Origin of the sequence: Jejubacter calystegiae, from assembly GCF_005671395.1 — a bacterium.
Taxonomy (GTDB): Bacteria; Pseudomonadota; Gammaproteobacteria; order Enterobacterales; family Enterobacteriaceae; genus Jejubacter; species Jejubacter calystegiae.
Genome location: NZ_CP040428.1, coordinates 849,370 through 907,040 on the forward strand (window position 1 = coordinate 849,370; position 57,671 = coordinate 907,040).

Here is a 57,671-nt window from a genome sequence, read left to right on the forward strand (position 1 = left end):
CCAGTCCGGGCCTTCCAGTTCGCCGATCACCCCGCCCAGGCTGGCGAATTCAGGCAGTGAGATACGCGGCAGCGCGGCAAACCACTCCGGCGCCACGCGCTGGGTCACCAGCGTCGTCACCACCCCTACCAGCACCGCGATCAACGGCCCCGGGATCCAGTTAACCGACTTCGCGCGGCGGATAAACGGCGTGGACCACAGCCAGAGGATCAGCAGCCCGCTTCCGCCCACCAGAATGGCAGGCAGCGAAAAGGCGAAGCTGCCGGTCAGCAGCTCTCGCCAGCCGTGTTCGCCCGAAGCCCGTAGCGCCACGGGGATCTGCTGAATAATCAACAGAATGCCTATCGCCGCCAGCATTCCTTTAATCACGCTTCCCGGCACCAGCGAAATAAAGCGCCCGGCACGAGCCACACCCAACGCAAACTGAATCACCCCGGCCAGCACCAGCGCCAGCAGGAAGGCGGAAAATGATCCCAGAGTCTCCAGCGAAGCGACCACAATGGTGACCAGCCCGGCGGCCGGTCCACTGACCGCGAAGCGCGACGGACTCATAGCCGTCACCACCAGACCGCCGATCACCCCGGTCAGCAGGCCGACGAAGGGGGGCAGGCCGCTGGCCTGCGCGATGCCCAGACAGAGCGGCAGCGCGACCAGAAAGACGACCAGCCCGGCGGGAATATCCTGACGCAGCGTACTCAAGTTCATGGGGACGACTCCTCTGCGGTTTGTTCTATCAGGTCTTTCAGGTGGCCGCTGCCCAGCTCGTAGACGCAGCCGTACAGCCCCAGCGCCCGACCGCTGCGCCAGACCTCACGCACCGGTTCGCAGGCCGCCAGTCGGGCAAACTGGATAAGGACATTTGCCTCCACCAGCCGTTTATGGCGCTCGGCCTCTTCATCTTCCGAGCGATGAAACTGATCGATATCGTCACCCAGAGCGCCGCGCAGGCTGGCGATACGGCGGGACAGCGCCGAATCTTCATTCGCCAGCGGCAGTTCGGGAAGGGCCAGCGCCGCCTGAACGCCGCCACAGCCGTAGTGGCCGCACAGCACCACCCGCTCCACTTTCAGGTTGTACAACGCGTACTGCAGTACGCTCATAAAATTATCGTCCGAACTATCGACCATATTGGCGATATTGCGATGGACAAACAGCTCGCCGGGATGAGAGCCGGTCAGAACCTCTGCCGGTACCCGGCTGTCGGAACAACCAATCCACAGTGAATGCGGCTGCTGCTGATGCACATATTTCTCAAAATAGTTTGGGTCCCGTTGACGGCACTGAAGCGCCCAACTACGGTTTCTGGCTAACAGGGGTTTTAACGTCGTCAAAGCGTGCCTCTTTAATTCGGAAATACCTCTTCGGCCTGGTCATGCGATAATGCATGGCACATTGACTACAACGTGCATTTCCACCAGGCCACAACTGCGAAAAATAAGGTGTAGCATCTTTCGATCATTAATTAGCCTAAGATTTATCCTATAAACAAAATTAATTTATTTATGTCATTTTACTTAAATTTAATGTCTATTTTTCGTAAATTCACAAAACTGCAATCGTTATCACTGAACGCTCTACCAGCACTTTAAAAACATATAGTTAAAAGTATTTTCTTAACTAAAAATTAATTATCATTCGTTATAAAAATGACTTTCGTAAATTTATTTAAATAACCAATCATTAGATAATCTTATTTCACCTTCACTTTTATGGTTATTGCTCGCGACAGTTTCACCTGAACCCAATTTTCAGTATAAAAACCATTAACACCCTTTCCGGTGGGAATTATCAGCCGTACTTATTTTCCCTCCGATTTTATTAGAATTGCTAAAGGAGATTCACGATGTCCCGAAAGCTGTTACGCGTTTCCCTGCTGGCCGCGGGCCTGATGCTGGCGGCGCAAAGCCAGGCCGCCGTCACCTATGGCGAAAATCTGGAAGGGTTCGACTATCCCTGGCCTTTACATCACTTTGACTTTCAGTCCCAGCAGCAGGAGCTGCGTATGGGCTACATGGACGTCAAACCTGAAAAGCCCAATGGCCGGGTTGCCGTGCTGATGCACGGTAAAAACTTCTGCGGCGCCACCTGGGAAGGCACTATCAAAGCGCTGACCGACGCCGGTTTCCGGGTTATCGCGCCAGACCAGATTGGTTTTTGCACCTCCAGCAAACCGGACTATTACCAGTACAGCTTCCAGCAACTGGCAGATAACACTCATCACCTGCTGGAAAAACTGGGCGTGAAAAAGGCCATTGTTATCGGTCACTCTACCGGCGGAATGCTGGCTACCCGCTATGCGCTGATGTACCCGCAGCAGACCGAAAAACTGGTGATGGTCAACCCTATCGGGCTGGAGGACTGGAAGGCAAAAGGGGCGCCTTACCGCACCGTGGATCAGTGGTATGAGCGCGAACTGAAAACCAGTGCGGAAGGTATCAAAGCCTATGAGCAGAAGACCTACTATATGGGGAACTGGAAGCCGGAATATGACAAGTGGGTCGATATGCTGGCCGGGCTGAACGCCGGGCCGGGGCATAAAAAGGTCGCCTGGAATTCGGCGCTTATCTACGACATGATCTTCACCCAGCCGGTCTGGTATGAATTTAAAGACCTGAAAGTACCCACCACGCTGTTTATTGGCACCGGTGACACCACCGCCATTGGCAGCGATATTGCGTCGCCGGAAGTGAAAAAGCAGCTCGGCAACTACCAGGTACTGGGGAAACAGGTGGCGAAGATGATCCCCAATGCCCGACTGGTAGAATTCCAGGGTATGGGCCATGCGCCGCAAATGGAAGATCCGCAAATGTTCCACCAGCGACTGCTTGACGATTTGGGTAGCAAGCCGTAAAGAATAATATCTGACGCTCCGAAGTCGGGGCGTCATAGATAACCCCCAATATAATAAGAATAAAAAATGAGTATTGTTTCTGAATATCAGGCAGAGAGTCTCCAGGAAGTCGCACAATACTTTAGAAAGAAACTGCAATTTGAAACCGACTGCGCCGATGTTCATAGCGCATTCGCCAATGGCGATATCGACTTTACCCTGATTCACGCCGTCGGCAGTGAAGAAGCCTTTCGTCAAAAGCATATTCCTGGCGCCATGCACTTCCCACATCGATTAATGACCGAAAAGAATCTGGCCGACTGGGACAGAGACGCACTCTATGTGGTTTATTGCGCAGGCCCCCACTGTAATGGCGCCGACAGGGCGGCGATGAAAATGGCGGATCTCGGTTTTCGGGTTAAAGTGATGCCTGGCGGCCTGACCGGCTGGGCGGACGAGGGATTCGCATTCGCGGGGGAATAATTCACCAGACCTGACAATAATAAATCGTCACGGTATTAGAGTCAGGAACCTTTTTTGTATTCGATCATACTTTTAAAGGTTCCTGTATTAATTCATTTTCTTGTTGACCTTTCATCTTTTTATTTTCAGGGCTATCGAACATTAAAAATAAAAAAGAAGTTAATGGATAACATAAAAACCATGACGAATAAATTTAGCCAGATAAGGGCATGCGATATCAGTCCGGTTTATCTTTGGCTAACGGATGGAACCAACTAAATTTAATTTCCACTTAATAATCAAATGGATACCAAACATAAAGCAACCGTCCAAATTCTCTGCGCCATCAAATAGTTGCTTTTCAGATGCACTTTATGTTGCCATGTCGTTACCAGATACCGCTTAAGGTTAACGTTATGGCAACATTTTCACTTGCAACACATCCGCTGATTCAGGCACCGATGGCGGGAGTCTCTACACCAGAGCTGGCGGCAGCGGTGAGCAATGCCGGGGCGCTGGGCTCCATTGGTCTGGGCGCCGCTACGCCTCAAAAAGCCAGAGAGATGATTCAGGCGACCCAGGCGCTGACCGACAGACCCTTTAACGTCAATCTGTTCTGCCATGCTGCCGCCCGCCGCGACGCCGGGCGCGAACAGCGCTGGATTAACGCCCTGACCCCGGAATTTAGCCGCTTCAACGCCCTTCCCCCCGGCGAATTACGCGAAATCTACCAGAGCTTTATCGATAATACGGAAATGCTGGCCGTGCTGCTGGAAGCGCCTCCCGCCGTGGTGAGCTTCCACTTTGGACTGCCGGACCAGCGTGCCCTTAAGGCACTGCGCCAGGCCGGTGTCCACACCTTTGCCAGCGCCACCAGCGTGGAAGAAGCCGTACAAATCGCCGAAGCGGGTATCGACACCGTTATCGCTCAGGGCGCCGAGGCAGGTGGCCACCGCGGGATGTTTGACCCCGACGCGCCCGACGCTCTGACCGATACCCTGTCGCTGGTGAAAGCCATTCGCCAGCGCTGCCAATTACCGATTGTCGCCGCCGGTGGCATGATGGACGGCGCCGACATCGCCCGGGCGCTGGCAGCAGGCGCCTGCGCGGCTCAGCTCGGCACCGCTTTTGTCCCCTGCCCGGAATCCTCTGCCGATGTCCACTACCGGGAAGCGCTCAGCAGTGAACGGGCGCAGTATACTGCCCTCACACGCACCATCTCCGGGCGCCCGGCTCGCGGCATTATCAACCGGCTGCATATCGATGCGCCTGCCAATGATGTGGCCGACTACCCGGTGGCTTACGATATCGGCAAAGCGCTGCATCAGGCCGCCAGCGCCAAAGGATGCCACGACTACGCCGCCCACTGGGCCGGAACCGGTGCTCCGCGCTCGCGCGCCATGCCTGCGGCGCAGTTGGTGGAAACACTCATACGGGAAAAGGACCGCTATCAATGATCGGATCGCCCTTGCCCACCCCGGCAGGGGTTTTACTATTTCGTCCACTTCATCCAGGCAAAGATGGCCGATAATAAAACACTAAACGGGTTAACAATATCTATCACAATCATTGATAAAACTACCCCAGAATTTTACCACCAACCAGAGATATAATCCCAAGTATTCGCAGACATCCATGTACTCTATCCATCGATAATATATACAGGACATCTTCACATCAGATATTCCCACTAAAACAAAATAATTAACATGAAAAATCTCATAACTGGCGCTCGTTTATAAAATAAAAATGTCCTGAGAAGATAAGCCCAGGATGTCTGTTTACCTCTATTCCATCGCCCATAGCAGTAAACCTTTCCGGTTTTGGCTTAAGAGCAAAGCCTGACGCCAGCCTTTCATTAACAAAATATTACATATAGAAAAATTTTTTTGTTGATAAAATAAATTTTCTGTTAAAGACTCATCTTTAAATTTACCCCTCCATTAATTAACAACCTAATAATAACAAAAACCTGAGGATGAAATGAACAATGTAATTGATATCAAGGCTCTGAAGGCAATCCATATCCTTACTACCTGTGGAAGCGTCACTAAGACAGCCGAGCTACTTAATGTCTCACCGGGAACGATAAGCTATATACTAAATAAAGCCAGAAAAAAGACCGGTTCAGCCCTTTTCTTTCGTACCCGGAACGGGATGGCTCCGGACAACATTGCCAAAGAGCTAAGTCAGTATTATCAATCGATAACAAACAAGATGAAGCAAATCCCTCTCGAAAACCGTAGTCTTACGATAAGCACTTACTCCCTTATTGAATTGCTAATTTCAGCAAAACTGAATGTTTCAGGAAAACTTCCTGCCACGATGAAATTTTCCGCCCCCGATTTCAGCGAAGAAATCAGGCTGGCCCGTTTGCGTAATAAAGAGATTGACTTAGATATTGGTACACGACTGCCTAACGATCATAGCATTATTCAAATTGAATTTATGTCATGCGACACCTGCATCGTGGCAAGTAAAAGCCACCCAACCATTAAGACAAATTTTACGATGAGTGACTGGGAGAGTAATCAGCATATTATCTGGTCCCGCAGTATGGGTCTAACCTGTAATGATTTCCAACACGCTAATCGCTTCAACGAACTCATTAACAAAAGAAATGTTGCCATTATATCCAGTAACGCGCTTAATATGATTGCTTTATGCGCTTACAGCAATTATATCATGTTAATGCCTACGTTAATTATTCAATATTTTGAAAACAGGCTCCCCATTCGCATATTCACTGCTCCCCCCGAACTCAAGATGCGCTTTGATTGCTACCTGCATTATCATCATTCTCTGGCAAACAACGCCAGGCTATCGAGTATCCTGAACGAGATACAAAACACCATACAGTCAAAGTCAACCGCCACTGGTCTATGAAACATCATCCCAACTAATAGAGTATCTGGAGAGTCAGGCTATTTAACAGGACGCCGCAACGCATTACTTGCAGCAATATCAAGGATCGCCGATGTTAGCCCATAAACGTTATCCACTTATTAGCATTGAAAACAATGGTAATTTTCACTGTATTGGACAACTGTACTCCCCGCCTAAAAGCAAGCTGCCTACCGGCGGCCAGATAATGCTCAGCATAAAGCTGCCTGAAGCGACGGAGAACATGTCTTCTCAACAACTTCAGAAGCTCATTTCCAAATTCACAACCAGTGAAACAATCCGCTTTACCTTGAATGGCAGTCGCTATCAGGCCAGGCATACGCATGCTCAGCTCCGTCTAAGCCATCAGGAAACTCGCGACAGTATAAAAAATATAGTGCTACTGGACTGGGCCGTTTACCTTTTCCCTTGAAGGCCGTCAGCTTTGTGCCAATATTAACCACATGCGCATATTTCCCGATAGCCATGTTCCCGTACAGGATAACGGTTATTGAGCCAGCCACTGTTCCAGTACGCCAGCATTGGCATAACCCGTAAACATTGCGCTATATGCCTCAAAACGCGTCGTCACTTCATTAACCTGGTTATTGTAGTAGTCACTTTCTGCCGTCAGTACATCAAGCAGGGTTCGGGTATTTAGCTGACGCCACTGCTCAAAGAAATCCCGCCGGACCCGATCCGTGGCATTGACCAAACGATGGTACTGTTCCGACTGTGAAAGATACGTCTGTGAGTTATGGATAGATGAACGAACCTTGCTACTGAGATCGATTCTTCGCTCATCAATTTTCTGCCGGGCCTCCTCGGCACGCAAGGCAGCCGCTCTTTCCTGAGCGCTGGCCGATCCTCCACGGAAGATTCCCCAACTCAAATTAAGATAAGTTTGCCAGGACTCTTCATAGGCTCCGTGGTTAATCGGTACCGTTTTTTTCACCACCCAGTTCACCTTCGGAAGATTTTGAGCCTTCACAGTTTTGGCCTGCTCAATGGCAGAAAGCGCTTCGTTTCTCGCCTGAATAATTGAAGGATGGCTGTCGAGCACTTTCATCAGCTTTCCGGCATCATTGATGCGGAGATCCCAGGCAAACTGCGGCGGCAGTCCGCTATAATTAACCAGGCCGGTCAGTTTACGCAGTGCGATTTCAGCGTCCTGCACTTTCGACATCGCGGCATCCCTTGAGGCTTCCGCCTGCAAAAGCCGGGCCTGCGCCTGGGTCAACTCACTCACGCGACCGGCATCGACTTTACTGATATCGCTAATCATATTCACCAGGCGCTGCATACGCTCCACATAGGCCTGACTAAGCTGCGTGATGATTCTTTCCTTCGCCAGTTCAGCCAGCTGCGCGCATACCTGGTAGGCGATATCTTCCTGAGTCGCATCGTAATAGGCCGAGGCGGCCTTTGCCGTGTACTCTTTACTGCGGATATTTTTACTATTGTATCCCCAGTCAAAAACCGGTGTCGTCATACTCATGCTCACACCGTTGGTCATATCTTCTCGATCGACGCGCTCACCGGAGCCAAACTGCACCGGATTAGACTGAAGCCCCACATCAATCTGGGGCAGACGCTGCCCCCTTGCCTGATCGATATCAGCTTTGGCGGCTTCATAGCTGCTTTGGGCCTCACGAATCTGTGGGGTATAGTTTTTCGCCGCCTCCACCATTGAGGAAAGATAGCGTTTAATCACCCGGCTTGAGGCTTCATTATTCTCTGAAGCCAGCTCCAGGGAAATCGTATCTTCAGGGATGGGTCTTAACCCATTAAGCGAATAGGTAAAATCGCCTTTTTCCGTCGGCGTTACCTGGTTTGCCGTCGTTTCTTCTGCTGCCACCGGCATCGTCTGCCGGTGATTATTCCCATCCGGTTTTTTTAATAGAAAGCTCGCCTGAGCCGTTGCCTGCAATAATACCGAAGAGATCAACATCGCAATGGCACAAATCTCTTTCCCAGCCAGTTTTCCCATGGTCATCACTCTGAATCTTATCGTTCTCTGAACGCTTCGCGCGCCTTATAAAGCGGCTTAAGGAGGTAATCAAGAATGGTTTTCTCGCCGGTTTTTATTTCAACCCTGGCTATCATCCCTGGAATAATCGGTAAAACCTTGTCCTTAACATGCAGGCTGCTTGAATCGGTCAATACCATTACCTGATAATAGGTATCATCAGGGCGGCCGCGCGCCTGCTGCTCTTCATCTTTCAGAGTGCCGGGGCTGATTTGCTGAACCACGCCTTTAAGCCCGCCGTAGATACTGAAATCGTATGCTGTTATTTTGACCATAGCGGGGAGCCCTGGATGCAAAAAGGCTACGTCGGAAGGTTTGACTTTTGCTTCAACCAGCAGTTGATCCTCCAGAGGAACAATCGTCATGATGTGCTCCCCGGGCTGAATAACGCCACCGCGGGTATTAAAGCGGATATCCTTAATCGTACCCCGGACCGGAGCTCTGATGGTGGTGCGTGTCAGTACATCTTTTCTGCCGACCAGCATCTCCTGCGCCTGGGAAAGTTCAAGTTGAAGATTAGCCAACTGGCTGTTCGCATCGGCTCTGAATTTACTTTCCTTTTCAACAATCTGCGATTTCAGATCGGTTGCCTGTCTACGAGTGCGTAACAGTTCCACTTCCGACATCAGCCCCTGCCTGACCAAAGGTGCAGCCAGGTCAATTTCTTTCATGGTTAACTGATAGCTGTGTTCCAGCGCCGTCACGCTCTGCTCCAGATCGCGTTTGCGGCTGTTGTAAGCGTCCGTTTCCTGTTTGATCACGTTTTTATCCGTAACCGAGGGTCTGAACGTCAGCGGTCGGTTATAGGCTTCAGCCGTCAGACGATCCACGGCGGCCTGTAGACCTATCACCTTAGACAGGGTCTCTCTATAGTTTGAATCCGAACGAGTCGGGTCAAGCTTCAACAATACCTGCCCTTTATCCACCGTCTGGCCTTCACTGACCTCCATATCTGCAAGGATCCCGCCTTCCAGGCTCTGAATAACCTGTTCCCGGCTTTTTGAAATCACCTTCGCGTCACCCTGGGTTATCTCCTCGACCCGGGCAAAGTGCGCCCAAACCAGGCCAATCACGAAAAGGGCGCCGATAAGCTGCAAAACTAATTTCGATTTTGGTGTTTTTTGAGCCAAAAGCGACTCCCGAACGTCATTCATGAACGCGGCATCTTCCGGTGAAAGCACCTCTTTCCTTTTCATGGCTTCACCTCCCCCGTCGTACCATCCGCGGGCATGACGGTTACATCTTTCCCGGGCATCGACGGTCGCACATCCTGATTAGCTGGCACCTTAGTTTGGGTTACCTGCACCGTGCCGGGCCGCGCCACCGCGCTACCAGACAGCGTCGCCATCACCTGCTCTTTAGGGCCATCCGCCACGATCCTGCCCTCATCCACCACGACAATACGATCGATAAGCGACAGCAGGGATGGCCGGTGAGTAACCACGATAATGGTCTGGTTATCGGTCGCTTTTTTCAGGTGCGCGATAAACTGATTCTCAGTCTGCATGTCCATTGAGCTGGTCGGCTCATCCATCAGGAGAACCGTGGGCCTGGCGATAAGGCTGCGCGCCAGAGAAACCAGTTGCCGCTGTCCGCCAGACAGGCCGTCCCCCATTTCCCCAATCGGAAGGTTGATGCCCAAAGGATGCTTTGCGGCAACCCGATCCAGCCCGGTCAGCTTCAGTACCCGTAGTAGTTCTTTTACCGTCGCGGAGGGGTTACCAATCATGATATTTTCACGCAGCGACCCATAAAACAGCCGAGAATCCTGCCCGACAAAGCCCACATGCGCGCGCCAGTCCGCGGGATCGATCTGCGTAACGTCCAGCCCATCGGCAAAAATCTGGCCACCGGTGGGATCGTACAGGCGGGCGATCACACGCAGTAGCGTCGACTTTCCGCTACCAATCTTGCCCAGAATCGCAATGCGCTCACCCGGCTGAATGCTAAGGCTAATTTTCTTCAATACCGGTAATGCAGGCTGCATGGGAGGAGCCGGATAGGCAAAATCAATATCCTTTAGTTGGAGCCTTCCTGTTAATTCCGGATTCGGCAGGTAGTCGATACGCTCATCGCGATCGACCGGTTTCAACATCAGGTTATTGAGGGATTCCAGCGCTACCTTCGCCTGCTGGAAGCGCACGGCCAACCCAACTATCTGTCCAAGTGGCGCCGTCGCCCGGCTGGCCAACATGACCGTACCAATCAAGGCTCCCTGGGTCATGACGCCGTTGCTGATAAGGTAAACGCCCGTAATAACAATGATGACGGTTTGTATCTGTTGGAAGAAGGCAAAGCTACCGGTAGCCAGCGCAGAAAGACGACGGGATTTCATACTGGTTTCCGCCGCCAGAGCGCTGAAGTTTTCCCAACGCCTTTGCATATAGCCTTCACCACCAACGGCCTTCAGTGTCTCCATTCCTTCAATGGATTCGATGAGCACTCCCTGCTTAAGAGAGGTTTCCCTGAGATTCTCTTTCATCGTTTTGGCCAGCGGCCACTGAATCAGAAGGCTAATCGTCAAAATAATAGGCAGCAAAATCAGTGGAATCAGGCCTAAGTAACCGCCTATGGTAAAAATAACGCCGATAAAGAAGAACACAAAAGGAAGATCGGCCACGGCAGAAAGAGTCGCCGAAGTAGCAAAGTCGCGCACCGATTCAAATTCCCGGAGCTGATTAGCGAATGACCCCGATGATGCTGGCTTATACTCCATTTTGATCGAAAGCATCTGGCGGAATAGCAGCGTCCCCAGAATGAGATCGGCCTTTTTACCCGCCACATCGATTAGGTGCGCGCGAATATAGCGGGCAAAAGCTTCAAACAGCATGGCTATGGTGACGCCGATAGCCAACGACCACAGCGTCACATAGGCCTGATTAGGGATAACCCGGTCATAAACGTTCATCGTAAAAAAGATGCTGGCCAGCGTCAGAATGTTAATCAGCAGGGTGCCAATTGCCGCACTACGGTAATAGCGCCGATAGCGCCACAGTGTACCTAATAACCAGTGCCCTGCAGGAACCAGCTCAGGCTCCTCCACCCGCCGATCGGCTTTAGCCTTAAGCTTCAGGAAAATCGCAAATCCTGAATAAATCTCCAGCATCTCTTTTGCACTAAGTACAACCGGATCGGCGCTGATCTCCGGCAAAATAATTCGATACAGAACTTCTTTACTGGCTGGATCCTGACTCTTCTCTCTCCCAAGGAAAACACAGCCACCGCAATTTCCTTTACGTAGCAGGATAACGGGAGCCAGCTGCTCCGGAATCTCCGTAATGTGGCGTTCAACAAGACCTGTGGAAAACCCAGCATTCTGCAATGCCGTTAATGCATGGGCCGACGTAAGGAATCGACCTCTGGGGATTCCTGCCATGAGCGCATTATCCGAAGCTTCTGTTTTGTAATAGCAGCACACCCAGGAAACACTCATCAGCAAAGAATCGTCGATGGTTACCTTTTCATCAACGTTATTCTGGCCAATACCTTCAGCCTCTTTCATATCCATTGCATAAACATCCGATTTATCGTTATACGAACTCTTTTCCGCGTTGGCTCAAAAGTCAGAAGAAGAGAGCGGTGCTTTCGCCACTTATGTTGTTTTTTAATTGACGAAGTACAATGCCAGAGATACTGTTCAATTTTTTTACTTTTGATATTCCAATAAATAGAATTCTATCGGAATGAAAAGCTAATCTACTGATAATCCATGAATAAATGCTTGGGGATTATTTTATCAATGCTATTATTCTGGTATTTAAAATTCATCCCCCAAACACCTAACTCCAGGGATAAGAAAAAACGCCCAGATGAGGAAAAACAGTCGCGACCTCATGGAGAGCCAGTCCATAACAAGATAAAATAGTTTTAAGTCATATAGAAATGACATTTTAATTATTTGGTATGGCAATAAAACAAGCATTCAATTATGCTATTAAAGCATGAGCTATATAAGCTCTGCTTGTTACAATAAATTGTTCATCGTAACCTTTTTAACCACTGCTATAGCAGTGGTTTTTTTCCATTAACTAAAATTTAATTTTCTTATATCATACATTATTACCACCAGATTCCTGGATATAATGCTGCTCGCATGTAATAAATCTATTTTTATTACGATACCCCAATTTCCTGATAATTCGCCCTCGATAATCACTAACGCTTTTTTTCGAAATATTCATTAATCTGGAGATCGAATCATCACCATATCCATTAATCAGAAACATATACATCATATTTTCACGATGGGTCAAACGCGACTGTATACAATCAATATTGATTTCACAGGTAACATTGTTTTTTACATTTTGTAGCGACCCTGAAACCTCCTGAAGGCTGGCATGGGTTCCAAACAAATTAATCGAAGGGTTCTTTATCTCTTGTTTTAATAATCGGTAAGCGAAGTCATCAGCAAATACAAATGGCGTATCCACTTTTAAATAAATTCCCTGAGGCTGGTGTAATCCGGATAAAAAATGACGCTCGGTTATATACTGATATCTGATTTTAACGTCACTCCAGGCAATCTCTTCAACCATTTTTTGAATACCAAGCCAGTAATAAGCATTATCACTTATTACTATGATTTTCAGCTTTTTCCCGTTACGCATTATAGACATAGAAACCCCTCATAATATTGAACGTCAAAACACCCTGGATAAATATCTTCTGAAAAAAAAATAAAGACAACATGAGGAAATATGATTGAAAATCATAAAAATTCAAAAAAACTAATCCTTCGCGGATTTTTTACAATCCTGATTCTTTATATGAAAATAAATATATTTATCGCAATTATCCATGACATCAATCAGCCAAATCAATTCATTCCTTACATTATTATCCCGACCATCCCACTGCTCCAGCATAGCTATAATTTTATTACGCATAGTACTGATACTTCGACGATGACAGGACGCTAACCATTTATCACTAACCATAGCCTGGCTCTCTCTTCATTCATAACTCCAGAGTTCAATCATCGCGAGAAGTAAAAACAATCATACAGTCAGAAAACGTCTCTAAAAATAAATTTCCCGATCATATCCCAGTACTTCTATAAATCAACGAGCTATGTTGCAATGCTTTCACGTCAGCGCCACCATACATCTTATGAAAAATCATCATTAACATAAATAATATAGCTAATAAAGAAAATAGCAGCCATTTATACTTTTGCTTTATTGGAAGATCTTTATCATTTTCATCCTCCAGTATTGATAACTGTTCAGACTGCTCGATAATATTTAAATAATCTGTGTAAGGCTCCGGTAATACGAGTGACTTTTCCTGCCCAACCTCGCCCAGTAAATTATAAATAGCCCGGCGCGTAATCTTTTTACCGGAAAGACTGTTCTGAAGCGAACTCAACAGGAGCAGCCGCCCCAAAGTAACCAACCTTTTAGCCTGCAGTGGTGAGATATGAACAACAGCAACCACCGCCTTTATCTGGTACTCTTCTGGCATCATTGTATTAAAAAAAGAGCTAATACGGGCATTAGCATCGTTCTCCTCCATAATCCCAGCCACTGTTTTCAGATTAACTCGAGGTTCCACTAAAGCTTTCATTGAGTTTAAAAAATAATCTGATGCGTAATTATTATTAAAATACGTTTGAAGCTGCTCCATAAAAAATGAAATTACACCCTCAAGAGCCAAATTAACATCTTCACTATTCATCTCCAGTTCTCTGGAGGTGGCTTCAATCAGCTCCAGCCCCTTCTTCTTACCGATAAATTCAATTATATTATTCATTCGACCTACCCAAGATATCATCCTAATCAGCCGCCGCAGTATAAAAAACAGCCCATTAAGAATATTGAGTACAAACAACTCAGTCAACAATATTATAATAATTCAAGGGTAGTTTTTAAGGAAACCGAAAGAGAGTCAGTATTGGAGTAGGGAACATTGATCGTATGCGAATACACTATCTTTTTCAAAAAAATAAAAAATGCCGGTTACAACCAGCATTTTTTATTGAAATATAATGCCTCAGTTATTTATTATAACTGCGAATTACAACGCGACGATCGGGCGCATAACACATAATTTTCTGTCGGCGTTCTAACCCTTCACAACCACTAGCTACAGGTTCCTGACTACCCGTCGTCATTACACTGATGTCATGTCCAGCCAATCCCGCGCTCATTAACAGCGCTTTTACCGTACTGGCTCGCCTAAAGCCCAAATCCAGGTTACTCTGCTCGGAGCCAATAGGATCGGTATGTCCAATAACCATCACTTTTGCATGACTCTTGTTGATCAGATTCCCAGCCACATCTGAAATTTCACTACGTCCCCCTGTTTTAATATTCTGCTCAGCGTATTTACCAAAATCGAATAAAACATCGCCTGACAAAACATAATCCGTATACAGATATTGACAACGAGTCACTTCCGAAGCACGAGAAACAAGAACATCCTGCAATCGGGTTTTCATCAATAGGGGAGTCGCTTCACGCTTTTTCAGCATATGCAACGAGCTTCCCATATCTTCATCAACAACAAAGAAGTACGTTTTTCCTCCTTCCAGAGGTACCTTACTCTGCCGTTGCTGCTTACCGGCATATCCTGGTTCATCCTTTAGCCAGCTACCCAAAACATGGACTCCCGGCCTCAAACAAAAAATGCTATAACTACCAGGGATCAGTGCGGTCTGAAATTCACCATCGACATAAATATTGGCATTATTCTGATCCTGGATATTAACACTGGCAGAACGGAAATATACAACCTGTGCCTGGTCTGGGTTAACATCAGGTACTCCCTGATATATTTTTTCCAGAGCGTTGCCATCAGCAGACCATGCCGTCTCAGTCACCAGAGCCAGGCTACAACTTAATATCATAGCAACCATTAATAATTTTACGGATAATTTATGCATTCTATACTCCGAATTTGTTTGTCGAAGGCTAATCGGTATTATCAATTAACCCCATTCGCTTATTTTCAGGAGTGCTGTAGCTCAATGCCCTGCTGTACCAGTAATTCGACGCTACTGCTATTTGAATGATAAATCTCATAAACTACGCCGCCTGCAGTAACCTGACCGGCATCAGACCAATCCTGCCCACCACCTAATGAAGTAGAATTCAGCTCAACTCTGCTGCCCGCATCACCCACGATGGCAACCTGTTCTTTGCCATCGGCAATCAATAGTTCCCGGGAGGCGTCAAACAGCAGCGCATCCAGACTCAGTGACACATGATGACCATGCACTTCTATAACACCGTCGGAAGCCTGAATGGAATAATCCTGCTCGGTTGAGAACTGCGAATTTTCTTCCAAAATAGCGGAGGTTGCGCTTACCACTTCGCTGCCAGATGCCACTTCAGCATCACTGCCCCAGTTAAAGTTGTCGACGCGAGTGATCACGTCGCCTCCCACGGCCGGTGCGGTTTCAATGGTCATTGAGGCAATAATTTCCCCCTCTCCGGCAGCCCAGCTGATTGTTTGCAGGCCATTATCATTAGACTGATCGGGCAATGCTTCGCTATGGAGCAGATTGCCATCAGCATCGTAATAATTAACGGTACTGCCAGCCGAGGCGGAATTAACGTCAAAACTCACAGCAGAAGTCCCTGTTCCAAATTCGAATTTCGTTACAGAATTTTCAATGAGCATCATCGCCTGACTACCCATCTCCGCAGGCGCAAAGAAGGCGATGCCTTTACTAGAAATTTCAGTAAAAGCGTTCTGATTTTCACCATCACATGGCCCACTGACAAATGTCACACTCAGGCCGCTGTCGAGCTTCAGAGTGTCGCCTTCAGTGTTAAAAATATGCTGAGTCACCGATTCAAAATTTTCACTACCCGACGTTAAAGGAATACCGCTGGTATCAACAGTAAAATCAATGGGTTCTGACGATACGCTTTGGTTACCTACCTTATCGACCACAACGGAAGAAAAACTGTGATCGCCATCTTTCAGCGACGTTTCCGGCGTGTACGACCAGGCGCCATTTTCACCTACCGCAACGGATCCAATCACCTGTCCGTTATCGGAAATAATCACCGTTGCTCCCGGCTCCGCGGTGCCATCAAAAGTCGGTTTATTGTCATCGGTAGTATCGCCGCTATTAATAACCCCAACGGTATCGCCAACATCATCGAGAAGTTTCGTCGTCGCCACATCCGGCGCCATCGTATCGATCTCGACAGGAATCGGTTTTGAGGATGGCCCAACATTCCCCGCATCATCAACCGCGACAACTTCAATATTGTGCTCGCCGTCCCCCATCGGAGTCGTCGGCGTGAAATTCCACTGGCCGTTATCATCGACCTGTGCGCTACCAATTTCCTTCCCGTTATCAGAAATAACGACGACCGTCCCCGGTTCAGCTTTACCGCTCAGTGACGGCATATTATCGTTAGTCACGCCGCCATCGATCTCTGTCCCCGAACTATCCGTAACGACAACATTATCCACTGCCGCCGGAGCGACAGTATCGATCACCACGATCACACTGTCTGATGGTTCGGATCTATTGCCATTCCCATCAACGACAACAGCGGAGATCTTATGAGAGCCGTCAGACATAGGCGAGTCTGGCGTAAACGCCCAGTTACCGCTTTCATTCGCAACCGTAGAACCAATAACGGTGCCGTCGCTATCCATAACGATAACCGTATTGCCCGGCGCTACGCCGCTGCCGTTAAAAGTTGGCTTGTTATCATCTGTCACGCCACCATTAGCGATCTTTCCCTGTATACTTCCAACATTATCAATAACGGAATCCAGCTTGCCGGGATTAACAACAACATCAGGCGTAATGTCAGCCAATCTATGGTGGCTACCATCATTGTTATTATGATGCGCCAGTGCGATACCACCAGCCAGGGCGCCCAGCGCCCCCACCCCCAGCAGGCTCCACAACAGAGCATGATGATCGTCATCATCCTCCTCGACCAAACCATCAGCAAAGCCGGGAATACTTTCGCCGCCCAATGCCAACGGTATAGCCGTATCAGCAGAGACAGAGTCGCTTTCCTGCCCAATAGCGGTTACGTAGTTATAGTATTGCCCGTCCTCTCCCTTACCAACCAGTTCGCCACCGTTCAGATAGTAGTCACGAATAATCAATTCAGGATGTTCGGGATCTCCCCCTTCCAGACTGAGGTATAAATCATCGCCAACGCGTTTAATAGTAATATTTTCTGGCGCAACCCCATCGCCCTGCTCAGCAAGAATATATGTCCCATCTTTGATGGCATTTAATATGATAGGTTGGCCAGTTTGCTCTTGTGGTAAAGCCATGGTTTTTTCTAATTTCTTACCATCAAGCACCACAACGTTAACGGTTTTGGTCTCCACTAACATCCTCCTGTTAAAATTCTTTCCAGCAATCGCTACTCTGGGCTTCCTGCAATGGCCATCGACTCATTAACAAAAGTTTATATGGTTAAATGAGATATCCATCAGCAGATTATCATTTTCTGACACAGCATATCATGGCTTTAATCTGTACATCGTCGAAAGATATAAAAAAACAAAAAACAAAAAATGAAACCCCCAAAAGGCATTGATTCAAAATATAATCAGCACTTCGCTAAAAACATAAATACATTTTTCGAAATTTCCAAAAAACAGACCTGCAACCACTTAACTGTATGGTATCATTAAAATTGAATTGCCGTCTTTATTATATATTCAATAATCCACAACCATGAAATCCAGAGAAAAAAATAGGATTAACAATATCAATGACTTATAGTGTTTAAAAAGGCAACTTTAGAAAATTAAAAACACTATTCAATAAAACCCCATGACACATAGTTATGCCGCACGGTAAAGTATAGCTAACAATAAGGGATACGTTCCAGGGATACCCATAGCCACCTAAGTCACGGGTTCTATGTGAAGATACTTCAAGCAGGAAGACAATGATGAACTCAAAAGAATTTGATCTCAATTCGCTATTAATCCTAAAAGCGGTTATCGAATGCAAGAGCGTGACTGCTGCCGCAAAGAAAATGGCCATGTCTCCTTCCTCTGTCACCTATGCTATCAACAAAATTAGAAAAATGACTTCAAACCCTATCTTCACACGCTCCAAGAATGGAATTACTCCCACCACCCTGGCTCTGGAACTCAACAAGCGTTACACTAAAGCAATAGCAATGATTAATAGCGGACTGGATTTTAACGATAATGCAAAGTCACTTGAAGAGTACCGAAGCGTCACCGTAAGTACCTATACGATCCTGGAATTATGGTTTTCGTTATTTACATACGAGAATAATCGACGGGATGGACTAAGCCTGAATTTCGTTAAGCACCCGGCATCCGGGGAAAAACGACTTTCTCAGCTGAGAAATCACGAAGTCGATCTGGACATCGGTGGCCTCCTTCCCAACGATACATCGATCATTTCAAAAAAATTATTCTCATCACGGTTTAAGGTCCTGGTCAGTAAAAACCATCCGACAATCAAAGATACCCTGACACACGCTGATTGGGAAAGAAACGAGCATATAAGATGGATTCTGCCACCTGATGAGACAATCATTCAGGCAGGCGACGCGAATCAGGTCGAGGAGCTGTATAACCGAAAGGTAGGGCTGAGCACCGGCAATGCGCTGAATGCCATTATGATGTGTACAATGTCCGATTATATTATGCTAACACCAGAATATATGGAGGGATTTCTGACAAAGTATCTCCCCGTAAGGCTTTTTGAGCTTCCTTTTGAAACAACGATGACTTCTACGGTATATGCGCATTTTCATCGCTCCGCCAGGCGTAAAGACTTTATCGGAACCTGTATTAATGCACTAAGCAAAATGGGAGATCCGATTCCGGAGGACTCACGGTAACATCAGCTGTTCGCATAAACCCTATGGCCCGTTCGTTTAAAACGGGCCAGTTTCATACCGCTGCAGATACCGTCACGTTAAGCTGACCCGCCTGATAATCATCAATCATAAAAAAGGGCAAAGGAAGGGACCACTGTCCGTCATGGGCCGAAATAGAGTACCGGAACGTTCCCTCCTCTGAAATCAAATCCACGAATAGCCGCTCTCCATCGCGCAGTGCAACCGTACCGCCAATAGAAGAGATTGACGCATTGCTTCCAATATGAAATGGATGGTCTTGCCACCTGCTCACCCCATGCTCAGGATAATCCCTGGCATGATGAAACTGGAATATTTCATCATGATTAAGGATACTGGTGCGAACAGTTGGCCACAGAATATAACGCAGAAACTGCTGATCCGTATAGCGGGGGTTACCTTTATACGACCGGATAAACTGACGCATCAGCGGTTCCAGCGGAGGGAGCACGCCTGCCGTCCCTCCCCACATACCAGCCAGCAGTAATTCTGTATGTGTGAAATAGTCCCTCATATGGTGAAAATAGTATGGCGAATTCACCCATTCCTGTACAGCGACCGCCTCTTTCTCTGAAAAAAGCGAGTCCGCATCCCGCACCAGATACCGGGAAACGCCAGGGTCATCGCTCACAAGAAAACGCCACATCGTAGGCTCGATACCAGACACCCCACTCATATCAACCAACTCGACGTCTAACGCTTTGAGGCGCTCCAGCACATGACCGGGTACCGTGTCATCATGGTACACGCGACAGCGCCATGCCGGATAAAATTCGTCCATAAGCTGCGCATTTTTAATCATAGTTTCGCAATACCGAGGGCTTCCTCCATAAAGGCTGTACGCAATAATATTCCCCCTCCTGTTGGCAGCCTGAAACCGGGTTGGCGCTGATGCCGGCAGGGGCCAGACCTTTCTGTCGGCACATTGCCGATCGGCCAGACAAAGAGCGTAATTGCCATAAAATTTGAGTTCATCCTGTTTCCCAAGCCAGCCACAGACTTCCGCCAGCCCATCCAGCCAGTTTCCCGTATAGCGATGTCGCTCCTTATTCTGAAACATGTAGCTATAAACCTGCCACGACTTCAGATAATCCCCGGTTCGCATCAGCGTTAACGCATAATCCCCTAATACAGAAGGATTTCCCGGCGTCAGGGCCAGAACATCTTCGCAAAATTTTCTGGCGGCATGATAGTTGCCAGCAGCCATCGCCTGACGGAATTGGGAAGCCAGATGCATCAATTTCGCTTCGGGGTTCCGATGTTTTAACCGCACGCTGGGATTTTTTCTTCTGACCGGCATCCTAATGATCGCTCTTCTTTAATTAAATGCTCTAATTATACTGACAAGACAATAAACAGACAGCAGAATAAATATAAAAAGCATTTTCCATTTTCCAGATAACACTCAAACAGTGACTACCAGTCACAAAAAAACAAATTTCATTTTTAATAAAACAAAATCAAAGAAACTCACAAAATAAATGTCGCTTTTTGTTTATTTAGAAAAAATAAGAAAAACCACATAACACATTGATTAAAAATGACAAAATCCTTGAGCCATCAGAGAATAACTAACAATCAAAACAACAACATTAAATTCAGATATTTAATTCCACATCAATAGCGACTATGTTGTTCCGACATGGTAAATGGTGGGAGAGGCACGATCCAGAGCAATTTAAGGTACGAGTGTATCCTCATATATCAGGATCAATAAATACAAGGCTCCGTTCGGAATACGAAAAAAAATCAAACATGAATCAAATGACTGCAGGCATATGCAGAACCTGATGTAAAAAACAAAACAACTGATGAAATCAATACAAGGAGGCTCCTATATGAGTCGTTTCTCGTTGACAGCTAACGATGGCCAACAGCCATCTCAGACTTTTGATCTGCTGGCTTCTACCAGCGCAGATGAAGTTGTCACGCTCCCACTTATTCAGCAGGGTTACTATCTGCTGGATGATTCTTCCAATACTTCCGACCTGGATAATATTTTATTAAGTCGCCAGGGCGATTCTCTGTTAATCCACACAGAAGAATCCTCTCTGCCGGCCGCCATCATTCCTGGTTATTACACCAGCCCGGCCGTGCTTGCCGTTCCAGTAACGGAAACTAAGATTCAGGCCATTGATACTACCGAGGTACAGGATCAGGTGGTTTCCGTCTCTGCGCTATCCACCACCGTAGATAGCGACATCGTGTCGGCAGACGCCCTGCCGACACCGCCGTGGGATGGTACCAGCGGTATCCTGATCGATGGTATTACTGACGATCAAGGCCCTGCCACCGGGGATATCGCCAATCAGGGCGTGACCACGCCGATCGTTACCGACGATCTGACCCCAACGTTGAGCGGTACAGTGCCTCACGGCGCGGGTATGAAGCTGGTCATTTACGCGAATACTCAAATTATTGGTACCACGGTCGTTAATGAAGATGGCACCTGGAGCTTTACAACACCCACATTAGGCGAGATAGGTAAATCTTATACTTTTGAAGTGATTTTCGGGGATCCCGGCGGTTCGGGGGTTCTGGTTTCCATGCCGTTTACCATCAATGCCGTAGAGGATGGTACAACGCTCGCGGATTCAAATCCCCCCCAGGGTAAACTGAATATCGATGGTATCACCGACGATAACGGGCTTCACCAGGGTAATATCGCCAACGGCGGTGTCACTGACGATCTGACTCCGACTCTGCACGGCCATGAGCCGAACGCCGCCGGACTGACCTTACTGATTTTCGCAAACACCAAGCTGCTGGGTTCTGTCCTCGTTGATGAAAACGGCGACTGGTCGTATACACCTGATCTGGAGGATAATTCCCAATACACCTTCGAAGTGTTGATGAAGGATCCCGGGAGCGACACTTACATCACCTCCATGCCGTATACCGTTACCACGGGCTTTGACTATGCCGTGCCCGGGATTTCCTCAGTGAATGACAACGTGGGTAGCAAGGTGGGGGAACTCACCAGCGGTCAGCCGACAGACGATACCACCCCGACCATTACGGGTACGGCCGATCCTAATACCATCGTCAACATCTATGACGGCGACACCCTGCTGGGCAGCGCTCAGGTCGACGCCAACGGCGCCTGGAGCTTTACGCCGGAAACGGCGTTGAGCGGAGATGGCGACCATGTCATAACCACAACGTCAACTGACGGTACTTCAGAATCGGCACACTCGGATGACTTCATCGTCAATCTGGATACGGTCGCTGAAAAACCGGTTATTACCAATATTCAGGATGATGTCGGCCCAATTACTGGAAACGTTCTTGAGCATGGCAATATTACCGATGACAGCACGCTGACTATTTCCGGCACGTCCGAACCGGGGTCCACGCTGACGCTGTACTACAGCGATAGCAATAATGCGATTAACACTATCGCTCTTACCCCCAACAGCGATGGTACCTGGAGCATTCCGGTCACGTTACCCACCGAAGGTAACTACTCCTATTGGGTTGCTGCTACCGATCTGGCTGGTAATCAGTCTATCAGCGATATGGTCAAAATTGTCTATGACACTACGGCACCCGATACAGCCACGAATCAGGTATTAACCGATGACGTTGGCGATATCACCGGCCCCATCGTCAGCGGCGACGTCACCGACGATGCTAACCCAACCTATAGCGGCCAGGCCGAACCGAACGCCACGGTGGTCATTTATGACAACGGCGCAGCCATAGGTTCAGTCGTCGCAGACAGTAAAGGATCCTGGTCCTTCACGCCGACTGAAGCCCTGGCCGATGGCGAGCACAGCTTCTCTACTGTAGTCGTTGACGGTAATGGTAACCAGAGCTCAGCTTCCCCCTCTATCGACTTCACCGTCGATACCTCGGCCCCGGATGTCATCGATATCACGGCCCCGGATAACCTGCTGGTCACCGACGATGTGGGTACTATTACCGGCCCGATCGCCAACGGCGACGTCACCGATGATGCCAACCCGACCTTTTCCGGTAAAAATCAGGTGCCGGGCAACACCATTATTATTACGGACAACGGCACCGAACTGGGTTCCGCCCTGGTTGACGCTGAAGGAAACTGGTCCTTCACCCCTGTCACCCCCATGGATGAGGGTGACCATCAGATCGAATTGATTGCCAAAGATCCTGCCGGTAACCACAGCGATCCGTCCGCATCGTTTGATTTCTCCATCGATACCACAGCCCCGGATGTCATTGATATCACGGCCCCGGATAACCTGCTGGTCACCGATGATGTGGGTACCATCACCGGTCCGCTCGCCAGCGGCGACGTCACCGATGATGCCAACCCGACCTTCTCCGGTAAAAATCAGGAGCCGGGCAACACCATTATCATCACAGATAACGGTACCGAGCTGGGCTCCGCCCTGGTTGACGAGAATGGAAACTGGAGCTTCACGCCGGAGACTCCCATGGACGATGGCGACCATCAGATCAAGCTGATTGCCGAAGATCCTGCCGGGAACCGCAGCGAGCCGTCCGCGTCGTTCGAGGTCACTGTCGACACCACGGCGCCGGACGCCGTCACCAGCCCGGTACTGACCGATGACGTGGGCGACATCACCGGCCCCATCACCAACGGCGACGTCACCGATGATACCCAGCCGACCTTCAGCGGTCAGGCCGAGCCGGGCGCCACGGTGATCGTCTCTGATAACGGGACCGTGCTCGGCTCCGTGACAGTTGACGCGGTAGGAAACTGGTCCTTCACCCCGTCTGAAGCCCTGGCGGAAGGCGATCACAGCTTCTCCGCCGTGGTTCAGGATGCCGCCGGCAACCAGAGCACGGCTTCCGATCCCATCAACTTCGTGGTTAACACGGCGACGCCGGAAGCCATCACCGACCCGGTACTGACCGATGATGCGGGCACCATTACCGGCCCCATCACCAGTGGCGACGTCACCGACGATACTACCCCAACCTTCAGCGGCAAGGCTGAACCTGGCACCACGGTAATCGTCTCGGATAACGGTGACGTGATCGGCTCTGCGGCAGTTGACCCGGATGGAAACTGGTCCTTTACACCGGATACTCCCCTGGAGGAAGGCGATCACAGCCTGACCGCCGTGGTGGAAAATACCGCCGGCAACCAGAGCCCGCCTTCCGATCCCATCAACATCACCGTTGACACGACGGCACCGGACGCCGTCACCAGCCCGGTACTGACCGATGACGTGGGCGATATCACCGGCCCCATCGCCAGCGGCGACGTCACCGATGATACCCAGCCGACCTTCAGCGGCAAGGCCGAGCCAAACGCTACGGTGATCGTCTCTGACAGCGGGACCGTGCTCGGCTCCGTGGCGGTTGATGCTGACGGAAACTGGTCCTTTACCCCGTCTGAAGCCCTGGCGGAAGGCGATCACAGCTTCTCCGCCGTAGTGGAAGATGCCGCCGGCAACCAGAGCGTGGCCTCCGACCCCATCGACTTCACCATCGACACCACAGCCCCGGATGTCATTGATATCACGGCTCCGGATAACCTGCTGGTCACCGATGATGTGGGTACCATCACCGGTCCGCTTGCCAGTGGCGACGTCACCGATGATGCCAACCCGACCTTCTCCGGTAAAAATCAGGAGCCGGGCAACACCGTTATCATCACGGACAACGGCACCGAACTGGGCTCTGCCCTGGTTGACGAGAATGGAAACTGGTCCTTCACTCCAGAGACGCCCCTGGCCGATGGCGACCACCAGATTGCACTGATTGCCGAAGATCCTGCCGGGAACCGCAGCGAGCCGTCCGCGTCGTTCGAGGTCGTTGTCGACACCACGGCGCCGGACACCGTCACCAGCCCGGTACTGACTGATGATGCGGGCACCATTACCGGCCCGATCGCCAGCGGCGATGTTACCGACGATACCACTCCGACCTTAAGTGGCAAAGCCGAGCCGGGCGCCACGGTGATCGTTTCGGATAACGGTAACGTCATTGGCTCCGCGGCAGTTGACCCGGATGGAAACTGGTCCTTCACGCCGGATACCCCGCTGGAGGAAGGCGATCACAGCCTGACCGCCGTGGTGGAAGATGCTGCAGGCAACCAGAGTCCGCCTTCCGATCCCATCAACATCACCGTCGACACGACGGCGCCGGACGCCGTCACCAGCCCGGTACTGACCGATGACGTGGGCGACATCACCGGCCCCATCACCAGCGGCGATGTCACCGACGACACCACCCCGACCTTCAGCGGCAAGGCCGAGCCAAACGCTACGGTGATCGTCTCTGACAACGGGACCGTGCTCGGCTCCGCGGCGGTTGATCCGGATGGAAACTGGTCCTTCACCCCGTCTGAAGCCCTGGCGGAAGGCGATCACAGCTTCTCCGCTGTGGTGGAAGATGCCGCCGGCAACCAGAGCGTGGCCTCCGACCCCATCGACTTCACCATCGACACCACGGCGCCGGATGCCATTGATATCACCGCCCCGGATAACCTGCTGGTCACCGATGATGTGGGTACCATCACCGGTCCGCTCGCCAGCGGCGACGTCACCGATGATGCCACCCCGACCTTCTCCGGTAAAAATCAGGAGCCGGGCAACACCGTTATAATCACGGACAACGGCACCGAGGTGGGCTCTGCCCTGGTTGACGAAAATGGCGACTGGACCTTCACGCCGGAAACTCCCCTGGCCGATGGTGATCATCAGATCGCACTGATTGCCGAAGATCCTGCCGGGAACCGCAGCGAGCCGTCCGCACCGTTCGAGGTCACTGTCGACACCACGGCGCCGGATGCCATCACCCACCCGGTACTGACCGATGACGTGGGCGACATCACCGGCCCCATCGCCAACGGCGACGTCACCGATGATACCCAGCCGACCTTCAGCGGTCAGGCCGAACCGGACGCCACGGTGATCGTCTCTGACAACGGGACCGTGATCGGCTCCGTGGCGGTTGACCCGGATGGAAACTGGTCCTTCACGCCGTCTGAAGCCCTGGCGGAAGGCGATCACAGCTTCTCCGCCGTGGTGGAAGATACCGCCGGCAACCAGAGTGAAGCCTCTGACCCCATCAACTTCACGATCAACTCCACTGCTGTCACCATCTCCATTGACAGTGTGGTGGACGATGTGGAGCCGGGCACGGGTAATATCGATAACGCCGGTATCACCAACGACAATCAGCCGACTATTAATGGTTCAGCAACTGCCAGCTGTGTTGTCACCGTTTACGACAAAGGTGTACTGCTTGGTTCGACGCTCTCTGATGCCAGCGGCGCCTGGAAATTTACGCCGGCTAACGCCCTGGCGGATGGTGAGCATGACTTCACCGCAACGGTCACAACTCCGGCAACGGGTGAAAGCGCGCCAACTGAGGCCTGGGCGATTAATATCGATACCGTCGCACCGTCTGTCATCACCAGCCCGACGCTGACTGATGACGTGGGCGATATCACCGGCCCCATCACCAACGGTGGTCTCACGGATGACAATCAGCCAACTTACAGCGGTAAGGCTGAGCCTGGCGCTACGGTAATTGTCTCCGATGATGGTACAGTCATTGGCTCCACGGTGGTTAACGCGGACGGTACCTGGTCCTTTACCCCGCCGGAGGCCCTGGCAGACGGTGAGCACAGCTTTACTGCCGTAGTGGAAGATGCCGCTGGCAACCAAAGCCCGGATTCTGAAGCTATCAACTTCACCGTTGACGCCACTCCGCCAGAATCGGCAAGTAATGTCGTCATTGTCGACAACTCTGGCGATCAAACCGGTAATGTCGTACCTGACGGCGCGACAGATGACACCCAGCCGACGATCGAAGGCAATGCAGAGCCGGGTTCAACCGTGATTATCAACGATAATGGTGAACCTATCGGTTCAGTCGCGGTAAACCCCGACGGTTCCTGGAGCTTTACGCCGGATACTCCGCTGAGTGATGGCGAACACGCCATTGACACCGTCGTGGTGGATCCCGCCGGCAATAAGAGCGAGCCCAGCGATACGATCTCCTTCGCTGTCGTTGCGACCGGTAGCGACAATTTCGATGCGGATGCAAAGCATATTCTGGGCCTGAACGAAGAGTATACTCTGGATTCCGGGTTAACCTTCACCAACGTGACCAGCGGTCGTGAAGACGGAATTAACTTCAACGAAATTACGGATAAAGGGGTATGGTTCTTTGCACCTGATTCCTTCGGTACCCAGGTTCTAACGCTGCTTGCCCAATCCGTTACCCAGGTCAGCTTTGGTGGCGAAACCAACTCTGTGAGCTTCGATGTTGCGGCCGTATCGGCTGCGGGCGGTTCCGTCCACTACTTCGATGCGGACGGTAAGGAGCTGTTCAGCCAGGATATCCCGACCTCTCCGGATACTCAGGTGACTAACATCAGTTGGGAAGCCCCAGAGGGTGAGCTTATCTCGTACATCACGATCAATGTTGGCTCGGAAGCAGGCGATGCGCTAATTCGTGTGGACAACTTTACGTGGGGCAGCGAACAACTGACGACGCCATCGGCAGCCACGCTGATGGCCGCCGTCGAAGATTCTCAGTCAGATGCTCTACAGCTGGTTAACGCTACCGTGGATGCGCACAGCAATGCCAGTCAGGGACACCTGTCCCTGTCTCTGGACGAGGTGCTCAGCCATAGCGAACAGAATCTGTTTGTCAACGACGGTAAATCACAATTCGCCATTACCGGCGAAAGCGGTGACCAGATTGAGCTGACCGGCATATCGGAAAGCAGTCTGACACAGCACAGCGACATTACCAGCGGTGGCGTAACTTATGATGTGTACACCGTTTCCGGCAGCAATACTGAATTGCTGGTACAGCACGGGCTGGAGCTTCACCCCACTGCATAACCGTTATATGACGTAATAAACCTCCCATGCCGGTCATTCATTGACCGGCATTTTTATTGTCATCCCTAAACCACCTCCTATGGAGGTGGTGATCGTATCTGTGGGGCTTTGCCCGTAGAATGCTCATGCTAAATACTGCCCCGGTTTGTTACCAGCAAATCAAGGGAGTAAGTAGCATGAGCAGATATGAATCCGCTTCACACGTATTCTATCGTTGTCAGTATCACCTCGTATGGACGCCAAAGTACAGATACAGAATCCTGAAGGGGAATCTGGGTAAAGAGCTTTACCGTAGCATCTATATCTACTGCAACATGAAAAAGTGTACGGTGGTGGAATTAAATGTGCAGACAGACCATGTTCATCTGGTGGTAAGAACGCCGCCGAGTCTGAGCGTATCGGAACTGATGGGTTTCGTGAAGGGGAGAACAGCGATAAGGCTGTTCGCGAAGTATCTGTATCTGAGGAAGAAAAAGTTATGGGTGTAGTGGTCAACAAAAACTGGCCACGGCTTTAGAGTTTTTCCAGAACAATCGTTCTGATTCATTCGGCGTCAGACCACCGTTATATTGATGAGGTCTGAGCTGGCTGTAATATCCCGTGATGTAGTTCGTTATCGCTGTGCTGGCTTCGCTAAAATTAGCGTATCCATTATCCGGTACCCACTCTGTTTTCAGGCTTCTAAAAAAGCGTTCCATCGGGCTGTTATCCCAGCAATTCCCCCGACGACTCAGGCTTTTCTTTATCTGATATCTCCACAGTAACTGTCTGAAACTCCTGCTGGTATAGTGGCTACCTTGATCCGAGTGATACAGCAAATTAGCGGGCTTTCCCCGCGCTTCCCAGGCCATGGACAGCGCTTTTGCTGTCAGTGCAGAGTCCGGGAAAAATGACATCGCCCAGCCAACCGGTTTCCGGGAAAACAGATCAAGCACAACGGCTAAATAAGCCTGGCGTTTACCTGCCCATATATAAGTCACATCGCCGCACCAGACCTGATTAGGCTCTGTTACTGCAAACTGGCGTTCCAGATGATTGGGGATCTCTACGTGCTCCTTAGATGCCTTATTATATCGATGACCGGGCTGCTGACAGCTGATGAGATTAAGTTCTTTCATTAGCTTTGTTGCCCGCCAGCGGCTCAGTTTTACGCCTTTGTTTGTGACCATCGTGACAATATTACGTGCACCTACGGAGCCATTACTCTCGCGATAGCTTTCACGAACAAGACTGAGTAACGCCACCCGTGTGGCATCAGGCCTCTTTGGCTGTCGCCAGTATTTATAGCTGCTGCGATGAACCCCAAACACATTGCACACAACGGCAACAGGAAACCGCGCCCTGAGTTTCTCAATTAATGAGAACTGTTCAGGGAGTCTGACATCAAGAGCGCGGTAGCCTTTTTTAATATATCCCGCTCCATTTCAACACGTGAAGTCTTTTCTTCAGTTCGCGTATTTCAATCTGCCCGGGTGTCATTGGTGAAGCCACGGGGGATTTTCCCGCTCGCTCTTCTTTCAACTGGCGGACCCACTTATCCATAGTGGATTTACCGACATTCATTGCCGTGGCAGCAGCAGCGGCAACGGTGTAATGTTGATCGAGTACCAGCTGGGCCGCTTCGAGGCGAAACTCGGGGCTAAAATTGCGTCTGCTACGTCCGGTCATAATGTCACCTGTTTTTGGCTATGAGGCGATGATATCACCTCTGTTCAGATGGCCAAATTAACTATGCCACTACAGGGGGAACCATTTCTGGCAGAGGGGATATTTTGTGGACTCAGTGGGCGCGAACGAAGAGATAATCCGCAGGTACGTCAGGTACGTCAGGTACCAGGATAAAGTGGCGAAAGAAGAAATGGAACGTCAGATGCAGCTGGGCCTGGAAGAGTAGTGTTTAAGCCCCCTTTTAGGGGGCCGTGGCAAAGCCACCTGCTATGCAGGTGGATTTTTACTGATAGCTAAAAACTCCATCCCGCCAAAACAGGATCCCATCACAGAATGTGACTGATATTATTTACTCCACGTGGCCATTCCTTGAATTTCATTCGCAGTCTACTCTACCCTCTATTATCCTTATCCATGCTCACTCTTTAAACGACCAAATACCAAGGGGCCACTAATGGATATACTCAACAACAATAACCTAAACCGCTTTCATAAACTTTTCCCAGAATTAACTCCATGGCAATTGGAAATCATCATTCTCTATTCATCAGGATTAACTCAAAAAGAAATTTCTGAAATAAAGAAAATAAGCAGACAGGCCGTATCCAAGGCATTGAATAGCTGTAAAAATATATATCATCTTGGCAACCTGGAAAGCATTCGCTGTGTATTCCTGGCAAGGCTATTTTCTTCATTTTCAATATAAACACTATATCACTCCCCGAATCAATTTCGGGGAAAATTATTTAAACTCATCATCCATGATGGATTGATTTATATCAAATCATGGTTGACGACATTACTTTAAGTATTTTTATTTCCTTTTTATTTCATAAGGTTATTTTTTTTATGTTAAACTTGAATTCAACTTACACACCAGGATACCATATGAGCGAATCGTTAAACCATCCGGAGAATATTCCCCTTTACTCATATTTAAGAATCATATAAAACATGAATGTATCACTAACAAAACTCACTGTAGATAGATAATGAAAAGGAGACCGCTGGCATGAATATATATTCAGGAAGTTATATTGATGTTTTATCCATATCTCAATCTACCGAACTGGTAGGTATCCTGGCGAACAAATCACAGACCATCCATGCCGACACCCCGGAAACCCTTTACTATAAACTACGACACCTGAACAACCTGCTGAATCATACCCACCCGACGGGAAATAATCATACCGTAAGCGACATTCTGGATATCGCTATTGATATTGAAAGCAATATTTTTGAAACTCTGGGAGTTATCGAGGAGATCGACTATACCCTCCGAATAATCATTGACGAACTTCATATTTTTACCTCTACACTTTATAGAAGCTGCAATCCCTGATTCATATGGCAATTCATAATTACAAACAGAGTACGATCGGTCACCGGCACGACTTCAGGAAATAACCATTAGACATTGTCTATTGATTACTTCCTGATGTCGAATCAGATATACCTGAAAACATATCAACACCCGACAAATAACATCCATTCTCCTTATAAGATTATTACTAGAATCACAGGGGCCTCCGGAAATAATCCTGATCTCATTCACAAAGACTCTTTATTATAATTAATCCCGCAATAGACCTCGCGATCCTGTCCTGATTGATTATCGGGGGTATTTTCATCGACTATTTCCCGCCCGTTAACCAACAACGGGCGCTGACAGGGAGTGTTTTTATGACAACGCGCTTATTATCAAAACCGTTACTGGCTATTGCCACCGGTTCGATTATGGTCACCTCTTCCGGCTGGGCGGCCAGTTATGTGGCCAGTGACAAACAGGTTCACGACCTGAGCGATGCCAGCTATTCAAGTACCGCAACCGGCTCCAATAACTCCGCAATATGGGTTAACAGCGACACCACCGTTAACGGCCAGCGCCTGACCCTAAGTTCAAACCTTTACAACGCCGCAGCGGCCCACAGCACCTATGGCGGCACCCTGAACCTGAAACAGAGCCAGCTCACCACCAGCGGCACCATGGTCTATGGCGCCTGGGCACGTTATCAGACGCTAAACGGCGTGGCGTCGCTGGTCACGCTTGATGCCAGCACGGTCTCTACAGAGGGAGAGAGCGGACACGGCCTGGCGGCAGAGCTCGGCGGTCGTATCGTGGTACAGAACGACAGTACCATCACCACCCATGGTTATGGCGCCGCCGGGATTTTCTCAACAGGAACCTACAGAGGCAGCGCCTCCAGCGTGGAATTTAATGGCAGCAACATTGTCACCCATGGAGAACTGGGCTACGGCGTCTTCGCCTATAACCAGGGAGTGGTCGCTATCAACAACAGTACTATTGCCACCGATGGCAATACCGGTGTAGGGCTGGTTTCGGATAACGGAACCCTGACTGTCACCGACACCGCCGTCAATACCAGCGGTTATTACGGCGTGGGAGCAACGGTGCGCTCCGGCGGTACGCTGTCGTTACAGAATGCAGGCATTACGACCACCGGGGAGCAGGCGCACGGCCTGCTGATTCGCGCCGGAACCTTCTCCATGCGTGACAGCACGGTGGATGTGAGCGGCCCCGGCGCCAGCGCCCTGGCCGTGGGTAGCGAAGCGGATCATCCTATTGAGATTACTGCCAGTCAGTTACGCGCCAGTCATGGCGATGCGATTGCTTTAGCCGGCACCAGCACCACCGTGAATCTGAGCGAAGGCAGTATGGTGAATGGCAACATCAGCGCAAGCGCGGATACAACGGCAGGCACCACCAGTAACGCGCAGATTCTGGCCGATGCCTCCACACTGATGGGAGATATCACCGTGGACAACGGCAGCGCGCTGGATATGACGCTCAGTAACGGCGCAACGCTCACCGGTCGTACACAAAATCTGAGCCTTCTGGATCTGGACGCAACCAGCCGTTGGTCCCTGACTGGCGACAGCGATGTTACTACCCTGACCAATAACGGTACCGTCGTTATCAGCAGTGCAGCCGACGGTGTCTGGACGCCCACCACGCTGACCGTCACCGACCTTACCGGCAATGGCGCCTTCGCTATGCAGACCGATATTGCCGGGCTGCGCAGCGATCGGCTGGTCGTCACCGGCAGCAGTGCCGGTAGCCACAGCCTGAGCGTGCAGAACAATGGCGCAGCCACCACTAACGGCAGCGAAGTACTGACGCTGGTAAAAACTGCCGATGGCGCAGCGGGTTTTAGCCTGAATCATAATGTTGAACTGGGGGGCTACGAGTACCGCCTGCGCCAGAATGCTACCAACTGGGAGCTGTACAGCGAAACAGTCCCGGAGCCGGAGCCGGAACCTGAGCCAGAACCTCAGCCAGAACCTCAGCCGGAACCTCAGCCGGAACCCCAGCCGGAACCCCAGCCGGAACCCCAGCCGGAACCCCAGCCGGAACCCCAGCCGGAACCTCAACCTGAACCCACACCTGAACCCACACCGGAACCGGAACCACAACCCATACCGACGCCACAACCGTCACCAGGGCAGATCACTACGACCGCCAACGCCGCAGCGGGGATACTCACCAGTACCTATCTGCTTAATCTGGCGGAAAACGAAACGCTGATGCAGCGCATGGGAGAGGTTCGCCAGAGCCAGCAGCTCGGCAATATGTGGATCCGCGGTATCGGCGGGCGCTTCGACAGCTTCAGTAACGGAAAACTCAGCAGTTTCACCATGGACTACAGCGGCTGGCAAATTGGCGCCGACCGCCAGATTCCGGTCAGCCAGGGTAACGCCCGACTTGGCGTGATGATGGGCTATACCCGGGGCACCCAGAGCCTGCGCGGCGGCGACGGTACCGTCACCAGTAGTAGCCTTGGCGGCTACCTGACCTGGCTCTCCGACGACGGCTGGTACATCGACACCATAGCCAAAGCTTCGCGTATGAAGAATAGCTTTAGCGTGCAGGACAGCGCAGGCGATAACGTCAGCGGTATGGCCGGCAGTTGGGGCTATAACCTCTCTGTTGAATCCGGCAAACGCTTCTGGTTCAGCGAGGCCCGTGAAGGTTTCTGGCTGGAGCCCCAGGGTCAGTTAAGCTGGGACTACCAGTTAGTCAGATCCGCTCATGCCAGTAACGGCTTGAAGGTGGGGTTCGACAACTTACAGTCGCTGATTGGTCGCGCCGAAATCCTGGCCGGTTATACCCTGACTCAGGGGAGTGTCCCGACGGAAATCTACCTGAAAACGGGCTACCTGCGGGAATTCAAAGGGGATATCGGTTACCGCCTGAACGGTTCGCCCGAATCCGAGAGCCTGAGCAGCAATACCTGGAATAGCGGGCTGGGGGTAAACGCAACCCTTGCTGACGATCACCATATCTGGCTGGAGTTCGATGCCAGTACCGGTAATCGTTACGACCACCGGAAGGTGAACGCGGGCTACCGCTTTACCTTCTGATGGCCGACGGCATGGCGCACCTTATGCTGCGCCATGCCGTTCCTGCAACGCCTGGGCACAAGCCCAGGCTGAGCTCCAGGCCCACTGGAAGTTATATCCCCCCAGCCAGCCAGTGACATCCACCACCTCACCGATGAAATAGAGTCCGGGAACCTCCCGTGCTTCCATAGTGCGTGACGAAAGCGCATGGGTGTCCACGCCTCCCAGGGTCACTTCGGCGGTGCGGTAACCTTCGGTGCCGTTCGGCTGCACCCGCCAGTTGGTCAGCAAATCCACCAGCGCCTCCTGCTGGCGCACGTTCAGCTGTCTGAGCGTAACATCCGGTATCTGACCTTCGCTTTGCAGAATCTCCACCAGCCGCTTCGGCAACTGTTGTGCCAGCGCGTTCTTCAGACTCTGATCCGGCTGGGCAGACCGCCGTTCATCCAGGAAAGCCGCCAGATCGGCGTCCGGCACCAGATTCACCGTCACCCACTCCCCCGGTTGCCAGTAGCTGGAGATTTGCAGAACAGCCGGGCCAGACAGTCCGCGATGGGTAAACAGCAGATTTTCCCGGAAGCTGACGCCGTTTTCTGCGCTGATAACCGCCGCCACCGACACCCCGGACAGGGTCTGAAACTGCGCCAGTTGCGGCTTGTGCAGAGTAAAGGGCACCAGTCCGGCGCGGGTAGGCAGTACCGGTAAACCAAACTGCCGCGCCACTTTGTAACCGAAGGGCGAAGCGCCAAGACCCGGCATGGAAAGACCGCCGCTGGCGACCACCAGCGCGGATGTCCGGACTTCGTCGCCATTCAGGGAAAGCGTATAGCCGTCGTCATCACGCACGATATTCAGAATTTCGCTACGCAGCCGCAGCGTTACCTGACCTTTTTCACACTCCGCCATCAGCATATCGACGATCTGCTGAGCAGACTCATCGCAGAACAGCTGACCCAGGGTCTTTTCATGCCAGGCAATGCCGTAGCGTCCCACCAGGTCAATAAAATCCCACTGGGTATAACGGGCCAGCGCGGACTTACAGAAATGAGGGTTCGCACTTAAATAAGCGCCTGGCTCGGCGTAGAGGTTGGTAAAGTTGCAGCGCCCGCCGCCGGACATCAGGATCTTGCGTCCGGGCTTTTTACCGTTGTCGACAAGCAGCACCTTCAGCCCGGCCTGGCCCGCCTGCGCTGCGCAAAAAAGACCCGCTGCGCCTGCACCTATCACGATGACATCAAACTTTTTCACGCCGTTTCCCCGCGTCTTTGAGGTGGCGAATTGTAAAGATTCCTCGCTGGTCACACCAGACAAAGAAAGAATATTAAAAGTAACCTAATGAAAATAAACAACTAATTTCTTGAGACTCTCCAGAAAGAATCAGGTTATGTCAAAAAAAGTCTATATTTCACTTGGCCCGCGCTGCAATTGTCCTGGATAATGCGCCGCGTTCATGTCCACAAAATGGCGTAACGTCTATGCTACATCTGTTTGCCGGGCTGGATCTTCATACCGGCCTTTTATTGTTACTTGCTCTGGGATTTGTACTGTTTTATGAAGCTATCAATGGCTTCCACGACACCGCAAACGCAGTAGCAACGGTGATTTACACCCGAGCGATGAAATCGCAGATTGCGGTTGCCATGGCGGCGGTGTTTAACTTCCTTGGCGTTCTGCTTGGCGGCCTGAGCGTAGCCTATGCCATTGTGCATATGCTGCCGACCGATCTGCTGCTTAACGTCAGTTCCGCACACGGTCTTGCCATGGTTTTCTCCATGCTGCTGGCCGCTATTATCTGGAACCTCGGCACCTGGTATTTTGGGCTGCCAGCCTCCAGCTCCCACACCCTTATCGGCGCTATTATCGGTATCGGCCTCACTAACGCACTGATGACCGGCACCTCCGTCGTCGATGCGCTGAATATCCCCAAGGTTATCGGCATCTTCATGTCCCTGATCATCTCTCCGGTGGTGGGTCTGGTGATTGCCGGTGGTCTGATCTTCCTGCTGCGTCGTTACTGGAGCGGCACCAAGAAACGGCGTCGTATTCACCTGACGCCCGCTGAACGCGAAAAGAAAGACGGCAAGAAAAAACCGCCGTTCTGGACCCGTATCGCGCTCATCATTTCCGCTATCGGCGTAAGCTTTTCGCACGGCGCGAACGATGGTCAGAAAGGCATTGGTCTGATTATGCTGGTTCTGATTGGCGTGGCGCCTGCCGGGTTCGTGGTCAATATGAATGCCAGCGGCTACGATATTGCGCGTACCCGTGACGCTATCAACCACGTAGAGCAGTACTTCCAGCAGCATGGCGATGCGCTTAAGCACGTTATCGACATGTCGCCGGTCATTCCTACGCCTGAAGAGGTGGAAGGCAAGCCGCACGAGTTCCACTGTGACGCCGGGCGCGCCGTACTGGCGCTGGACCGCGCTAAGCAGATGCTCAACGGTCTGGAAAGCTACGATCAACTTTCCGTCGAAGACCGTGGCGATCTGCGCCGCCTGCTGCTCTGCGTTGCCGACACCGCCGATAAAGCGGCTGCGCTGCCGGAAACCAAAGCGGAAGATAAGCGTTACCTGAAAGACCTGAAAAAAGACCTGCTGTTTACCATCGAGTACGCCCCTATCTGGATCATTATGGCCGTCGCGCTGGCGCTGGGCATTGGGACCATGATCGGCTGGCGTCGCGTTGCGACCACCATCGGCGAAAAGATTGGTAAGAAAGGCATGACCTACGCGCAGGGGATGTCCGCCCAGATGACAGCAGCCGTTTCCATCGGGGTCGCCAGCTACACCGGGATGCCGGTATCCACCACCCACGTGCTCTCCTCCTCTGTGGCGGGGACCATGGTCGTGGACGGCGGCGGTCTGCAGCGCAAAACCGTTACCAATATCCTGATGGCCTGGGTCTTCACCCTGCCGGCGGCGATTGGACTTTCCAGCGGTCTTTACTGGATTTCGCTGCACTTTATTTAAGCGTGCAGACGTCACCCATAAATCAGGCGGGCCAGCAATGGCCCGTTTTTTTTGTCTCAGTGCCAAATCATTAGCCCAACCAGGCTAATAACAACCAGACCGCACAGCGAACTGGTCAGAATAAACTGACGACGTACCCGCTCACAGCGGCGGATAAACTCCTCATCGTGATGATCGCGATAGCGCTGCGCATAGATATAACGCACCAGACGCATTTGCTTACTGGGCTGCCCGTGAGACGTGAAAAAGCCGCTGCCATCGACATACTGATACAGCAGGGGATCACAACTACGAAGCACCACCAGAAGTGCGCGCAATGATGAGAAGTAGCGCGCCATGTTCACCACACAAACCACACACAAGGCCCAAAACAGCGCGACGGTGCTGATCATACCACCTCCCCGACGTACTGCCCACGAAGCCGCGCTCCGGGGCTTCCGCTTCCCAATAACCCAGACTACGGTGATGACAAGAGACACAACAAACCCGATCGGAGTCACAAATATCTATCCAAACGGTTTAATTATTATTGTAGGAGATCCATTAATTTTTTTGCCACATAGTTAATCCCCATCACGGTATTTCTGCGCACTTTTTCTTGAAATAAGAACAGCTAAGGTAATGACGTTGACGCTTTGCCCCGGCTCGCAGTAAGGTACTGATAGCATCTATAATGAGTGCATATAGTTCCCGCACATGTGGAACGCAGGAGGCGGGAGCGAGGATAGCCATCAATCACGGCGCGCTATCCGCTCCATCTGGTCATCGACATCTTATGGAAGGAGTAACACCATGGCTTACAAACACATTCTGATCGCGGTAGACCTCTCCCCCGAGAGTAAAGTACTGGTAGAAAAAGCGGTTTCAATGGCGAAACCCTACGACGCGAAAGTTTCCCTGATTCATGTCGATGTGAATTACTCCGATCTCTACACCGGATTGATCGATGTGAACCTGGGCGATATGCAGAAGCGTATCTCAGAAGAAACTCATAACGCTTTATCTGAACTGTCCAACAACGCCGGTTACCCAATTACCGAAACCCTGAGCGGTAGTGGCGATCTGGGCCAGGTACTGGTCGATGCCATTAAGCAATACGATATGGACCTGGTGGTCTGCGGTCATCATCAGGACTTCTGGAGTAAGCTGATGTCCTCTGCCCGCCAGTTGATTAATACCGTCCACGTCGACATGCTCATTGTGCCGCTGCGCGACGACGACGAAGAATAACCAGCCAGAATGAGCGGGGCCTCTGGGGCCCCGCTCATTTTTAACGCTCGCGCTCAAGACGCCCCGCAGTCAGACTTCCGGGCTGGCTACGTAGCGTATATCCCAGCACCTGAACTCCCACGCCCAACGCAATGCCGCTCAGCACCCCCAACGAGATAATGCCTCCCAGCGTCGCCAGGAACGAAGCAAAATCAAATACGCCCTGTCGCCACTGCTGTTTCAGCACTCCGGGCGCCGCCAGTTTGCAACCACTGGCGATCAAAATTGACGCCAGCACTGGCATAGGAATCAGGCTAATCAGCCCGCTAAGCCAGAACAGCGCTACCATCAGCAGTAAACAGTGAACAATGGCTGACAGACGGGTGCGAGCACCGGCGTTAACGTTAACCGAGCTTCGTACAATCACCGACGTGACCGGCAGGCCTCCGCACAAGCCACTGAGGATATTGCCCGCCCCCTGAGCATAAAGCTCGCGATCGGAGGATGGCGGCGGCGTCTGAGTTTTAAGCTTCTTCAGCGCCTCCTGACTTAGCAACGTCACCAGACTCGCCACCAGCGCAATATTCACCGCCGTTAACCAGACCTGTGGATTGGTCAACGCGCCATGCCAGTCGGGATGTGACAGCACGTTACTCCAGGCTCCTGGACTCGAGAGCTCAGGCAACGTCACCGTTTTTACGCCGTCGCCAAGCGTCGTCCAGGCCTTCATCAACGCCAGTCCCAATGCGCCAGCCAGTACGGCTATCAACGCCGCCGGTACCATTGAGAGAATGCGCTGGCGTTTAATCATGGGCAACTCCCAGCCAAACAAGATAATCAGCGCCAGGGTCGCCAGCAGCAGCGAGCCGGGCGACAGGCTAAAAGTTGTGGTATTTAGCGCCATCGCAACCGGAATCTGTTGAGTAATCAGCATAATGCCAATCGCCATTAGCATCCCGGCGATCACCGGGGCTGGCGTCAGCGTGATCCAGCGCCCGGCTTTAAGCCAGCCCATCAACAGTTGCATTACACCGGCCAGCACGATGGCGGTCAGCAGCAACGGCCAGGAGCCAAGGCTTGCGGAAGCGCCCAGAATAATGGTCACCATACTGGCTTCCGGGCCGCTCACTGCATAACGCGACGGACTCAGCAGCGTCACCAGCAGCCCTCCGGTAATACCCGTCACGACCCCAACTACCGGCGGCAACCCACATGCCTGGGCGATCCCCAGATTCATCGGCAGCGCCACCAGAAATACGATAATCCCGGCCAGGATATCACTACGGATTGTCGTTCCGTTCATCAGGCCGCCCTCCCTATGAAGTGCAGCATAGTGCCGGTGTTGAGTAACGAAAAAATCAGGACAACAAGCGATTTGACTGGATTCACGATAAGGCTCCCCTGTCAGTGAACGTGTATCCGTCAATCTGGGAGAATTTTCTTAATGAAATCTTAAATAAAATTTATCATTCAAACGCTACCGCAAATGAAAAATCTTCATGCCTTTAAACAAAATGATTCAAAAACAAATGAATAACCGAAAGCAACAAGGAGAAAAATAACGGCGGGATGATTATATAAGTTAATCTTATTTAAGATTACCCGCCCCTGAGTGAGGCGGGTAGCGTCTGTTACTCGGGCGTACCGGGGTAGATATCGAAACGGTGACTTTTGGTGGTGACCGCCGACTGCGTCGCTTTACCGGCCAGCGGCGGCGCGTAGTCCGGGCGCTTGACCACCACCCGCTTCGTCGCCAGACGCAGCGCGGGCGACAGCAGTCCATCGGCATCTTCGTCGGCCCCCACCAGCGCCTGAAATACCCGCATCTCTTTCTTCACCAGCGCACTCTTCTGGCGATGGGGAAACATGGGATCCAGATAAACTACCTGCGGCCGCGGCCGTAAATCATCCAGCGCCGTCAGGCTGGTGGCGTGAATCAGCGTCAACCGCTCGCGCAGCCAGCCGCCGATTTCGGGATCGGCGTAGCCGCGGCGCAGGCCATCTTCCAGCAGCGCCGCCACCACGGGATGACGTTCCAGCATCCGTACCCGACAGCCCACGGCCGCCAGTACAAAAGCATCGCGTCCCAGCCCGGCGGTGGCGTCCACCACATCCGGCAGATAGTCCCCTTTCACGCCTACGGCTTTGGCGACCGCCTCACCGCGCCCGCCACCAAAGCGTCTGCGGTGCCCCATGGCACCGGAGACAAAATCGACAAAGATACCGCCAAGCTTTGGCTCGTCGCGCTTGCGTAGCTCCAGATGATGCGGCGTAAGCACCAGCGCCAGCGGGCTGTCAGCGTCGTGTTCCAGCCCCTGGCGCTGGGCCTGAATGGACAGGGCGCCGTCACCGGCGCCCGACTCATCGAGTAAACAGATTTTCACGAAGCGATTAGCCCTTGATGCCGTAGTGTTCCAGCATGGCATCCAGCTTCGGCTCGCGGCCGCGGAAGCGTTTGAACAGTTCCATCGGCTCTTCAGAGCCGCCACGGCTCAGGATGTTATCCAGGAAGGAAAGACCAGTTTCGCGATTGAAGATACCCTCCTCTTCGAAGCGAGAGTATGCATCTGCCGCCAGTACGTCGGCCCACAGGTAGCTGTAGTAACCCGCCGCATAACCACCGGCAAAGATATGGCTGAAAGCGTGCGGGAAACGGCCCCACTCGGGACCAGGCACCACGGCCACCTGCTTTTTAATCTCGCGCAGAGTTTCCAGCACCTTCGCGCCCTGCTCGGGGTTAAACTCCGCATGCAGACGGAAGTCGAACAGGCCGAACTCCAGCTGACGCAGAATAAACATCGCCGCGTTGTAGTTCTTCGCCGCCAGCATTTTGTCCAGCAGCGCCTGAGGCAGCGGCTCGCCGGTCTCATAATGGCCGGAGATAAACGCCAGCGCTTCCGGTTCCCAGCACCAGTTTTCCATAAACTGGCTCGGCAGCTCGACCGCATCCCACGGCACCCCGCTGATGCCGGTCACACCCGCCGCTTCAATGCGGGTCAGCATATGGTGCAGGCCGTGACCAAATTCGTGGAACAGGGTGGTCACTTCATCGTGGGTGAATAGCGCCGGTTTACCGTTAACCGGGCGATTAAAGTTACAGGTCAGATAAGCCACCGGCTTTTGCAGGCTGCCGTCGGCCATACGCATCTGCCCTACGCAGTCGTCCATCCAGGCGCCGCCGCGCTTGTGTTCGCGGGCGTAGAGATCCAGATAGAAGCTGCCGCGCAGCGCGTTACTGTCATCATACAGTTCGAAGAAACGTACATCCGGATGCCAGACATCCACATCCTTACGCTCCTTCGCCGTAATGCCGTAAATACGGTTAACCACCTCGAACAGGCCGTTGATCACACGCTGCTCAGGGAAGTAAGGGCGCAGTTGTTCGTCGCTGATGCTGTAAAGATGCTGCTTCTGCTTTTCGCTGTAGTAAGTGATATCCCAGGGCTGAAGTTCGTCCACCCCGTGCTCCTGCTTCGCAAAAGCGCGAAGCTGGGCCAGCTCTTCTTCACCCTGGGGACGAGCGCGCTTCGCAAGGTCAGTCAGGAACTCCAGCACCTGAGCGGTGTTTTCCGCCATTTTTGTGGCCAGAGATTTCTCGGCGTAGCTGCCAAAGCCCAGCAGTTGCGCCAGTTCATGACGCAGCGCCAGGATCTCATTCATGACAGGCGTGTTATCCCATTTACCGGCGTTCGGTCCCTGATCGGAAGCACGGGTGCTGTAAGCGCGGTACATCTCTTCACGCAGGGCCTGGTTATCGCAATAGGTCATTACCGGGAGATAGCTCGGAATATCCAGGGTCAGCAGCCAGCCTTCCTGCTCTTTGGCCTCGGCCTGAGCGCGGGCGGCGGCCATGGCGCTTTCCGGCATACCGGCCAGCTCAGCTTCGTCGGTAATCAGTTTGGTCCAGCCCATGGTAGCGTCCAGCACGTTATTGCTGTAGGCGGAGCCCAGTTCCGACAGGCGGGCGGCGATTTCGCCATAGCGCTGTTGTTTCTCTTTTTCCAGACCGATGCCAGACAGTTCGAAGTCGCGCAGCGCATTATCCACCGCCTTCTTCTGAGCCACATCCAGCTGCGGGTAATTTTCACCATCGCGCAGGTTGCGATATGCCTGATACAGCCCCTCATGCTGACCAACCCAGGTGCTGTATTCGGACAGCAGCGGCAAAGTCTGTTCGTAGGCAGCACGCAGCTCGGGGCTGTTTTTAACCGAGTTCAGGTGGCTTATCGGCGAGAAGATCCGCCCCAGACGATCGTCCACTTCCGCCAGCGGCTGACAGAGGTTATCCCAGCTATACGGCCCCCCCTGCGCCACCACGCTTTCCACTTTCTCCTTACAGGCCTTCAGCGCCTCGCTGACGGCGGGCACCACATGTTCGGGCTGGATACTGGAAAACGGCGGCAGGGCAAACGGGGTCAATAATGGATTTGTCATAAGCTCGGTCCTGAATTGTTGTTCGTTAAACGCATCTCACGGCGCAATACGATTAAGCATGGGGGTGAAGCAGCGGAATTTCAATGCCATCCCGGAAGCCGCCGCTTTACGATATACTGGCGGGATTAGCCATTTACCCCTCAGGAATCATCAGGCAATGCTCAGTTATCGCCACAGCTTTCACGCCGGCAACCATGCCGACGTTTTAAAACACACCGTCCAGAGCCTGATTATCGAGGCGCTAAAAGAGAAAGAGAAACCCTTTCTTTACCTGGACACCCACGCTGGCGCCGGGCGTTATCAGCTTTCTGGCGAACATGCCGAGCGTACCGGAGAATACCTGGAAGGAATCGCCCGCCTCTGGCAGTGCGACGACATTCCCGAAACGCTGACCCCATACCTGGACGCGGTAAAAGCCTTTAACCCCGGCGGCCAGTTGCGCTACTACCCCGGCTCGCCGCTGATCGCCCGCCATCTGCTGCGCCCTCAGGACAAACTGCAACTGACCGAACTGCACCCCAGCGACTACCCGCTGCTGCGCGGCGAATTCAGCAAAGATAAGCGCGCCATGGTCAGCCGCGGCGACGGCTACCAGCAGCTCAAAGCCAAACTGCCGCCAGTTTCCCGACGCGGGCTGATTCTTATCGACCCGCCCTATGAAATTAAGACCGACTACCAGGCGGTGGTCCAGGGCATTAGCGATGGCTATAAACGTTTTGCCACCGGCGTTTACGCGCTCTGGTATCCGGTGGTGCTGCGCCAGCAGATAAAACGCATGATTCACGAGCTGGAGGAGACCGGCATCCGCCGCATTCTGCAGATCGAACTGGCGGTCCGCCCGGACAGCGACCAGCGCGGGATGAGCGCATCGGGGATGATTGTGATTAATCCGCCCTGGAAGCTGGAGCAGCAGATGGCAGAGCTACTGCCCTGGCTCCACGCCAGACTGGTTCCCGAAGGCATCGGACACACCAGGCTGGAATGGATTGTGCCGGAATAACGGCCAATCACAGCAATAGCTGTATGCGATCTCACATCGCTCGCTACAATTTAACCTCCAGATTCACACAAGGTAACGGCCATGACTAAACATTACGACTATATCGCCATCGGTGGCGGCAGCGGCGGCATCGCTTCCATCAACCGCGCCGCCATGTACGGTAAAAAATGCGCGCTGATCGAAGCAAAGGAACTGGGTGGCACCTGTGTGAACGTAGGCTGCGTACCGAAGAAAGTGATGTGGCATGCGGCGCAGATCGCCGAAGCGATTCGCCTGTACGGCCCGGACTACGGCTTTGACGCCACCCTGAATAAACTGGACTGGCAGAAGCTGGTCGCCAGCCGTAGCGCCTATATCGACCGCATCCACACTTCCTACGACAACGTGTTGGGCAAGAATAAGGTGGATGTGATCCACGGTTTCGCCCGCTTTGTTGATGCCCACACCGTCATCGTTAATGACGAAACCATCAGCGCAGACCATATTCTGATTGCCACCGGCGGTCGCCCGAGCCATCCGGCCATTCCGGGGGCCGAATACGGCATCGATTCCGACGGCTTCTTTGAACTGTCTGAGCTTCCACAGCGCGTTGCGGTGGTCGGCGCGGGCTATATCGCCGTAGAGCTGGCTGGCGTGATTAACGGACTGGGGGCGGAAACCCACCTGTTGGTGCGTAAGCATGCGCCGCTGCGCAGCTTCGATCCGCTACTGGTGGAAACCCTGGTGGAAGTGATGGAGGCCGAAGGACCCAACCTGCACACCCACGCGGTGCCGAAATCGGTAGAGAAAAACGGCGACGGCAGTCTGACCCTGACGCTGGAAGATGGGCGTACTCTCACCGTCGATACCCTGATCTGGGCCATCGGTCGCGAACCTGCCAACGACAACATTAACCTGGCGGTAACCGGTGTGAAAACTGACGAAAAAGGCTACATCGTCGTCGATAAATACCAGAATACCAATGTTGATGGCATTTACGCCGTGGGCGACAACACCGGCCATATCGAACTGACGCCGGTCGCCGTCGCCGCCGGGCGTCGCCTGTCTGAACGGCTGTTTAACAATAAGCCGGAAGAGCACCTGGACTACAGCAATGTACCCACCGTGGTCTTCAGCCATCCGCCAATCGGCACCGTTGGGCTGACTGAACCCCAGACCCGCGAACAGTATGGCGACGACGCGGTGAAGGTCTATAAATCCTCGTTCACCGCCATGTATACCGCGGTCACCAGTCACCGCCAGCCGTGCCGTATGAAGCTGGTCTGCGTGGGGCCGGAAGAGAGGATTGTCGGCATTCACGGTATCGGCTTCGGTATGGACGAAATGCTGCAGGGCTTCGCCGTCGCGCTGAAGATGGGCGCCACCAAGCAGGACTTCGACAACACCGTCGCCATTCATCCCACTGCGGCGGAAGAGTTTGTGACCATGCGCTAACGCGCCTGCACCGCTATCAACAACGCGCACCTTCGGGGGCGCGTTTTTTTATTCAGGAAACCTCCCCCGCTCCGTTCACTAAGCTTAATAAGCCAAAAAGAACAGGAGACGACAATGAAAACATGCAAGGGTACCACCAGTGCTGCGCTGTCCGCGCTGCTCCTGAGCACAACAGCAAGGGCAGCCAGTGAACCGCTGGATGCCGGTAAGGCGCAAATAATCCGCAACGCCATTAACGTTGAGGACCTGGTCCAGATTAACGATAACTGGATTATCGGCAGCAGTTTTTCCATCGAAAATAAGCCGACAGGGCTGTATCTGTTCAATATTCACGATCGTAAACCGCAGAAAGTGGACTGGCGTCAGGTCAGGGTAACGCCGGATAAAGCGGTCTTCCCTGACTGCCCTGGCGCGCCGAACTTCGCCCGGCTCTCCACCCACGGGCTGGACTATTACCGGGACGCGGGTCGTCTGTATATCGTCAACCACGGTGGTCGCGAGTCGGTGGAAGTGTTTGCCATTAGCGCCGAAAACAACGCCAGACCGACCCTGAGCTGGCAGGGCTGCGTGGTGGCGCCGCATAACGCCTGGTTCGACGCCGTCGCCGGATTATCCGATAATCAGATGATTATCAGCAGCCTGTGGGATCCCACCGACGCACAGCGTAACCCGAAGCTCAACGCAGGGAAACCGGTAGGCGGACTGTACCGCTGGAGTCCGCAAGAAGGGTTTCAGCCTGTAAAAGGCAGTGAGTCGCTCTCCGGCCCTAATGGCGTGCTGGCGACCCGGGATGGCAAAAGGGTATGGATAGCCGCCTGGGCCGAAAAAGCGCTGGTCCGTATCGATACCAACGGCAGCGCGCCGCGGGTACACAAAACGGCGGTGGATTACCACCCGGACAATCTGCGCTGGTCGCCGGACGGCAGGCAAATCATCGCCGGCGGTCAGGCTACCAGCCTGGATACCCTCTTTGCCTGCCTGGAAGATTCGGCGCCGGTCTGCCCTGGCATCAACCAGCGGCTCGATGTGCTCAATCCCGCCACCATGAAGACCACTCCATTACTTTCCGCTACCCCAATTCCGGGGATGAATGCCGGTACCGGCGCTATTCTGGCCAACGGAGAGTACTGGCTGAGTAGCTTCAAAAATAATGCCATTGCCGTTATTCCCCGATAATGGACACCGGCGTCCCGCCCGGGTCGCCGGAACATAAAAATAGTTAACACAGATAACATTCCTGGCTATACTCCCGACATTCAGTTAACAGTGATAACTTTTTTGTCGTTATCCCCTCCCCATTCAGGAGCTTTCTATGGATCTTAGCCAGATACAGACATTCAGGGCCTCCCTGCGCGAACTGGTCAGGGAATTAGGCATGTTAAGTCGGAAAAGTAGCGGCACCGGTCTGTCGCCGCTGCAAAGCCATATCCTGATTGAACTCGATAAGGCCCCTCTTGGCGTGACAGAGCTTGCCAGAAAACTGGGCTGTGAAAAGGCCAGTATCAGCCGGACGATTCGGGGAATGACGGAAAATGCGCTACTGGAACGCCGTCAGGATAGCCAGGACGGCCGGGCTTCCACTTTCTGCCTTACGCCCCAGGGGACGTCGCTGCTGGCACAGATTGAAGAGAACGCCAATCGCTTTATCGATCAGGCGCTTGAGCTGGCTTCCGAACGCGAATGTCGCGATTTCTCGCGGGCGATTCAGGGTCTGAACAGCGCGCTGAAAAACGCCCGCAGCCAACGGGAACAGGAGATTGTCATCACGGAGATCGCACCGGACGATAACGGTGCGATGGCAGAAATTATTCGTCAGAGCTTTCGGGATAATAAAGTCGATCACCTGGAAGGCGTTAGCCTGCACGATCCCGAGCTGAATAATCTGTACCAGACTTACCAGCAGCCGGGTAGTCGCTACTGGGTCGCCAGAGCAAACAGACGGGTATTGGGCGGCGTGGGGATCGCGCCGCTGGCCGGGTCCGCAGAAAAAACCTGTGAAATGCAGAAGCTGTTTCTGAGCGCCAATGCGCTGGGAACTGGTCTGGGGCGACGCCTGATCGCCCTGTCGCTCCAGGAAGCCCGCCGTCTTGGCTACGACTATTGCTACCTGGAAACGCTGAGCGAACTACAAAGCGCCGTGCAGCTATACGAAAAGTTCGGCTTTGAATATCTTGAAACCCCACAGGGGAACACCGGCCATGGCGGCTGCGATCTGTTTATGCAGCTTAAACTGACATAACGCTTTCAGGGAGCGGCGCCTCCCTGCAAATAACGCTCAAGCAGCGCCAGCAACCGCACATTATCCACCGTGGTCAGGATCTGCACCGGCGCGCCAGCGGGAGGCGCAACGCCGACATCCAGCTTAAGCGCGCTACGGCGGCAGGTCATGCCGCGCGCCACGCCTTCCAGCGCCACATCCAGATACGCCTGTTCGCTATCACACAATCCAGGCTCCAGCAGCCAGGCGACGGTTAAAGCATCGTGGATCCAGCAACCCGGCAGACCGCGGGTCTTCATGGAATAGTCGAGCCACGGACGCAGGGTTTGCGCCAGATAGCGGGTACAGGGATTTTCCACCGCGGCCAGCCTGTCGAGATCGGCATGCACCATCTGGGTACGGGTCGTCACATCCATCGGCACCAGGGTAATGGGCGCTCCGCTGGTCAGCACCATGTGCGCCGCCTCAGGATCCAGGCCGAAGTTGGTATCTTTCAGATAGCCAGGGACATGGAAAACGCCCCCCATAATCACAATCCGCCTGACCGCCTGCGCCATGTCGGGAAACAGGCGCAGCGCCAACGCAATATTGGTTAGCGGACCAATGGCGATCAGCGTGATTTCACCGGGGTGCTGACAAATCAGCTCGCCCATGGCGTAGGGCGCCAGCGGCGCTGATTTCGGTACAGTCGCAGGCGACGGCGTATCGCGCCACAACTCGCGTAACCCGTAACTATCGACCGCGCCATCCAGCCGCGCCCGCCAGGGCTCCGGCGGCTCCATCAGCGCCCGGGAAGCGCCGCGCCGGACCGGAACACTGGCCCCCAGGCGGCTCACCAGATCGCAGGCTACACGATAGCCCACCTCACTGGCGGTATTACCTGCCACGGTGGTGATCAGTTCCAGGCTTATCTGCGGCGCGCTCAGCGCCAGCGCCAGCGCCAGGCCGTCGTCTACGTTAGCGCCCGGTACGCCATTGCCGGGATCGCAGTCAATAATTACACGCATATACTCACTTCAGTTATCGGGGGTTCCCGACGGCCGACAACCGCAGGACTCCCCAGGCTGCAACTCAAAATCGAACTCCAGACGATGCGCCGTACCGTCCCACTCCCGTAACATCGCGATAGCCGCCTGCGCCATTTGGACCACCGGCTGGCGCACCGCAGTCAGCGACGGCACGCTGTAATATGACTCCTGCGTGGCATTAAAACAGACCAGCGCCACATCTTCCGGGACTTTCAGCCCCTGTTCCGCCAGCGCTCTCAGGCAACCAAACGCCTGTTGCTCATTGGTGGCGAACAGCGCGCGCGGCAACGGCCCTGCCAGCATGCGCCGGGTCGCTTCATAGCCGCCAGCGCGGGTGTAATCGGTGGAAAAAATCCAGCGCTCGTTCACCGCCAGGGAGTCTTCATCCAGCGCCTGACGCCAGCCGCACAGGCGATCCTGCGTATTCAGCATCGCCATGGGTCCACAGATAATGGCGACCTCCCGGTAGCCGTGCGCCACCAGGTGGCGGGTGGCCTGATAAGCCGCCTGCTGTTCGTTGACCTGAATCGAACTGACGTTTAACCCGGGCTCGATCCTGTCGATCATCACACAGGGCGTGCCGCTGGCCTGAATCACATCAATACAGGGATGGCGGTCGACGCTGGTATAAATCAGTCCATCCACCTGGCGGTGCAACAGGTTGTTGATAAGCTCGCGTTCCCGCAGGCGATCGTCACCGGCATCCCCCAGTAGCAATACCTTACCGTCGGCAAAGGCTTCCTGCTGCAGCGCGTGAGCCATCGAAGAGATAAAGGGATTGGCGATATTCGGTACTACCAGACCGTAGGTCTGAGTAGAGCCGGATGCCAGCGCGCGCGCCACGCCATTCGGTCGGTAACCGGTCTTTTCTATCGCCGCCAGTACCCGTTGCCGGGTTGCTGGCGCCACCGGGCGCGGGCCGTTATTGATAACATAGCTGACAACCGCCACCGAGGTCCCTGCCTCACGAGCGACATCGGTGCGCGTCACGCGCCGGGAACGGGATGAGCTCACAACATACCTGCCTGATTCAGAGCAAAATTGCAGTCCAACAGCATAGCGGTTTGCGCCGCAAAAATCCCTTTATCGGACAGGGGGTTTTAAATCGCATCTTCCGGCAGATTCAGGTCACGCCCCCGGGTTTCCGGCGCAAAGAAGGTCGTCACAAACCCGATTGCCGCCATCAGGGCAAAATAGGTCGCGATCGGCCACCAGTGTCCCGCCCATGAGAGCAGCGCGGCGGCCACCAGCGGTGCGGTACCACCGGAAAGAATGGAGCCCAGCTCTTTGGCAAAGGCCATTTTGGTGTAACGGTTAGTGACGCCGAACAGCTCAACCCCCCAGGCCGCCTGTACGCCGAAGATCCCAAGCGACGCCAGCCCCATGCCCACCACAATCGTTGAAATCACCACCCAGGGTTCACGGGAATCCAGCATCATAAAGGCCGGGAAGGCGTAGAGGATCAGCAGCAGGCAGAACCAGCGATAGGTAATGCGTCGCCCGAAGCGGTCGGAAAGCCAACCCGCCAGAGGAATAATCGCAAAGCCCAGCAGCGAAGCGATAAACACCGCCGTGGTGGGCACGGATTTATCCACCGCCAGCACCTTCGCCACATAGCCAATAATAAAGCCCTGAGCCAGATAAGAAGGGCCGTTTTCGCCAATGCGCAGGCCCACCATGGTCCAGAAAGCCCGGGTACGGCGCCAGAAGCTGCGCGTATCCTGACTTTGCTGCGCCAGACCGCGCGCCATGGCTTCCTGACGTTCGGCTTCCAGTAGCGCCTTCTGCCGTTCAAATACCGGCGTTTCGCGAATATGGCGGCGAATAATCAGCGCGGCCACCGCAATCAGCATGCTGCCCAGAAAAGGAATACGCCAGCCCCAGCTCATCAGGCTCTCTTTATCGAGCTGAAGCACCAACAGCCACACTAACGAGGCCAGCAACGTGCCGCTGTTGGAGCCCAACGCGATAATGGAAGAGACCAGGCCGCGCCGTTTAACCGGCGCGTATTCGCCCAGCATCACCGTGCCACCAGAAAGCTCGGCGCCAGCGCCAAGCCCCTGAGAAAAACGTAGAATAACCAGACAGACGGGCGCCCAGACGCCGATTGAGTTGTAACCGGGAATCAGGCCAATAAGGGTGGTGGATAGCCCCATCAGCGCAATGGTCGCCACCATCACTACCTTGCGACCATGGCGGTCGCCTATCCAGCCGAATAACAGTGCGCCGATGGGGCGGGCGATAAAGCCCACCGACCAGGCGGCAAAACTGGAGAGCAACGCCATTACTGGCGTTGCCTCCGGAAAGAAGACATCGCCAAAAATGATGCCAGCGGCCAGGCCATAGAGCGCGAAGTCCGCGTATTCCATGGTGGTGCCTAACCAGCAGGAGAAGGTCGCGCGCCGAAAATCTCGCCGCCCTTCTTCCGTGGCCAACCGCTCCTGCGCCGCATGCGGCGCATCGGCAGAAGATACGCCGGTGGTATCAATACTCATAGCGAAGCTCCCTGGTGTTGTCTAACAGGAATGACGAATTGTACAAATGCAATATCTACTCGCGTAGACTTTCTGTTTTTATGGCGTTTAGCATTATCTACCCGCGTAGAACTGACAAATGATTAATATAAAAAATGAGGTTAAGATCACAATATGACGCTGCGATGACAACCCGCTACGAAAAAACGGGAATGTCCTGCGAATCTTCCCGCTCCCGTTCTGGTCGCTTATGCTAATTTCAGGCAATCACGATCGCGAAGGAACACGCATGCCGATAGCGCGCCAAACCTCTGTTGCCCCGATCTGGGGCGGACTCTGCTTTATATTGCTGTACCGAACGTTACCTGCCGATCTGGTACTGTCGGTGCAGCTTATGCATCAGTACGGTATTCCGGTATCGCAGATGGCGATCGGCTGGCTGGTCACGGCTCTGCCAGCGCTGATGCCGCTGTTATGCTTTATGGCGTTGGCGCACCGGGGGCAGAGCGCGCTGTGGCCCTGGCTGGTACTGCCCCCCGTCGCCTGGCTACTGTGCCAGTTTGCGCTGGCAATCATCGCGGGTATCGTCATCACTCGCTTTGGTCTGGCGCCGCCCTGGTCTGAGACCCTCAGCGATCTGCTATTCCGCCTGGCGGTACGGCTTTGGTCGGTTCATGTCCTGACGGTACTGTTAACCACGCTGGCGTGCGGTTATGCCTGCTGGCGCGAGTATCGCCAGGCCCGGGCCTGAAAAAACCTGGTCTTTACGGGGTGGCGCCCGCGCCTCGCTCTCCCTATCCTAATAGAAGGCGCAAAATTAGGGGGAGGAGGCAGTATGTACAACCATAAGGCGATAACGCTGGCGACGGCGCTCATCGCCACCGGCGCGTTTGCCGCCGCACCGCCGGATATTAAACAGGCCAGGGTGATTCAGCAGGTGAGCAATATCGAAGATCTGGTGCAGCTTAACGGCGACTGGATTATCGGCAGCAGCCTGTCTGACGGCGAAAAAACCGGTGGCCTCTGGCTGTTCAGCATTGCCAATGGCAAACCACAGCGTATCGATCCAGAACATATCGCCGTGAAGCCTGATCCAAAAGCCTTTCCCCACTGTCCCGGCGCCCCCAATTTTGCCACCCTCTCTCCCGAACGCATGGACTACTACCGTGAGGATAACCGGCTGTATATCGTTAACCACGGCGAGCGTGAATCCGTTGAAGCCTTTTCTGTTTCGCCCGATAAAAATGGCCGCCCGACCCTGAGCTGGCAAGGCTGCGTCATCAGCCCGGAAAGCGTCCGTTTCAGTTCGGTGGCCGGACTGAGCGATAATCGCCTGATTATCAGCAGCCCCTGGAATGACGATGACCCCTGGCGCACCCGCAAGCTGGAAGCGGGGCAGCCTTCCGGCGCGCTCTATACCTGGAGCCCGCAAAAGGGGCTGAACAAGATGCCGGGCACGGAACAGCTTTCCGGTCCCAGCGGCATTGTCACCTCTGCGGATGAAAAAAATGTCTGGGTGGCCGCCTGGGCAGGCCAGTACATCGCCCGCATTACCAATGGCGGCAGCCAGCCGCAGATCCTGAAGATCCCTCTCGATTTTCATCCCGATAATCTGAGCTGGTCGCCGGACGGCAAGCAGCTATACGCTGGCGGGCAGTCAGCCTCTGGCAACTCCCTGCTGGACTGCGTAGTGGGCCGCAAAGAAAGCTGTAACGACATCAGCCAGGAGGCCGCCCGGGTCGATCCTAAAACCATGAAACCCGCCACCCTGATCCCCGCCACGCACTTTAAGGGCATCAGAGCCAGCACAGGCATTATCCAGACCGGCAATCACTACTGGCTGAGCGGTTTTCGCAATAACGGGGTCGCCATCGCCCCCGCGCAGCCAAACCGGTAAGATTAAGCGCCAGCCTGCGCCGCCAGGTGATGCGCAATAACGTTGCCAATCAGGCGCAGCGCACGAGCGGTCTGCTCATTAAAGGCGCTGGCGTAGTTTAGGCGCAGGCAGTTGCGGTACTTGCCGGAGGCCGAAAAGATGGTCCCCGGCGCGATTTGCACCTGCTGCGCCCGCAGCTCGCGGCTGATGCAGACGCTATCCAGGCTTTCCGGCAACTCCAGCCACATCAGAAAACCACCCTGCGGGCGGCTGACGCAGACGCCGCAAGGGAAGTCGCTACGAATACGACAGCGAAAATCCTCATAGTTGCGCTGATAGTGCTGGCGCAGGCGCCGCAGGTGGCGATGATAGTGTCCGTTGCGGATAAACGCAGCCACCGCCAGTTGGGTCACCACCGCGGTGCTGCCGGTGCCGATATACTTCATGTGCAGCACTCTGTCCCGCCAGCGGCCCGGCACTATCCACCCGACCCGCAGGCCTGGCGCCAGGGTCTTGGAAAACGAACTGCACAGCACCACGCGCCCTTCATGATCCAGCGACTTGATAGTTTCCGGCCGCGGATAGCTGAAAGCCAGTTCACCGTAAACATCGTCTTCGATAATCGCGATATCAAAGCGACGCGCCAGGCTTAGCAGCGCCTGCTTACGCGCTGGCGGCATAATAAAGCCCTGGGGATTATTACAACTGGCAACCAGAATCACCGCCTTTACCGGCCACTGCTCCAGCGCCATCTCCAGCGCTTCCAGGCTAATGCCGGACTGAGAATCCGTGGGGACCTCCAGCACCTTAACGCCGTACCCACGCAGGATCTGCATGGTACCGTGAAACGACGGCGACTCCACCGCCACCACATCGCCAGGCTGACAGATAGCCCGCACAGCCACGGATATCGCCTCCTGGCAGCCGCTCGTAATCACGATGTCATCCGTAGTGAGCGCGCTGCCGCCATCCAGCATCAGGCGGGCCACCTGCTGACGCAACGCCAGGGTGCCGGCCATATCGTCGTAACCGGACAGGCATGTTTCTTCATGCTGGATGATGCGCTGCATTTCGCGCCACAGCGGGCGAATGGTGGGCTGAGTCAGATCCGGCGTGCCGCCCCCAAGGGCGATCATCTCAGGTGAATGACGGGCGTCGAGCAGTTCGCGAATCGCATCCCAGTGGGTGACTTCCACCGGACGCTGTACCGGTTGGGTCAGGCGCGGCAATGGCGGCTGCGCGCGCCGCGGCGCCACAAAATAGCCGGAGCGCGGCCGGGGCTGGATAAGACCGCGATCCTCCAGATGATTGTACGCCTGCTGGACGGTGCTGATACTGACGCCGTGCTCGCTACTGAGGCTACGCACCGACGGCAGCCGCTCGCCGCTTTGATAAAGCCCCTGCTCAATACGTTCGGCCAGCAGCCGGGCCAGATGTTCATAGCGCGTCATTCTGTATCCCCTGATAAATCCCCAATACGCCCGCGATCGGTACAGATTGCCCGTTTGAAAACGGTACAGTTCACATTTTTACCGCTTCTGTATGTTAAATAAAAGTAATTTCTGAATCTGTATGGTTTCAGCTACGACGCGCAAACTGGTGGCTCATTCAGATGAGGAGGCGCGTATGGAATTCCACGAAAACAGACACTCTAACCCCTTTATCGGCTTTGTTCTGGTGGCGCGCTGGCTGAAGCGCTGGTGGGAGCTGCGTCGTACACGTCGGATACTGTCCGCCATGAATGACGAACAATTGCGCGACCTGGGACTGAGTCGTGAGGATGTTAGCCACTGGCGTTAGCAGACGGCGCCCGCCTGTGCCAGGCTTACAGGCAGACCCTCTGGCAGGAGTGAGCAATGAACAAGCGAATACTGATTGCCGCGCCCGTCGCGCTGTTCTGGTCCATAGCGGCCCCGGGCGCGCCGACGCCCCACCAGCTTAGCGACAACGCACCGCAGGCGGCGGCTGAGCAGGAGGCCCACAGAACCACCATCGCCCGAGCGAAGCAAATGGAGGACGGCGCTTCGGTGAAGATTCAGGGCGTACTGGAACAAAAGCTGGGGGAAGATATCTACCGGCTACGTGACGACAGCGGAACCCTGAACGCGGTGATTCCCGGCACGGTGTTGGGCGACGCGTCCATTGCCGCCACGGACCAGGTAATTGTGACCGGCGCGCTGGATAAAAAACAGGAACCCTTCCGGCTACGGGTCAGCTATCTGGAAAAACCGTAATGGCAGGGGCAAAGCCCCCTGAATTACAGATGCATCCCGCCCGATACCTCGATGCGCTGGCCGTTCATCCAGGCCAGGTCATCGCTCAATAACGCCGCGATAGCGTCGCCGATATCGTCCGGCAGACCCGGGCGCCCCAGTGCCGTAATGGCAGAAATGGCCTGGTTGACCTGGGGATTGTCACGCACTACGCCGCCGCCAAAATCGGTAGCAATCGCGCCTGGCGCAATAATATTGACGGAAATACCGCGGCTGCCCAACTCCTGGGCCTGATAGCGGGTCAATACCTCCATCGCCCCTTTCATGGCGGCGTAAGTCGCCTTACCGCTATGCACAAAGCGGGTCAAGCCACTGGAGACGTTCAGTATACGGCCACCGTCCTTAATGAGCGGCAGCAGTTGCTGAGTCAGGAAAAATGGCCCCTTAAAGTGTACGTTCAGCATCCTGTCAAACAGCGCTTCGCTGGCTTCAGCGTAATCGGCATCCTCTCCGAACCCCGCATTATTCACCAGATAGTCGAAGTTTTCACGCGCCCAACGTTCACGCAGCTGTCTCGCCACCTCGTCGCCAAACCCAGCAAATACGCCACAGTCAGCCACGTCCAGCGGTATCGCTACCGCCTGCTGGCCCATGGCGGCAACGATACTGACAACTTCTTCCGCTTCCTGGCGCTGGCTGCGATATGTGAAGATGGTATCCACGCCGCGCTGCGCCAGCTTCATCACGGCATTTCGCCCCAAACCCCGGCTTCCACCGGTCACTAATGCGATAGTCTGCGTCATCATTCACCTCATTCACTGCTATTAATGTTGAGATTAAGCTTATTAGCTGCTAGTAAAACAATAAACAGGTTTAAATACGCTTCACTGTTTCAATTACAACAACAATAAGACTTTGGTATGGACAAAATACACGCAATGCAGCTCTTTGTGAGAGTAGCGGAACTGGCCAGTTTTTCCCGGGCGGCGGAAAGCCTGAGCCTGCCCAGGGGCAGCGTTTCACGCCAGATTCAGGCGCTGGAAGATGAACTGGGCACCCGGCTGCTTCACCGCACGACCCGGCGGGTGCAGCTCACCCAGGATGGCATGGTCTACTATGAGCGGGCCCGGGATCTGCTGGCGAACCTCGACGAACTGGATACGCTGTTCCAGCGCGATCCGGCCAGTATCAGCGGTCGCCTGCGGGTTGATATGCCGGTGCCGGTGGCGACGAAAATGGTGCTCCCCCGGCTGCCCGCCTTTTTACAGCAGCACCCCGGCATTGAGCTGGAGCTAAGCAGCAGCGACAGGCTGGTGGATGTGATTCAGGAGGGGTTCGACTGCGTGGTGCGCATCGGGGAGCTGAGCGACTCCGGCCTGGTCGCCAAGTCGCTTGGACAGCTTACCGTGCTGAACTGCGCCAGCCCCGACTATCTGACGCGCTTCGGCTGGCCGGAAAGTCCGGCAGATTTAGCCTCTCACGCGCTGGTTCACTATGTGCCCACCATGGGCATTCGCCCCCAGGGCTTTGAGATCTGGCACGACGGCCAAAGCCAGTGGATAAAAACCGGCGGCGTGGTCACGGTAAACAGTACCGAAAGTTATCATGCCGCCTGTCTTGCGGGATTAGGCATTATTCAGGCGCCGCGGGTCGGCGTGCGTGAAGCGCTACGCAGCGGAAAGCTGGTGGAGATCCTGCCCCAGTACCGGGCCCGCCCCATGCCGGTCTCCCTTATCTGGCCGCACCGCCGCAACCTGTCGCGCCGGGTGCATCTGTTTATGGCCTGGCTCAGCGAGATAATGAAAGAGTATGTCGATTAGCGTCGCAGCTATAATTTCCTTAACATCACAGGCATAAAGTTAAAAAGGACGACGGAATCAATGAGTACCGAGGATAATCATAAGCGCCCAACCCGGGATCTGGATTACGATCCGGTAGTGAAACTGGATCAGGAATCGCCAAAAAACCAGAATGCCGATGAGAATGAGGGAAAAGCGGCAAACGCGCTGGAAAGCGTCACCCATACCGTAAAGCGTATCGAACGTAACCCATTTATCGCGCACTTGCTGCGCGCCGCCGAGCGTTTTAATGACCGGCTTGGTAATCAGTTTGGCGCGGCGATCACCTACTTTTCGTTTTTATCGCTGATTCCGATTCTGATGGTCAGCTTCGCCGCAGGAGGTTATGTGCTGGCGTCGCATCCTACCCTGCTACAGGATATCTTTGCGAAAATTCTGGCCAACGTCAGCGATCCAACCCTGGCGATGACGCTAAAGAACACCATCAATACCGCCGTTCAGCAGCGCACCACGGTCGGGTTGGTCGGTCTGCTGATCGCGCTCTACTCCGGTATTAACTGGATGGGCAATCTGCGGGAAGCGGTTCGCGCCCAGTCCCGGGAAGTCTGGGAGCGCGCGCCTCAGGACAAAGAGAAGTTCTGGGTTAAATACCTGCGCGACTTTGTAGCGCTGATTGGTCTGCTGGTGGCGCTGGTGGTCACTCTGTCTATCACCTCGATCGCGGGATCGGCACAGGCGCTCATTATCAGCCTGCTACATCTGGACGAGCTGACCTGGCTGAAGCCCGCCTGGCGGTTGATCGGCCTGGCGATTTCGATTTTCGCTAATTATCTGCTGTTCTTCTGGATCTTCTGGCGCCTGCCGCGCCACCGCCCGCGCAAGAAAGCGCTGATTCGCGGTACGCTTATCGCCGCCGTCGGCTTCGAGGTGATTAAGATCGTGATGACCTGGACCCTGCCAGCACTGGTAAAATCCCCTTCTGGCGCCGCCTTCGGTTCGGTGCTGGGGCTGATGGCCTTCTTCTACTTTTTCGCGCGTCTGATCCTGTTCTGCGCCGCCTGGATCGCCACCGCCCAGTTTAAGGACGATAAACCGATGCCGGGCAAGCGCCCCAGATAGACCC

The 57,671-nt window shown here is 53.4% G+C and carries 43 protein-coding genes and 2 pseudogenes (1 of these 45 running past the window's edge); 24 read left to right on the forward strand and 21 right to left on the reverse strand.

The annotated features are described in order from the left end of the window. Together FEM41_RS04055 and FEM41_RS04060 are read right to left on the reverse strand one after the other, a co-directional pair. Positions 1 to 699, reverse strand: partial view of a SulP family inorganic anion transporter gene (locus FEM41_RS04055; RefSeq protein ID WP_138099105.1) — the beginning only. It extends 771 nt beyond the left edge of the window; only the first 699 of its 1,470 coding nucleotides appear in the window; it begins with the start codon at positions 697 to 699; the stop codon falls past the left edge of the window. 2 nt (positions 700 to 701) lie between these two features. Continuing rightward, the gene (locus FEM41_RS04060) at positions 702 to 1,331 is read right to left on the reverse strand and encodes a carbonic anhydrase (protein ID WP_138094694.1); all 630 of its coding nucleotides are present in this window, start codon (positions 1,329 to 1,331) and stop codon (positions 702 to 704) included. A gap of 557 nt (positions 1,332 to 1,888) precedes the next feature. Here FEM41_RS04060 and FEM41_RS04065 point away from each other — a divergent pair. From FEM41_RS04065 to FEM41_RS04085, 5 genes are all read left to right on the forward strand, one after another. Next, on the forward strand, positions 1,889 to 2,851 hold the full coding sequence (locus FEM41_RS04065; RefSeq protein ID WP_421805400.1) for an alpha/beta fold hydrolase: 963 nt from the start codon (positions 1,889 to 1,891) through the stop codon (positions 2,849 to 2,851). 66 nt (positions 2,852 to 2,917) lie between these two features. Beyond that, on the forward strand, positions 2,918 to 3,313 hold the full coding sequence (locus FEM41_RS04070) for a rhodanese-like domain-containing protein (RefSeq protein ID WP_138094699.1): 396 nt from the start codon (positions 2,918 to 2,920) through the stop codon (positions 3,311 to 3,313). Positions 3,314 to 3,708: 395 nt separating this feature from the next. Continuing rightward, positions 3,709 to 4,749 carry an NAD(P)H-dependent flavin oxidoreductase gene (locus FEM41_RS04075; protein WP_138094701.1) on the forward strand — a complete coding sequence of 347 codons (1,041 nt, stop codon included), beginning with the start codon at positions 3,709 to 3,711 and terminating at the stop codon, positions 4,747 to 4,749. A gap of 526 nt (positions 4,750 to 5,275) precedes the next feature. Beyond that, entirely contained in the window at positions 5,276 to 6,178 is a 903-nt protein-coding gene (locus tag FEM41_RS04080) for a LysR family transcriptional regulator (protein ID WP_138094703.1), read from the forward strand. Between the two features lie 91 nt (positions 6,179 to 6,269). Beyond that, the gene (locus FEM41_RS04085; RefSeq protein ID WP_138094705.1) at positions 6,270 to 6,608 is read left to right on the forward strand and encodes a hypothetical protein; all 339 of its coding nucleotides are present in this window, start codon (positions 6,270 to 6,272) and stop codon (positions 6,606 to 6,608) included. 75 nt (positions 6,609 to 6,683) lie between these two features. Here the strand turns inward: FEM41_RS04085 and FEM41_RS04090 are convergent, their stop codons facing one another. From FEM41_RS04090 to FEM41_RS04120, 7 genes are all read right to left on the reverse strand, one after another. After that, on the reverse strand, positions 6,684 to 8,165 hold the full coding sequence (locus FEM41_RS04090) for a TolC family protein (protein ID WP_168198757.1): 1,482 nt from the start codon (positions 8,163 to 8,165) through the stop codon (positions 6,684 to 6,686). A 17-nt stretch (positions 8,166 to 8,182) separates the two neighbouring features. Then, positions 8,183 to 9,400 (reverse strand): HlyD family type I secretion periplasmic adaptor subunit, encoded by a 1,218-nt coding sequence (locus FEM41_RS04095; protein ID WP_138094709.1) that lies wholly within the window; start codon positions 9,398 to 9,400, stop codon positions 8,183 to 8,185. Beyond that, positions 9,397 to 11,712, reverse strand: a complete 2,316-nt coding sequence (locus tag FEM41_RS04100; RefSeq protein WP_138094711.1) for a type I secretion system permease/ATPase — start codon at positions 11,710 to 11,712, stop codon at positions 9,397 to 9,399. The genes FEM41_RS04095 and FEM41_RS04100 overlap by 4 nt, the downstream gene beginning before the upstream one ends. A 541-nt stretch (positions 11,713 to 12,253) precedes the next feature. Continuing rightward, entirely contained in the window at positions 12,254 to 12,823 is a 570-nt protein-coding gene (locus FEM41_RS04105) for a helix-turn-helix transcriptional regulator (protein ID WP_138094713.1), read from the reverse strand. A gap of 421 nt (positions 12,824 to 13,244) precedes the next feature. Continuing rightward, a complete protein-coding gene (locus FEM41_RS04110; protein WP_138094715.1) occupies positions 13,245 to 13,958 on the reverse strand; it encodes a hypothetical protein in 714 nt (237 codons plus the stop codon). Between the two features lie 244 nt (positions 13,959 to 14,202). Further along, positions 14,203 to 15,090 carry an OmpA family protein gene (locus FEM41_RS04115; RefSeq protein WP_138094717.1) on the reverse strand — a complete coding sequence of 296 codons (888 nt, stop codon included), beginning with the start codon at positions 15,088 to 15,090 and terminating at the stop codon, positions 14,203 to 14,205. 65 nt (positions 15,091 to 15,155) lie between these two features. Further along, positions 15,156 to 17,522 (reverse strand): Ig-like domain-containing protein, encoded by a 2,367-nt coding sequence (locus FEM41_RS04120; protein WP_168198758.1) that lies wholly within the window; start codon positions 17,520 to 17,522, stop codon positions 15,156 to 15,158. A 569-nt stretch (positions 17,523 to 18,091) separates the two neighbouring features. Here FEM41_RS04120 and FEM41_RS04125 point away from each other — a divergent pair. After that, a complete protein-coding gene (locus FEM41_RS04125; protein WP_138094721.1) occupies positions 18,092 to 19,024 on the forward strand; it encodes a LysR family transcriptional regulator in 933 nt (310 codons plus the stop codon). 52 nt (positions 19,025 to 19,076) lie between these two features. On the opposite strand, the gene FEM41_RS04130 is transcribed toward FEM41_RS04125, so the two are convergent. Beyond that, positions 19,077 to 20,342 (reverse strand): tetratricopeptide repeat protein, encoded by a 1,266-nt coding sequence (locus FEM41_RS04130; RefSeq protein ID WP_138094723.1) that lies wholly within the window; start codon positions 20,340 to 20,342, stop codon positions 19,077 to 19,079. A gap of 538 nt (positions 20,343 to 20,880) precedes the next feature. Here FEM41_RS04130 and FEM41_RS04135 point away from each other — a divergent pair. Together FEM41_RS04135 and tnpA are read left to right on the forward strand one after the other, a co-directional pair. After that, positions 20,881 to 27,858 carry an Ig-like domain-containing protein gene (locus tag FEM41_RS04135; RefSeq protein WP_168198759.1) on the forward strand — a complete coding sequence of 2,326 codons (6,978 nt, stop codon included), beginning with the start codon at positions 20,881 to 20,883 and terminating at the stop codon, positions 27,856 to 27,858. 176 nt (positions 27,859 to 28,034) lie between these two features. Continuing rightward, positions 28,035 to 28,340: pseudogene (tnpA, locus tag FEM41_RS04140) on the forward strand (IS200/IS605 family transposase); the annotation flags it as partial. A 9-nt stretch (positions 28,341 to 28,349) separates the two neighbouring features. Here tnpA and FEM41_RS04145 read toward each other — a convergent pair. Next, a protein-coding gene (locus FEM41_RS04145; protein WP_421804939.1) for an IS3 family transposase occupies positions 28,350 to 29,526 on the reverse strand; the annotation gives its coding sequence in 2 pieces (ribosomal slippage) (positions 28,350 to 29,271 and positions 29,270 to 29,526; 1,179 coding nt in all). Positions 29,527 to 29,602: 76 nt separating this feature from the next. Here FEM41_RS04145 and FEM41_RS04150 point away from each other — a divergent pair. The 4 genes and pseudogenes from FEM41_RS04150 to FEM41_RS04165 all read left to right on the forward strand — a co-directional run. After that, a pseudogene (locus FEM41_RS04150) lies at positions 29,603 to 29,752 on the forward strand (transposase); the annotation flags it as partial. Positions 29,753 to 29,980: 228 nt separating this feature from the next. After that, positions 29,981 to 30,232: a MarR family transcriptional regulator gene (locus FEM41_RS04155; RefSeq protein ID WP_138094729.1), complete on the forward strand. Its 252-nt coding sequence runs from the start codon at positions 29,981 to 29,983 to the stop codon at positions 30,230 to 30,232. A gap of 306 nt (positions 30,233 to 30,538) precedes the next feature. Next, entirely contained in the window at positions 30,539 to 30,871 is a 333-nt protein-coding gene (locus FEM41_RS04160) for a hypothetical protein (protein WP_138094731.1), read from the forward strand. 341 nt (positions 30,872 to 31,212) lie between these two features. Next, a complete protein-coding gene (locus FEM41_RS04165; protein WP_138094733.1) occupies positions 31,213 to 33,912 on the forward strand; it encodes an autotransporter outer membrane beta-barrel domain-containing protein in 2,700 nt (899 codons plus the stop codon). 21 nt (positions 33,913 to 33,933) lie between these two features. Here FEM41_RS04165 and FEM41_RS04170 read toward each other — a convergent pair whose 3' ends face one another. Further along, positions 33,934 to 35,139, reverse strand: a complete 1,206-nt coding sequence (locus tag FEM41_RS04170) for a BaiN/RdsA family NAD(P)/FAD-dependent oxidoreductase (protein WP_138094735.1) — start codon at positions 35,137 to 35,139, stop codon at positions 33,934 to 33,936. 227 nt (positions 35,140 to 35,366) lie between these two features. Here FEM41_RS04170 and pitA point away from each other — a divergent pair, with 227 nt between their 5' ends. Continuing rightward, positions 35,367 to 36,863, forward strand: a complete 1,497-nt coding sequence (pitA, locus tag FEM41_RS04175; RefSeq protein ID WP_138094737.1) for an inorganic phosphate transporter PitA — start codon at positions 35,367 to 35,369, stop codon at positions 36,861 to 36,863. 56 nt (positions 36,864 to 36,919) lie between these two features. On the opposite strand, the gene uspB is transcribed toward pitA, so the two are convergent. Further along, positions 36,920 to 37,255: a universal stress protein UspB gene (gene uspB / locus FEM41_RS04180; protein WP_138094739.1), complete on the reverse strand. Its 336-nt coding sequence runs from the start codon at positions 37,253 to 37,255 to the stop codon at positions 36,920 to 36,922. A 400-nt stretch (positions 37,256 to 37,655) separates the two neighbouring features. On the opposite strand from uspB, the gene uspA reads away from it, so the two are divergent. Continuing rightward, entirely contained in the window at positions 37,656 to 38,093 is a 438-nt protein-coding gene (gene uspA / locus FEM41_RS04185; protein ID WP_138094741.1) for a universal stress protein UspA, read from the forward strand. A gap of 40 nt (positions 38,094 to 38,133) precedes the next feature. Here the strand turns inward: uspA and FEM41_RS04190 are convergent, their stop codons facing one another. The 3 genes from FEM41_RS04190 to prlC form a co-directional block, all read right to left on the reverse strand. Beyond that, positions 38,134 to 39,375 (reverse strand): SulP family inorganic anion transporter, encoded by a 1,242-nt coding sequence (locus FEM41_RS04190; protein WP_138094744.1) that lies wholly within the window; start codon positions 39,373 to 39,375, stop codon positions 38,134 to 38,136. 328 nt (positions 39,376 to 39,703) lie between these two features. Then, positions 39,704 to 40,456: a 16S rRNA (guanine(1516)-N(2))-methyltransferase RsmJ gene (gene rsmJ / locus FEM41_RS04195; RefSeq protein WP_168198760.1), complete on the reverse strand. Its 753-nt coding sequence runs from the start codon at positions 40,454 to 40,456 to the stop codon at positions 39,704 to 39,706. A 7-nt stretch (positions 40,457 to 40,463) separates the two neighbouring features. Then, the gene (gene prlC / locus FEM41_RS04200) at positions 40,464 to 42,506 is read right to left on the reverse strand and encodes an oligopeptidase A (RefSeq protein WP_138094748.1); all 2,043 of its coding nucleotides are present in this window, start codon (positions 42,504 to 42,506) and stop codon (positions 40,464 to 40,466) included. A 157-nt stretch (positions 42,507 to 42,663) separates the two neighbouring features. On the opposite strand from prlC, the gene FEM41_RS04205 reads away from it, so the two are divergent. The 4 genes from FEM41_RS04205 (at position 42,664) to FEM41_RS04220 (ending at position 47,179) form a co-directional block, all read left to right on the forward strand. Continuing rightward, a complete protein-coding gene (locus tag FEM41_RS04205) occupies positions 42,664 to 43,506 on the forward strand; it encodes a 23S rRNA (adenine(2030)-N(6))-methyltransferase RlmJ (protein WP_138094751.1) in 843 nt (280 codons plus the stop codon). A gap of 81 nt (positions 43,507 to 43,587) precedes the next feature. Beyond that, entirely contained in the window at positions 43,588 to 44,940 is a 1,353-nt protein-coding gene (gorA, locus tag FEM41_RS04210) for a glutathione-disulfide reductase (protein ID WP_138094753.1), read from the forward strand. 114 nt (positions 44,941 to 45,054) lie between these two features. Next, on the forward strand, positions 45,055 to 46,116 hold the full coding sequence (locus FEM41_RS04215; protein ID WP_138094755.1) for an SMP-30/gluconolactonase/LRE family protein: 1,062 nt from the start codon (positions 45,055 to 45,057) through the stop codon (positions 46,114 to 46,116). Between the two features lie 199 nt (positions 46,117 to 46,315). Beyond that, positions 46,316 to 47,179: a bifunctional helix-turn-helix transcriptional regulator/GNAT family N-acetyltransferase gene (locus tag FEM41_RS04220; RefSeq protein ID WP_241666568.1), complete on the forward strand. Its 864-nt coding sequence runs from the start codon at positions 46,316 to 46,318 to the stop codon at positions 47,177 to 47,179. A 5-nt stretch (positions 47,180 to 47,184) separates the two neighbouring features. Here FEM41_RS04220 and FEM41_RS04225 read toward each other — a convergent pair whose 3' ends face one another. The 3 genes from FEM41_RS04225 to FEM41_RS04235 all read right to left on the reverse strand — a co-directional run bounded on the left by FEM41_RS04225 (position 47,185) and on the right by FEM41_RS04235 (position 50,681). Further along, positions 47,185 to 48,165 (reverse strand): nucleoside hydrolase, encoded by a 981-nt coding sequence (locus FEM41_RS04225; RefSeq protein WP_138094759.1) that lies wholly within the window; start codon positions 48,163 to 48,165, stop codon positions 47,185 to 47,187. 9 nt (positions 48,166 to 48,174) lie between these two features. Then, the gene (locus FEM41_RS04230) at positions 48,175 to 49,200 is read right to left on the reverse strand and encodes a LacI family DNA-binding transcriptional regulator (protein WP_138094761.1); all 1,026 of its coding nucleotides are present in this window, start codon (positions 49,198 to 49,200) and stop codon (positions 48,175 to 48,177) included. Between the two features lie 86 nt (positions 49,201 to 49,286). Beyond that, positions 49,287 to 50,681 carry an MFS transporter gene (locus tag FEM41_RS04235; RefSeq protein WP_138094763.1) on the reverse strand — a complete coding sequence of 465 codons (1,395 nt, stop codon included), beginning with the start codon at positions 50,679 to 50,681 and terminating at the stop codon, positions 49,287 to 49,289. A 268-nt stretch (positions 50,682 to 50,949) separates the two neighbouring features. On the opposite strand from FEM41_RS04235, the gene FEM41_RS04240 reads away from it, so the two are divergent. After that, the gene (locus FEM41_RS04240) at positions 50,950 to 51,411 is read left to right on the forward strand and encodes a hypothetical protein (protein ID WP_138094765.1); all 462 of its coding nucleotides are present in this window, start codon (positions 50,950 to 50,952) and stop codon (positions 51,409 to 51,411) included. 84 nt (positions 51,412 to 51,495) lie between these two features. After that, positions 51,496 to 52,557, forward strand: coding sequence for an SMP-30/gluconolactonase/LRE family protein (locus FEM41_RS04245; RefSeq protein WP_138094767.1), 1,062 nt, complete (start codon positions 51,496 to 51,498; stop codon positions 52,555 to 52,557). A 2-nt stretch (positions 52,558 to 52,559) separates the two neighbouring features. On the opposite strand, the gene FEM41_RS04250 is transcribed toward FEM41_RS04245, so the two are convergent. Continuing rightward, positions 52,560 to 53,987 carry an aminotransferase-like domain-containing protein gene (locus FEM41_RS04250; protein WP_138094769.1) on the reverse strand — a complete coding sequence of 476 codons (1,428 nt, stop codon included), beginning with the start codon at positions 53,985 to 53,987 and terminating at the stop codon, positions 52,560 to 52,562. Positions 53,988 to 54,162: 175 nt separating this feature from the next. On the opposite strand from FEM41_RS04250, the gene FEM41_RS04255 reads away from it, so the two are divergent. Beyond that, the gene (locus FEM41_RS04255) at positions 54,163 to 54,336 is read left to right on the forward strand and encodes a DUF1127 domain-containing protein (RefSeq protein ID WP_138094771.1); all 174 of its coding nucleotides are present in this window, start codon (positions 54,163 to 54,165) and stop codon (positions 54,334 to 54,336) included. A 56-nt stretch (positions 54,337 to 54,392) separates the two neighbouring features. Continuing rightward, the gene (locus FEM41_RS04260; protein WP_138094773.1) at positions 54,393 to 54,770 is read left to right on the forward strand and encodes a YgiW/YdeI family stress tolerance OB fold protein; all 378 of its coding nucleotides are present in this window, start codon (positions 54,393 to 54,395) and stop codon (positions 54,768 to 54,770) included. 23 nt (positions 54,771 to 54,793) lie between these two features. On the opposite strand, the gene FEM41_RS04265 is transcribed toward FEM41_RS04260, so the two are convergent. Beyond that, positions 54,794 to 55,552 carry an SDR family NAD(P)-dependent oxidoreductase gene (locus tag FEM41_RS04265; protein ID WP_138099106.1) on the reverse strand — a complete coding sequence of 253 codons (759 nt, stop codon included), beginning with the start codon at positions 55,550 to 55,552 and terminating at the stop codon, positions 54,794 to 54,796. Between the two features lie 117 nt (positions 55,553 to 55,669). On the opposite strand from FEM41_RS04265, the gene FEM41_RS04270 reads away from it, so the two are divergent. Both FEM41_RS04270 and yhjD read left to right on the forward strand, forming a co-directional pair. Next, positions 55,670 to 56,569 carry a LysR family transcriptional regulator gene (locus tag FEM41_RS04270; RefSeq protein ID WP_138094775.1) on the forward strand — a complete coding sequence of 300 codons (900 nt, stop codon included), beginning with the start codon at positions 55,670 to 55,672 and terminating at the stop codon, positions 56,567 to 56,569. Positions 56,570 to 56,629: 60 nt separating this feature from the next. Next, positions 56,630 to 57,667: an inner membrane protein YhjD gene (gene yhjD / locus FEM41_RS04275; RefSeq protein WP_138094777.1), complete on the forward strand. Its 1,038-nt coding sequence runs from the start codon at positions 56,630 to 56,632 to the stop codon at positions 57,665 to 57,667. Positions 57,668 to 57,671 lie beyond the last annotated feature (4 nt).

Excerpts from the sequence above, each read along its gene's own strand:
- FEM41_RS04065 (WP_421805400.1), top strand. The coding sequence starts at position 1,889 with ATGCTGGCGGCGCAAAGCCAGGCCGCCGTCACCTATGGCGAAAATCTG.
- FEM41_RS04070 (WP_138094699.1), top strand. The coding sequence starts at position 2,918 with ATGAGTATTGTTTCTGAATATCAGGCAGAGAGTCTCCAGGAAGTCGCA.
- FEM41_RS04075 (WP_138094701.1), top strand. The coding sequence starts at position 3,709 with ATGGCAACATTTTCACTTGCAACACATCCGCTGATTCAGGCACCGATG.
- FEM41_RS04080 (WP_138094703.1), top strand. The coding sequence starts at position 5,276 with ATGAACAATGTAATTGATATCAAGGCTCTGAAGGCAATCCATATCCTT.
- FEM41_RS04085 (WP_138094705.1), top strand. The coding sequence starts at position 6,270 with ATGTTAGCCCATAAACGTTATCCACTTATTAGCATTGAAAACAATGGT.
- FEM41_RS04090 (WP_168198757.1), bottom strand. The coding sequence starts at position 8,165 with ATGGGAAAACTGGCTGGGAAAGAGATTTGTGCCATTGCGATGTTGATC.
- FEM41_RS04095 (WP_138094709.1), bottom strand. The coding sequence starts at position 9,400 with ATGAAAAGGAAAGAGGTGCTTTCACCGGAAGATGCCGCGTTCATGAAT.
- FEM41_RS04100 (WP_138094711.1), bottom strand. The coding sequence starts at position 11,712 with ATGGATATGAAAGAGGCTGAAGGTATTGGCCAGAATAACGTTGATGAA.
- FEM41_RS04105 (WP_138094713.1), bottom strand. The coding sequence starts at position 12,823 with ATGTCTATAATGCGTAACGGGAAAAAGCTGAAAATCATAGTAATAAGT.
- FEM41_RS04110 (WP_138094715.1), bottom strand. The coding sequence starts at position 13,958 with ATGAATAATATAATTGAATTTATCGGTAAGAAGAAGGGGCTGGAGCTG.
- FEM41_RS04115 (WP_138094717.1), bottom strand. The coding sequence starts at position 15,090 with ATGCATAAATTATCCGTAAAATTATTAATGGTTGCTATGATATTAAGT.
- FEM41_RS04125 (WP_138094721.1), top strand. The coding sequence starts at position 18,092 with ATGATGAACTCAAAAGAATTTGATCTCAATTCGCTATTAATCCTAAAA.
- FEM41_RS04130 (WP_138094723.1), bottom strand. The coding sequence starts at position 20,342 with ATGCCGGTCAGAAGAAAAAATCCCAGCGTGCGGTTAAAACATCGGAAC.
- FEM41_RS04135 (WP_168198759.1), top strand. The coding sequence starts at position 20,881 with ATGAGTCGTTTCTCGTTGACAGCTAACGATGGCCAACAGCCATCTCAG.
- FEM41_RS04155 (WP_138094729.1), top strand. The coding sequence starts at position 29,981 with ATGGATATACTCAACAACAATAACCTAAACCGCTTTCATAAACTTTTC.
- FEM41_RS04160 (WP_138094731.1), top strand. The coding sequence starts at position 30,539 with ATGAATATATATTCAGGAAGTTATATTGATGTTTTATCCATATCTCAA.
- FEM41_RS04165 (WP_138094733.1), top strand. The coding sequence starts at position 31,213 with ATGACAACGCGCTTATTATCAAAACCGTTACTGGCTATTGCCACCGGT.
- pitA (WP_138094737.1), top strand. The coding sequence starts at position 35,367 with ATGCTACATCTGTTTGCCGGGCTGGATCTTCATACCGGCCTTTTATTG.
- uspB (WP_138094739.1), bottom strand. The coding sequence starts at position 37,255 with ATGATCAGCACCGTCGCGCTGTTTTGGGCCTTGTGTGTGGTTTGTGTG.
- uspA (WP_138094741.1), top strand. The coding sequence starts at position 37,656 with ATGGCTTACAAACACATTCTGATCGCGGTAGACCTCTCCCCCGAGAGT.
- FEM41_RS04190 (WP_138094744.1), bottom strand. The coding sequence starts at position 39,375 with ATGAACGGAACGACAATCCGTAGTGATATCCTGGCCGGGATTATCGTA.
- prlC (WP_138094748.1), bottom strand. The coding sequence starts at position 42,506 with ATGACAAATCCATTATTGACCCCGTTTGCCCTGCCGCCGTTTTCCAGT.
- FEM41_RS04205 (WP_138094751.1), top strand. The coding sequence starts at position 42,664 with ATGCTCAGTTATCGCCACAGCTTTCACGCCGGCAACCATGCCGACGTT.
- gorA (WP_138094753.1), top strand. The coding sequence starts at position 43,588 with ATGACTAAACATTACGACTATATCGCCATCGGTGGCGGCAGCGGCGGC.
- FEM41_RS04215 (WP_138094755.1), top strand. The coding sequence starts at position 45,055 with ATGAAAACATGCAAGGGTACCACCAGTGCTGCGCTGTCCGCGCTGCTC.
- FEM41_RS04220 (WP_241666568.1), top strand. The coding sequence starts at position 46,316 with ATGTTAAGTCGGAAAAGTAGCGGCACCGGTCTGTCGCCGCTGCAAAGC.
- FEM41_RS04225 (WP_138094759.1), bottom strand. The coding sequence starts at position 48,165 with ATGCGTGTAATTATTGACTGCGATCCCGGCAATGGCGTACCGGGCGCT.
- FEM41_RS04235 (WP_138094763.1), bottom strand. The coding sequence starts at position 50,681 with ATGAGTATTGATACCACCGGCGTATCTTCTGCCGATGCGCCGCATGCG.
- FEM41_RS04240 (WP_138094765.1), top strand. The coding sequence starts at position 50,950 with ATGCCGATAGCGCGCCAAACCTCTGTTGCCCCGATCTGGGGCGGACTC.
- FEM41_RS04245 (WP_138094767.1), top strand. The coding sequence starts at position 51,496 with ATGTACAACCATAAGGCGATAACGCTGGCGACGGCGCTCATCGCCACC.
- FEM41_RS04250 (WP_138094769.1), bottom strand. The coding sequence starts at position 53,987 with ATGACGCGCTATGAACATCTGGCCCGGCTGCTGGCCGAACGTATTGAG.
- FEM41_RS04255 (WP_138094771.1), top strand. The coding sequence starts at position 54,163 with ATGGAATTCCACGAAAACAGACACTCTAACCCCTTTATCGGCTTTGTT.
- FEM41_RS04260 (WP_138094773.1), top strand. The coding sequence starts at position 54,393 with ATGAACAAGCGAATACTGATTGCCGCGCCCGTCGCGCTGTTCTGGTCC.
- FEM41_RS04265 (WP_138099106.1), bottom strand. The coding sequence starts at position 55,552 with ATGACGCAGACTATCGCATTAGTGACCGGTGGAAGCCGGGGTTTGGGG.
- FEM41_RS04270 (WP_138094775.1), top strand. The coding sequence starts at position 55,670 with ATGGACAAAATACACGCAATGCAGCTCTTTGTGAGAGTAGCGGAACTG.
- yhjD (WP_138094777.1), top strand. The coding sequence starts at position 56,630 with ATGAGTACCGAGGATAATCATAAGCGCCCAACCCGGGATCTGGATTAC.